The organism is Clostridia bacterium, from assembly GCA_017620395.1.
Taxonomy (GTDB): Bacteria; Bacillota; Clostridia; order Oscillospirales; family RGIG8002; genus RGIG8002.
The window spans coordinates 1-57,671 of the sequence record JAFZQJ010000027.1 but is presented as its reverse complement, the minus strand read 5'-3'; the positions used below and the strand labels follow the sequence as shown (position 1 = coordinate 57,671).

At 56.0% G+C, this 57,671-nt stretch carries 48 protein-coding genes and 1 tRNA gene (1 of these 49 running past the window's edge); 12 read left to right on the top strand and 37 right to left on the bottom strand.

What is annotated here, in order from left to right:
* The 6 genes from J5441_06120 to hprK all read right to left on the bottom strand — a co-directional run.
* Positions 1-662: the beginning of a DNA polymerase III subunit alpha gene (locus tag J5441_06120; GenBank protein ID MBO4934724.1), read on the bottom strand. 2,851 nt of this gene lie to the left of the window's left edge; the window shows 662 of its 3,513 coding nt (coding positions 1-662); its start codon is at positions 660-662; the stop codon falls past the left edge of the window.
* The gene (gene whiA / locus J5441_06115) at positions 659-1,543 is read right to left on the bottom strand and encodes a DNA-binding protein WhiA (GenBank protein MBO4934723.1); all 885 of its coding nucleotides are present in this window, start codon (positions 1,541-1,543) and stop codon (positions 659-661) included. The genes J5441_06120 and whiA overlap by 4 nt, the downstream gene beginning before the upstream one ends.
* A 10-nt stretch (positions 1,544-1,553) precedes the next feature.
* Positions 1,554-2,402 (bottom strand): RNase adapter RapZ, encoded by an 849-nt coding sequence (gene rapZ / locus J5441_06110; protein ID MBO4934722.1) that lies wholly within the window; start codon positions 2,400-2,402, stop codon positions 1,554-1,556.
* 1 nt (position 2,403) lies between these two features.
* Positions 2,404-3,243, bottom strand: a complete 840-nt coding sequence (murB, locus tag J5441_06105; protein ID MBO4934721.1) for a UDP-N-acetylmuramate dehydrogenase — start codon at positions 3,241-3,243, stop codon at positions 2,404-2,406.
* Between the two features lie 70 nt (positions 3,244-3,313).
* On the bottom strand, positions 3,314-4,267 hold the full coding sequence (locus J5441_06100; GenBank protein MBO4934720.1) for an ROK family protein: 954 nt from the start codon (positions 4,265-4,267) through the stop codon (positions 3,314-3,316).
* Positions 4,264-5,223, bottom strand: a complete 960-nt coding sequence (gene hprK / locus J5441_06095) for an HPr(Ser) kinase/phosphatase (GenBank protein MBO4934719.1) — start codon at positions 5,221-5,223, stop codon at positions 4,264-4,266. The genes J5441_06100 and hprK overlap by 4 nt, the downstream gene beginning before the upstream one ends.
* Before the next feature lie 159 nt (positions 5,224-5,382).
* Here hprK and J5441_06090 point away from each other — a divergent pair, with 159 nt between their 5' ends.
* A complete protein-coding gene (locus tag J5441_06090) occupies positions 5,383-5,568 on the top strand; it encodes a 50S ribosomal protein L28 (protein ID MBO4934718.1) in 186 nt (61 codons plus the stop codon).
* 70 nt (positions 5,569-5,638) lie between these two features.
* Here J5441_06090 and J5441_06085 read toward each other — a convergent pair whose 3' ends face one another.
* The 5 genes from J5441_06085 to J5441_06065 form a co-directional block, all read right to left on the bottom strand.
* Positions 5,639-6,625 carry an NAD(P)-dependent glycerol-3-phosphate dehydrogenase gene (locus J5441_06085; protein ID MBO4934717.1) on the bottom strand — a complete coding sequence of 329 codons (987 nt, stop codon included), beginning with the start codon at positions 6,623-6,625 and terminating at the stop codon, positions 5,639-5,641.
* 2 nt (positions 6,626-6,627) lie between these two features.
* A complete protein-coding gene (gene plsY / locus J5441_06080) occupies positions 6,628-7,260 on the bottom strand; it encodes a glycerol-3-phosphate 1-O-acyltransferase PlsY (protein ID MBO4934716.1) in 633 nt (210 codons plus the stop codon).
* Positions 7,260-8,588, bottom strand: coding sequence for a ribosome biogenesis GTPase Der (gene der / locus J5441_06075; protein MBO4934715.1), 1,329 nt, complete (start codon positions 8,586-8,588; stop codon positions 7,260-7,262). The genes plsY and der overlap by 1 nt, the downstream gene beginning before the upstream one ends.
* Positions 8,570-9,817: a DUF512 domain-containing protein gene (locus J5441_06070; protein MBO4934714.1), complete on the bottom strand. Its 1,248-nt coding sequence runs from the start codon at positions 9,815-9,817 to the stop codon at positions 8,570-8,572. Before J5441_06070 ends, der begins: the two co-directional genes overlap by 19 nt.
* 172 nt (positions 9,818-9,989) lie before the next feature.
* Positions 9,990-11,084, bottom strand: a complete 1,095-nt coding sequence (locus J5441_06065) for a hypothetical protein (GenBank protein MBO4934713.1) — start codon at positions 11,082-11,084, stop codon at positions 9,990-9,992.
* Positions 11,085-11,204: 120 nt separating this feature from the next.
* Here J5441_06065 and J5441_06060 point away from each other — a divergent pair, with 120 nt between their 5' ends.
* Entirely contained in the window at positions 11,205-11,660 is a 456-nt protein-coding gene (locus J5441_06060; GenBank protein MBO4934712.1) for a methylated-DNA--[protein]-cysteine S-methyltransferase, read from the top strand.
* Positions 11,661-11,753: 93 nt separating this feature from the next.
* On the opposite strand, the gene J5441_06055 is transcribed toward J5441_06060, so the two are convergent.
* The 4 genes from J5441_06055 to pfkA form a co-directional block, all read right to left on the bottom strand.
* Complete coding sequence (locus tag J5441_06055; GenBank protein MBO4934711.1) at positions 11,754-13,133, bottom strand: hypothetical protein; 1,380 nt, start codon at positions 13,131-13,133, stop codon at positions 11,754-11,756.
* Positions 13,134-13,344: 211 nt separating this feature from the next.
* Complete coding sequence (locus tag J5441_06050; protein MBO4934710.1) at positions 13,345-13,893, bottom strand: uracil-DNA glycosylase; 549 nt, start codon at positions 13,891-13,893, stop codon at positions 13,345-13,347.
* 3 nt (positions 13,894-13,896) lie between these two features.
* Complete coding sequence (locus J5441_06045) at positions 13,897-14,466, bottom strand: helix-turn-helix transcriptional regulator (protein MBO4934709.1); 570 nt, start codon at positions 14,464-14,466, stop codon at positions 13,897-13,899.
* Between the two features lie 18 nt (positions 14,467-14,484).
* Complete coding sequence (gene pfkA / locus J5441_06040) at positions 14,485-15,459, bottom strand: 6-phosphofructokinase (GenBank protein MBO4934708.1); 975 nt, start codon at positions 15,457-15,459, stop codon at positions 14,485-14,487.
* A 140-nt stretch (positions 15,460-15,599) separates the two neighbouring features.
* On the opposite strand from pfkA, the gene J5441_06035 reads away from it, so the two are divergent.
* From J5441_06035 to J5441_06015, 5 genes are all read left to right on the top strand, one after another.
* A tRNA-Leu gene (locus J5441_06035) sits at positions 15,600-15,686 on the top strand.
* Between the two features lie 265 nt (positions 15,687-15,951).
* Positions 15,952-16,314, top strand: a complete 363-nt coding sequence (locus J5441_06030) for a four helix bundle protein (protein MBO4934707.1) — start codon at positions 15,952-15,954, stop codon at positions 16,312-16,314.
* 36 nt (positions 16,315-16,350) lie between these two features.
* The gene (locus J5441_06025) at positions 16,351-16,818 is read left to right on the top strand and encodes a GNAT family N-acetyltransferase (GenBank protein ID MBO4934706.1); all 468 of its coding nucleotides are present in this window, start codon (positions 16,351-16,353) and stop codon (positions 16,816-16,818) included.
* Positions 16,819-16,946: 128 nt separating this feature from the next.
* Positions 16,947-17,729, top strand: a complete 783-nt coding sequence (locus J5441_06020) for a methyltransferase domain-containing protein (protein MBO4934705.1) — start codon at positions 16,947-16,949, stop codon at positions 17,727-17,729.
* Positions 17,730-17,958: 229 nt separating this feature from the next.
* Entirely contained in the window at positions 17,959-20,175 is a 2,217-nt protein-coding gene (locus J5441_06015; GenBank protein MBO4934704.1) for an AMP-binding protein, read from the top strand.
* A gap of 65 nt (positions 20,176-20,240) precedes the next feature.
* Here J5441_06015 and J5441_06010 read toward each other — a convergent pair whose 3' ends face one another.
* The 18 genes from J5441_06010 to J5441_05925 form a co-directional block, all read right to left on the bottom strand.
* Positions 20,241-24,722 (bottom strand): family 16 glycosylhydrolase, encoded by a 4,482-nt coding sequence (locus tag J5441_06010; GenBank protein MBO4934703.1) that lies wholly within the window; start codon positions 24,720-24,722, stop codon positions 20,241-20,243.
* A 729-nt stretch (positions 24,723-25,451) separates the two neighbouring features.
* Positions 25,452-25,802: a hypothetical protein gene (locus J5441_06005; GenBank protein ID MBO4934702.1), complete on the bottom strand. Its 351-nt coding sequence runs from the start codon at positions 25,800-25,802 to the stop codon at positions 25,452-25,454.
* 15 nt (positions 25,803-25,817) lie between these two features.
* A complete protein-coding gene (locus tag J5441_06000) occupies positions 25,818-31,082 on the bottom strand; it encodes a BMP family ABC transporter substrate-binding protein (GenBank protein ID MBO4934701.1) in 5,265 nt (1,754 codons plus the stop codon).
* Between the two features lie 76 nt (positions 31,083-31,158).
* A complete protein-coding gene (gene pknB / locus J5441_05995; GenBank protein MBO4934700.1) occupies positions 31,159-33,072 on the bottom strand; it encodes a Stk1 family PASTA domain-containing Ser/Thr kinase in 1,914 nt (637 codons plus the stop codon).
* On the bottom strand, positions 33,073-33,801 hold the full coding sequence (locus J5441_05990; GenBank protein ID MBO4934699.1) for a Stp1/IreP family PP2C-type Ser/Thr phosphatase: 729 nt from the start codon (positions 33,799-33,801) through the stop codon (positions 33,073-33,075).
* 6 nt (positions 33,802-33,807) lie between these two features.
* Positions 33,808-34,863 carry a 23S rRNA (adenine(2503)-C(2))-methyltransferase RlmN gene (gene rlmN, locus J5441_05985; protein MBO4934698.1) on the bottom strand — a complete coding sequence of 352 codons (1,056 nt, stop codon included), beginning with the start codon at positions 34,861-34,863 and terminating at the stop codon, positions 33,808-33,810.
* A complete protein-coding gene (rsmB, locus tag J5441_05980; GenBank protein ID MBO4934697.1) occupies positions 34,860-36,164 on the bottom strand; it encodes a 16S rRNA (cytosine(967)-C(5))-methyltransferase RsmB in 1,305 nt (434 codons plus the stop codon). The genes rlmN and rsmB overlap by 4 nt, the downstream gene beginning before the upstream one ends.
* A complete protein-coding gene (locus J5441_05975; GenBank protein MBO4934696.1) occupies positions 36,164-36,865 on the bottom strand; it encodes a zinc metallopeptidase in 702 nt (233 codons plus the stop codon). Before J5441_05975 ends, rsmB begins: the two co-directional genes overlap by 1 nt.
* A 4-nt stretch (positions 36,866-36,869) precedes the next feature.
* Positions 36,870-37,787 carry a methionyl-tRNA formyltransferase gene (locus J5441_05970; protein MBO4934695.1) on the bottom strand — a complete coding sequence of 306 codons (918 nt, stop codon included), beginning with the start codon at positions 37,785-37,787 and terminating at the stop codon, positions 36,870-36,872.
* Positions 37,788-37,792: 5 nt separating this feature from the next.
* On the bottom strand, positions 37,793-38,275 hold the full coding sequence (gene def, locus J5441_05965; protein ID MBO4934694.1) for a peptide deformylase: 483 nt from the start codon (positions 38,273-38,275) through the stop codon (positions 37,793-37,795).
* 16 nt (positions 38,276-38,291) lie between these two features.
* Positions 38,292-41,537 carry a leucine-rich repeat protein gene (locus J5441_05960; GenBank protein MBO4934693.1) on the bottom strand — a complete coding sequence of 1,082 codons (3,246 nt, stop codon included), beginning with the start codon at positions 41,535-41,537 and terminating at the stop codon, positions 38,292-38,294.
* Between the two features lie 25 nt (positions 41,538-41,562).
* A complete protein-coding gene (gene priA / locus J5441_05955) occupies positions 41,563-44,010 on the bottom strand; it encodes a primosomal protein N' (protein MBO4934692.1) in 2,448 nt (815 codons plus the stop codon).
* Positions 44,011-44,023: 13 nt separating this feature from the next.
* Positions 44,024-44,212, bottom strand: coding sequence for a DNA-directed RNA polymerase subunit omega (rpoZ, locus tag J5441_05950; protein ID MBO4934691.1), 189 nt, complete (start codon positions 44,210-44,212; stop codon positions 44,024-44,026).
* 68 nt (positions 44,213-44,280) lie between these two features.
* Complete coding sequence (gene gmk / locus J5441_05945; GenBank protein MBO4934690.1) at positions 44,281-44,859, bottom strand: guanylate kinase; 579 nt, start codon at positions 44,857-44,859, stop codon at positions 44,281-44,283.
* Positions 44,849-45,103 (bottom strand): DUF370 domain-containing protein, encoded by a 255-nt coding sequence (locus J5441_05940; protein ID MBO4934689.1) that lies wholly within the window; start codon positions 45,101-45,103, stop codon positions 44,849-44,851. Before J5441_05940 ends, gmk begins: the two co-directional genes overlap by 11 nt.
* A gap of 15 nt (positions 45,104-45,118) precedes the next feature.
* On the bottom strand, positions 45,119-46,003 hold the full coding sequence (locus J5441_05935; protein MBO4934688.1) for a YicC family protein: 885 nt from the start codon (positions 46,001-46,003) through the stop codon (positions 45,119-45,121).
* Positions 46,004-46,180: 177 nt separating this feature from the next.
* Complete coding sequence (rlmH, locus tag J5441_05930) at positions 46,181-46,660, bottom strand: 23S rRNA (pseudouridine(1915)-N(3))-methyltransferase RlmH (GenBank protein ID MBO4934687.1); 480 nt, start codon at positions 46,658-46,660, stop codon at positions 46,181-46,183.
* Positions 46,657-48,108 carry a nicotinate phosphoribosyltransferase gene (locus J5441_05925; GenBank protein ID MBO4934686.1) on the bottom strand — a complete coding sequence of 484 codons (1,452 nt, stop codon included), beginning with the start codon at positions 48,106-48,108 and terminating at the stop codon, positions 46,657-46,659. The genes rlmH and J5441_05925 overlap by 4 nt, the downstream gene beginning before the upstream one ends.
* A 252-nt stretch (positions 48,109-48,360) precedes the next feature.
* Here J5441_05925 and J5441_05920 point away from each other — a divergent pair, with 252 nt between their 5' ends.
* Complete coding sequence (locus J5441_05920; GenBank protein MBO4934685.1) at positions 48,361-49,368, top strand: aspartate--ammonia ligase; 1,008 nt, start codon at positions 48,361-48,363, stop codon at positions 49,366-49,368.
* A 17-nt stretch (positions 49,369-49,385) separates the two neighbouring features.
* Positions 49,386-51,485: a glutamine synthetase III gene (locus J5441_05915; protein MBO4934684.1), complete on the top strand. Its 2,100-nt coding sequence runs from the start codon at positions 49,386-49,388 to the stop codon at positions 51,483-51,485.
* An 82-nt stretch (positions 51,486-51,567) separates the two neighbouring features.
* On the opposite strand, the gene spoIVB is transcribed toward J5441_05915, so the two are convergent.
* Both spoIVB and J5441_05905 read right to left on the bottom strand, forming a co-directional pair.
* Positions 51,568-52,755, bottom strand: a complete 1,188-nt coding sequence (gene spoIVB, locus J5441_05910; GenBank protein ID MBO4934683.1) for a SpoIVB peptidase — start codon at positions 52,753-52,755, stop codon at positions 51,568-51,570.
* Between the two features lie 46 nt (positions 52,756-52,801).
* The gene (locus tag J5441_05905) at positions 52,802-53,416 is read right to left on the bottom strand and encodes a formate/nitrite transporter family protein (GenBank protein MBO4934682.1); all 615 of its coding nucleotides are present in this window, start codon (positions 53,414-53,416) and stop codon (positions 52,802-52,804) included.
* Positions 53,417-53,554: 138 nt separating this feature from the next.
* Between J5441_05905 and J5441_05900 the strand changes: the two genes are divergently transcribed.
* Positions 53,555-54,154, top strand: coding sequence for a stage II sporulation protein R (locus J5441_05900; protein MBO4934681.1), 600 nt, complete (start codon positions 53,555-53,557; stop codon positions 54,152-54,154).
* Positions 54,155-54,160: 6 nt separating this feature from the next.
* Here J5441_05900 and J5441_05895 read toward each other — a convergent pair whose 3' ends face one another.
* Positions 54,161-54,661 carry a glucosaminidase domain-containing protein gene (locus J5441_05895; GenBank protein ID MBO4934680.1) on the bottom strand — a complete coding sequence of 167 codons (501 nt, stop codon included), beginning with the start codon at positions 54,659-54,661 and terminating at the stop codon, positions 54,161-54,163.
* 625 nt (positions 54,662-55,286) lie between these two features.
* On the opposite strand from J5441_05895, the gene J5441_05890 reads away from it, so the two are divergent.
* On the top strand, positions 55,287-56,141 hold the full coding sequence (locus J5441_05890) for a metallophosphoesterase (protein MBO4934679.1): 855 nt from the start codon (positions 55,287-55,289) through the stop codon (positions 56,139-56,141).
* Between the two features lie 41 nt (positions 56,142-56,182).
* Positions 56,183-57,220: a hypothetical protein gene (locus J5441_05885; GenBank protein MBO4934678.1), complete on the top strand. Its 1,038-nt coding sequence runs from the start codon at positions 56,183-56,185 to the stop codon at positions 57,218-57,220.
* A gap of 92 nt (positions 57,221-57,312) precedes the next feature.
* Here J5441_05885 and J5441_05880 read toward each other — a convergent pair.
* The coding region (locus tag J5441_05880; protein MBO4934677.1) for a hypothetical protein at positions 57,313-57,671 on the bottom strand (359 nt) is incomplete at its 5' end.

Here is a 57,671-nt window from a genome sequence, read left to right as displayed (position 1 = left end):
AGCACGCGCTGAAGCAGCGCGTCGTCCTTCGTGATATAGTGCGCGTCGTTGGTCGCCGCCATCGGTATGCCGGTTTCTTCGGAAAGCTGTTTAAGCTGCGGCAGAACGCGGCGCTCCTCGTCCATATCGTGATCCTGGACCTCGAGGAAGTAGTTGCCCTCGCCGAATATCTCAAGGTGCTTCAGCGCGGCGCGTTTAGCTCCGTCGTAGTCGCCGAAAAGAAGCTTCTGCGGCACCTCGCCGGCGATGCAGCCGGAAAGGCAGATTAGCCCGCGGCTGTATTTGCGCAGCGTTTCTTCGTCCACTCGCGGCTTGACGTAAAAGCCCTCGGTGAATCCGACGGAAACGAGCTTCATCAGATTGTGATAGCCCTCGTCGTTTTCACACAACAGAATCAAATGGTTGTAGTTTGAGTCGTACGCGTGCTCTTTGTCGAAGCGCGTGCGCGGGGCGACGTAGACCTCGCAGCCGATGATCGGCTTTATCCCCTGCGCTCTGCATTCTTTATAAAAATCGACCGCGCCGTACATTACGCCGTGGTCGGTTATCGCGACCGCCGTCTGCCCCATTTCCTTCGCACGCGAAACAAGCTCCTTGATGCGGCACGCGCCGTCAAGGAGACTGTATTCGCTGTGAACGTGAAGGTGGACGAAATCGGTCATTCGGTATACTCCATTATCCTTCTGAGCTTGTGGCTGACGCCGGATTTCGAAAGCGGTTTTTCGAGCATTTCGCCGAGTTCGCGGAGCGACGCTTCCGGATTATCGACGCGTATCTGCGCGAGCTCGCGGAGCTCCTGCGGAAAATACGCTTTACCCTTTGTTTCAAGCGTCTTGCGTATTTTTTCCGCCTGCTCGACGCCGGCGTTGATGCTGCGTGAAATATTGAAGCTGTCGCAGTTGCTCAGGCGGTTGGCGCGGTTTCTGACGTCCTTCATGACCTTGACTTCCATCAGACGAAACGCGCTCGAACCTGCGCCGATATTGTTGAGAAAATCCTCTATCTCTTCACTGGATTTGAAATAGACGACGTTTTTGCCTCCGCGCTTTACGCGCTTCGGCGAAAGGCCGAGGCTCGCCATTATTTCGGCTATGTCGTTTGAAAGGTTGAACAACGGCGTCGCTATTTCGAGATGATACGCGCTGTTAGGATCGGTAACGCTTCCGCCGGTAAGGTACGCTCCCCGCAGGAACGACCTGCGGCAGCATTGAGGGAAGACTATATCGCGGTTCACACGGGTTGATACCTGCATTTCGTCATGGCCGAAAAAGCTGAATATGCGTTCGGCGTCGTCGCCGGAGATTACGACTTCATTCTTTCCGGATGCCCGACTCTGCAAGCTCTTCGGCGAAATAGAAAAGAGCGACCTGCAAAGCTCCCGAAATCGCTTTACGACCGCTTCGCTCTCGGTCACGATACGGATGCGGCGTTCGCCGAATTCTCTGCAAAAAAGCAGCATACCGTAGCATTCAGCCGTTACGCAACAGGTTTCGCCAAGCGACTGTTCACATAATTCGGTTTTGGTTTCAGATGAAAAAGACATATCCGCTCCGCTATTTCGTGATATCTCTGTGTATGGCCTCGGCGCCTATATGATCCGCGACCGCCTGCGCGAACGCGACGGAACGGTGTCTGCCGCCGGTGCAGCCGATGGCGATAACGAGTTGGCTCTTGCCCTCCTCCGCGTAAAGCGGTATGGCGTAATCGACGAAATCGATTATCTTGGCAAGAAAATCGTTGGACGACTTATGAGAAAAAATGAACTCTTTTACGGGTTCTTCGAGACCGGTATGATGCTTCAGCTCGTCAACGTAAAACGGATTCGGCAGACAGCGGACGTCGAAAACGAGATCCGCGTCGGTGGGAACGCCGAACTTGAATCCGAACGATACGCAGGAGATCGCCATGCCCGAACTCTTTTCAGTCGAGAAAAGCGAAACTATGCGTTCGCGGAGCTGCGCGGGAGTGGAATTGCTCGTGTCTATGATGTAATCAGCCATGGAACGCAGCGGTGTAAGCAATTCGCGCTCGCGTTCTATCGCGTTGGATACGTCGCTTCCGGTGGAGTGCGCCAGCGGGTGCCTGCGGCGCGTTTCGCGGTAGCGGCGCACGATAGTGGGAGTTGACGCTTCGAGGAAAAGCACCTTGTATCCGATGCCCCTTTCGGTCAGTTCGCGAAGCGCGGCCGAAAGCTCGACGCCGACGTTTTCTCCGTCGCGGGTGTCGATAACGATAGCGACGTTTGAGAGCTTGTCCCGCGACTGCGAAACAAGGTCGGCGAATGTGGTCGCCAGACTTGCGGGGAGATTATCCACGCAGTAGTATTCCATATCCTCGAGCGCGTTTATCGCACGGGATTTCCCGGCGCCCGACATACCCGTTATAAATACCGTGTTGCCCATTCTATTCCTCCCCCACGAATCTGACTTCCATTTCCAGCGCGACGCCGGAATCGGTCAGAACCTTCTCTTTCACGATGTCGATAAGACGCAGAATGTCATCCGTCGTCGCGCCGCCTTTGTTGACAATAAAACCTGCGTGTTTTTCGCTGACGCAGGCGCCTCCGACGGTCGTTCCTTTAAGTCCCGCTTGGTCGATAAGCGCCGCGGCAAAGTACCCCTCCGGACGTTTGAAGACGCTGCCTGCGCTCGGGTAATTCAGCGGCTGTTTTTCGGTCCGGCGCGTCTTGATCTCCGCCATTTTCGCTTCGATTTCCGAACGTTTTCCGGTCTTCAACGCGAAAACGGCGGACGTTATTATCCTATCGCCGTCTGTGAAAGGACTGCGCCTGTAGCCGTATCCCTCGACGCCGTGAAGCGTTCCGGTCTTGCCGTCCGGTTCAATATAGTCGGCGCTGACGAGGATATCTTTTATCTCCGAGCCGTACGCTCCGGCGTTCATATAAACCGCGCCGCCGACTGATCCCGGGATACCGTAAAGCGCTTCCGCGCCCGAAAGCGAGTTTTCCGCCGCGAAAGTGCAGAAACGCGTCAAAAGCGCGCCCGCGCCGCAGATAACGCGGCTGCCGTCGGCGATCACCCCGTCCATTCCGGCGCCGATCTTGATGACGACGCCCCTTATCCCCTTGTCTGAAACGAGAAGATTCGATCCGTTGCCGAGAACGAACGGTGTCACTCCTTCTTCGCGAAGGATCGCGAGCGCTTCGCAAAGCTCCGCGACGGAAGAAGGAAGCAGCATAAGATCTGCCGGACCGCCCGTGCGGAAGGTCGTGTGCCGGCTCATCGGCTCGTCGGTAAGGTATTTGATTGTCCGAAAGCGTTTAATAAGCTCCAAGGCTTTCCTCCGAATGATTCTATTTATAGATATCGCCGAGCGCGGCGGCTCCGATGATCCCTGCGTCGTTGAGCAGCCTGGCGGCGCGTATCTCGGTGCGCTTGCCGCCGCCCATACCGTAGGTTTCGGACTCCACCGCCTTTTTCAGCGGCTTGATTAGGTATTCCTCCTGCGCAGAGATGCCGCCGCCTATGCAGAGCACCTCCGGCTGGAAGATGTTTATTACGCTCGCGATACCGCAGGCGAGGTAGTCGATAAAGACCTTCAGCGCGGCTTTTGCCGCTGCGTCGCCTTCTGCAACCGCGGCGAAGACCGTTCTGCCGCTGACCTTGCCTTCGTCGCCTCCGCAGAGGCGCCAGAGCGCGGAGTTTTTATCCTTCGCCATCTCCTCGCGGCACATTCTGATAAGCGCGTTGGTAGAGGAATAGCTCTCCCAGCAGCCCTTTCTGCCGCAGGTGCAGGGATAACCGTCCTTTTGGATAACTATGTGGCCGAGCTCCGCGCCGGCGAAATTGAAGCCGGTGTAAATCTTGCCGTCGATTATTATTCCCCCGCCTACGCCCGTTCCGAGCGTGATGAAAACGAATGAGGTGTATTTTTCGCCGCACTTGACGTATTCACCGTAGGCGGCGACGTTCGCGTCGTTGCCCATATAAAGCGGCTTGCCGATGCGTTCGCGGAGCATATCGGAGAAATGCACGTCGCGGAAGCCGAGGTTGTTGGCGTATTCCACTATGCCGTGATCGCAGTCGACTGTGCCGGGGCTGCCCATTCCGATGCTCTCTATATCGTCGAGCGTGAGACCGGCGTCCGCCGTGAGATTTTTGACGAGCGCGGCGACGTTATCCGCGACGGTCTCCGCCGGACAAGGCAGACCGGTGGGCGCTTCCCCTCTGAAGATTATGTCGTTGTTTTCGTCGGTTATACCGGCTTTTATGTAAGTGCCGCCGAGGTCTATGCCTATTCTTTTCATACTTCGTTCATCTCCGATAGCATCTGCGCTTCGCGGCTGCCGCGGGTGATCTTCGCGTCAAGCTCCGCGGCGGCGTTGTAGCCGAGTTTTTTCTGTCTGTTGTTCATCGCCGCGACCTCGACGATTATCGCGAGGTTGCGTCCGGGCTTGACCGGTATCGTCACGGACGGCACGTTGATCCCGAGGATGCTCGTGTATTCCGTTTCCATACCCATTCTGTCGTAGACCACGTCCTCGCTCCACGGCTCGAGATGGACGACCAGGTCGATCTTTTCGGTCAGCTTGACCGAGCCCATACCGAACAGGCGGCGGACGTCGACGATGCCGATGCCGCGCAGCTCGATATAGTGGCGGATGATCTCCGGCGCGGTGCCGACGAGCGTTTTTGAAGAAACGCGCTTGATCTCGACGGAATCGTCGGCGATAAGGCGGTGTCCGCGCTTGACGAGCTCTATCGCGGTCTCGCTCTTACCGACGCCGCTGTTGCCCAGAAGCAGCACGCCTTCGCCGTAGACCTCAACGAGCACACCATGCTGATTGATATACGGCGCCATTTCGACGTTAAGATAGCTTATGAGCGCGGCGGTGAACTCCGACGTAGTAGCCGCGGACTGCGCGAGCGTAACGCCGTATTTCTGCGCCGCTTCGATCATCTCCGGGAACGGCTCGATCGAGCGCGTCACGACGAGAAGCGGAAGTCCGGCGGCGAAAAGACCGTCAATACTTTTCGCTCTCGCCTCGTGATCGAGGTCGCGCAGGTAGATCGTTTCGACCATTCCGACGATCTGTATGCGGTTGGGGTCGTAGGCCTCGAAGAATCCCGCGAGCTGCAGCGCCGGACGGTTGATCTCGGAGGTGATTATCTCCGTTTTTCCGTAATACTCCGGCGCGTATATCACGCGCAGACCGAGTTCGTCGATTACGTGCCTGAGCGGCACAATTTTGTTTGCGGGCATATTATCCTCCGTTCCCCGCCGACGCGTCGGCGGCCCGGTTTTTTAAGCGATTTCGTTTTATCAAATTATAATAGTGAAATTTTTTGAAAAAAACTCTTGCATTTTCGGAACACCTTTGTTATAATAGCAAAGTTGCGAATTCATTAGGAGGTGTTTTTGGTGGCTAAATGCGATTTTTGCGATAAAGGCGTCACTTTCGGAATTAAAGTTTCCCACTCTCACCGCAGATCCAACAGGACCTGGAAGCCCAACATCAGACGCGTCAAGGCTATGGTGAACGGCACTCCGACTCACGTTTACGCTTGCACCCGCTGCCTGCGTTCCGGAAAGGTCGAGAGAGTCTGACGCTCGCTCCAAACACAAGATAAAAATCCGATCGCTTACGCGGTTGGATTTTTTATTTTGCGCTCCTCCCCTATTCCGCCTTCATCGGGCGGTTGAGTAGATCCGTAAGCGCAACGCGCGGATCCTTGCCTTCGTAAAGCACGCGGTACATTTCCGTGACTATCGGCATTTCCACGTTCTTTTCACGGGCGAAGTTGTACGCCGCCTTCGTAGTCGCGTAGCCCTCGACGGTCATACCGATCCTTTTCAGCGTTTCCTCTGCGGAACAACCCTGCCCAATTAGTATTCCGGCGCGCCTGTTGCGGCTGTGCATACTCGTGCAGGTAACGATAAGGTCGCCGAATCCGGCAAGACCGAGGAAGGTCGTCTTCCTGCCGCCCATCGCGACGCCGAGGTCGGAGATTTCTTTCATGCCGCGCGTCATAAGCGCGGCCTTGGTATTGTCCTCGTAGCCCATTCCGTCGAGCACGCCCGCGACGAGCGCGACGACGTTCTTTATCGCACCGGCGGTTTCGACGCCGATAACGTCGGTGGTGGTGTAAATGCGGAACGTGTCGCAGGAGACCTGACGCTGAACGTATTTCGCCACCTCTTCGTCTTCGGAAGCGGCGACGACCGCCGTAGGCAGATCGCGCGCGACTTCTTCCGCGTGAGACGGACCGGAAACGACGCAGAGCCTGCAATCCGGCAGCTGCTCCTTTATAACCTCGTGCATAAGCATAAAGCGCGTGCCGTCAAGGCCTTTCGAGAGGCAGATGAGGACGGCGTTTTCTTTTATCATTCCCTTTATCCGCGCAGCCGTTTCGTTGACTGCTGACGAAGGCACGGCGATAACGACTATATCCGCGGTCGAAACGGATGAAAGCTCTGACGTTATCTCTATCTCCTCCGGGATTTTGACTCCTTCGAGCAGCGCGGTATGCTCGCGTTCGCGCAGCAGCAGTTCGCGTTCCTGATCGAATGGCGTCCAGAGCGTGACGGAGTTGCCGCTTTTGCGGCACATTATGCCGAACGCTATTCCCCAGCCTCCGGCGCCGAGAACGGTTATCGCAGCCATCGTTACTTCTCCTTTTTGTAAAACAGTTTCTTTTCGGTACCGTTTATAATACGGTCTATATTCTTTTTGTGTCCGGCGATGATCGTTACGGCGATTATCGTCATAAAGATTATGGAGTAATAAAACCCGTCCGAATTAAAGACGACCGTCGCGCCGGGGATCAGTACCGCGGCTACGAGCGAAGAAAGCGACACTATGCCGCTGATAATGAACACTATCAGAAAGACTCCGAGCAGCGCCAGAAGGGCGCGCCAGTCCAGAACGGCCACGACCGCCGCCGACGTAAGCACTCCCTTGCCGCCGTGAAAGCGGAAAAAGACAGGATAAATATGCCCGAACACCACCGCTACGGCGGCGACGTACATTCCCCAATTGACGGCAAAAGGCGTCGGGTCGGAGCTCATTATCCACTTTGCGGCGTAAATCGCGCCGACTCCTTTCAGCGAGTCGCCGATGAAGGTCATTATCGCCACCCACGTTCCGCCGGTGCGTATGGCGTTCGTAAGACCGGCGTTTCCGCTTCCCTTTTTGCGGATATCCTCTTCACCCATCACGTCGGACGCTATTATCGAGAACGACAGGCTTCCCAGCAGATAAGCAAGTACCGCGATTCCCGCGAGCTTCAGATAAAACATCAGAATTGCTCCTTTTCACGTTCCCTTATGACGAATCTTATCGGCGTGCCCTTGAAGCCGAAGACTTCGCGCAGCCGGTTCTCTATGTATCTCTGATACGAGAAATGGAATAAATCTTTGGAATTGACGAATATAACGAAGGTCGGCGGCTTCGTGCCGGACTGAGTCATATACATGACCTTCAGACGCTTGCCCTTGTCCGTCGGCGGCTGGACGCGGGTAGTGGCGTCTGCGAGCACTTCGTTGAGGCGTCCGGTAGTGATGCGGCGCGCGCACTCCTCCGCGACTTCGTTTATCAGCGGGAAAAGCGAGTCGCAGCGCTGTCCCGTCTTCGCCGATATGTAGATATACGGCGCATAAGGCATGAACGAGAGACCTTCCGCGAGCTTTTTGTCGTATTCCTTCATCGTGCCGGTCTGCTTTTCGACCGCGTCCCATTTGTTGACGGCAACGATGAGCCCTTTGCCCGCTTCTACAGCGACGCCCGCGACCTTCGCGTCCTGCTCCGTGAAGCCGGTCTCGGCGTCGATCATTATGACGCAGACGTCGGCGCGTTCGACGGCGAGCTGCGTGCGCATAACGCTGAATTTTTCTATATCCGCGTCGACCTTCGACTTGCGGCGGAGTCCGGCGGTGTCGACGAAGAGATACTTGCCGTATTCGTTCTCCACGCGGGAGTCGATTGCGTCGCGCGTAGTGCCCGCTATATCGGAAACGATGGCGCGTTCTTCGCCCGCAAGGCGGTTGAGAAGCGAGGATTTGCCGACGTTCGGCTTGCCGATGAGCGCGACCTTTATCATATCGTCCTCGTCCGACTCGCCCTCGAGCGTCGGGAAATATTCGAACACCGCGTCCAGCATATCGCCGGTGCCGGAGCCGTGGACCGACGAAACCGGGTACGGATCTCCCAAACCGAGCGAATAGAACTCGTAAACCTCGGGCGGAACGCTGCCGACGGAGTCGACTTTGTTGACGCAGAGGACTACGTTTTTGCCCGCTTTCTTTATCATGGAGGCAATCTCCGCGTCCGCGGCGGTAACGCCGGTGCGCACGTCGGTCATAAAGATTATCACGTCCGCGGACTCGATGGCGATCAGCGCCTGCGCGCGCATATTCGCGAGTATGACGTCCTCCGCCGACGGCTCGATACCGCCGGTGTCGATAAGGTCGAAAACCACTCCGCGCCACTCGCACTCGCCGTAAATACGGTCGCGTGTAACGCCCGGGGTGTCTTCAACTATTGAGATCCGCTTGCCCGTAAGCTTGTTGAAAAGCGTGGACTTGCCCACGTTCGGTCTGCCTACGACGGCTACCATATACTTCCGCATCCGCATACCTCCGCAATTTCACGCGCCAGCGCCGCGCCCGCCGCGGGAACCGGACGGACCTTCACGCCGAGGCGCTTGGAAACCTCTTTCAGCGTCATGCTGTCGAGGAACATATCGTTTTCGAAACGAAGCATCGTATCCGGGATAAAAACGTATCCCCTGAGCTTCAGCTTCGCGAGCTGGCCGCATATATCCGTGCCGGTAACGAGACCGGCGACGGTCACGCTCCTGCCGAAAAAGTCGTTATTCACCGCGTGGACGGCGTATTCGAGACGCGGACATTTCGCCCGCAGCTCCTCGAGCACGCGCTTTATGTATGGCGCCGCGGCGACGCCGGTTATGACGTTCACCGTCGCCTTCTTTTTCCCCTCGGTGAGCGAAGCGATCAGCGCTTCGGACTCGTCAAGGAGCGAAGCGAGCATTCCTACGCCGTTTTCGTACTGCGGATAATCCTCGTAGTACTCCGCCGGCGGTATCGCCCTGCCCGCGTTGATATAGAACTCGTCCGCGGCAAAAACGAAGCTCGTGCCGTTCTTCGCTTTGAACTCCCTGCCGAAGCTCTCGGCGAAGTCTATCACGGCGGCGCTTTCTTCGGGAGTGTTCAGCCGCAGCGGAGAAAGTCCGCCGCGGTGCTCCGTCAGTCCCACCGGCACAACCGCGACGCTCTGTACGGCAGGATAAAGCGCCGCGAGGTCGCGCACGCTGCGTTCCAGATGCGCTCCGTCGTTTATTTCCGGACAGAGCACTATCTGGCAGTTCATCTTCACGCCGCCGTCCGCGAGTTTTTTGAGCTGGTCGTTTATCTTCGCGGCGGCGGGGTTCTTCATCATTTCCACCCGCAGCTCCGGTTCGGTTGTGTGGACGGAAACGTTGACGTTCAGCTTGTACCGGATCATCCGCTCAAGCTCCGCGTCGTCAACGGCGGTCATCGTTATGTAGTTGCCGGCGAGGAACGACATGCGCGAATCGTCGTCCTTGAAGTAAATCGCGTCCCTCATACCGGCAGGGTTCTGCTCTATGAAGCAGAAGACGCATTTGTTTTTGCAATGCTGCTGGCAGTCGATAAGATACGTGTCGAACTCAAGCCCCGCGTCGCCGTATTCGTCCATTTCGAGCGTTACCTCGCGAAGCTCGCCGTCCTGCTCGAACTCAAATACGGGGTCCTCGTCTGAGGAGTAAAAATCGTAGTCGAGGCGGTCGTTTATCTCCTGCCCGTTTATTCTATGCAAAAGCGCACCGGCGCGGATTCCCGCTTCATACGCCGGTGTATGCTTATTCACTTTTGCAACCTTTACGGACATTGTTTCACTTCCGGCGCAGATCGCTCTGCAGGCATATTACTCCGTTTGTTATTATAGCATACTATATACGTTTCTTTCAATAGATAATGCAAAAATTTTCCTATTCTCCGACGAAAGCGTCGAGACGGTCGATCACCGAGCGCGTGAGCCCCTCAAGCTTGGCGAAATCCATCGTCCTCGTGTAGAGGCGTTCAAGATCGTCGTGCATCGACTTTATGCCGGCAAGCGTCTCGCATCCCTTCCCGATCAGCGCGGCGGCTGTCTTTTTGTTGAAACGTATCCGGTTGCGGTGCGAGCGGACGTTTTCGTTATCGTAAAACCGCTGCATATTTATGCGTTTGTACGGTTCGCCGGGGAACGCGTGGTATTCGTTCGACGTCACGAACGCAAGGCGCAGATCCGGAAGCAGCAGATGCTCCGCGACTTCTCCCTCGTAAAGCGGGCAAAGGCACACTATCGCGTTCTGCCGGCGCATAACCGCCGCCGCGCGGAGCTCTTCGAGGATATACCTGCCGACGCCGTATTCGTCGTTGAGCGCGTAAACCCTGTCGCAGAGCGCGCGGACGGTGTTCCAGTAAACCAGCACGCCGCGAGGCGTTATGCCGGAAAGGTAACGCCGGTAATAGTACGGCGACGGGTTATCCGAGAAAGGTATCTCCCTGCGGATCAGCCGCTGTGTGTAGCCATTTAACTTATCGCGCTTCACGCCCGCGTCTACTATGTTGAAATTGTCGCTTTTCAGCCGCTCCGCGCCCTTGAGCGAGCGATAGACGGAGTTGTACTCGTGCTTGATACGCTTGCGCAGATCGGCGACGGCTTCCGCCTCGGCCGCGAGCGCCTTTTCGTCCCAGAAATCGCCGGTGTTGACGATGCTGTCGCGCACGCCGGGCAGGTCGGCTTCGAGAATATGCGGCGCGGTGCCGTCGGCGACGCATACGCCGAGCTCGTCGACGATTATTCCGTCGAGCGAGTCGGGATCGGAGGAGCAGTGGATATACTCAACCGCCTTTCCCATCCCCTCGTAATGCTCCGCGACGCGCCTTATCATGCGCGATTTGCCCGTTCCGGGACCGCCTTTGATGATGATCTTTCTATTAAGCCCGAGCATACAGTCGAGCTCGTCGAACCTTGATACGAAACCCTCGCCGCTGTTTGCGCCGAGAAAATAATGCGTGCTTTTTTCACCGTGATTCATAATAACACTCCCCGCTTCCGCTTTTATATGATATTCTATTCTTACGGGGCCGCGTTTGCTACAAAGCGGTTGAAAGGACGGCGAAAGTGCGGTATAATATTATCGGCGGAGGTGAAGAGAATGAACGCAGCGGTTTTCGAAAGTCCCGTAGGCAGACTTTTTATCGCGGAAAAGGACGGCCGCGTATGCGAACTGTCTTATTATAACGGCGAAGCCGTTGAAGCGCGGGAAAGCCGTCTGCTTATCGAAGCGCAGATACAGCTGAAGGAGTATTTCGCCGGCGTCCGCAGGGATTTCGACCTGCCGCTGGCCGAAGACGGCTCCGATTTCGCGCTCGCGGTAAGGCGCGAGATGCTGAAGATCCCCTACGGCGCGACGCGAGCCTACTCCGAGATCGCCGCAGCTATCGGAAAGCCCGGCGCCGCCCGCGCGGTGGGTATGGCGTGTCACAACAACCCGGTCGCGATAATTGTTCCCTGCCACAGAGTTGTAGGAGTCAACGCCAACCTCGTCGGCTACGCCGGCGGAGTTGAAAAGAAGGAATACCTGCTTCGTCTCGAACGCGCGATATTCTGATATTGTTTACCTGCAGATAAAAAAATGTCAATATACGAAAAACCGACCGAAACGCTTGTTTCGGTCGGTTTTTATAAACGTTACACAAACACCTCATTCATCCCGTTCTTCCTCTGCAGACCGACCCTCTTCTTTTGTTATATTGTCAAGATCGATATCAAAAATACTCATCTGATCGGGATTGGGTTTATTTTCATTATAAGGCAATTCATCGAGGGCGTCGTTATCAGTGTTCTGCTGTGTACGGACATACGGTTTTTCCACGCTGAAACGGTATGAGGTATCGGCCGACACAAGGATATTGGTGATCATACCCTTATCATCTACGTCGATAAACGCAAGCGATTCATAACCGCTCTTTCCCTCCTGACTCAAAGCCAGGCATCTCGTTCCGACCGGATAATCGGAGTCTTCGCCGGCCTCCTCGACAGTAGCAAAATCCGCAACATATTTCTTGCCGTTTTTATGGCTTTCGTGTACGTAATTCATCCTGTCTATTATCTCATCGGGTCCGCAGTAATCTCTGCCGGATATTTTTGAAGTATATACGGAAGTCGGCGTAAGAACGCCCGACAGCTTCTCTGCGTTTCCTTCAGAAAAAACGTATCGCAGAAGCTTCAAATCATGGTCAAAATCCTTGATAGCGCCATTTGAATACTCGTTTACGGCGGCATCACCGGAAATAACGCATACGCCGCTGATTACAGAGCCCACTTTGATATTTCCGCGCTGATTCTCCGGCACCTGTTCGAGCGTATGATCGAACTCCATTTTGCCGTACTGCGTATCAGCAAAGCACCTGATGTAAGTTTCCCATTCTTTATCTTCGGTCTTAAAAGTGCCGTGATATACTTCCGTAACCTCTGCCGCAAAGTGAACGAACACATCTGACGAGTACTCTTTGCCTGCCTTGTATGTATTTGGATTGTGGTTTACAATGAATGTGAGCGGAAGCAATGATCCGATGTCGACCACCCATTTCTGACCGTCTTTATCGATAGTTGTTTGATCAGAATTATATTCCTCTTCATCTTTGTAATAATTGATTTCGAGAGGGTAGCATATCGTCTGCACCTTTATTATGTCGTCGCGCATATAGCTCGGCAACACGTCCGCATTAAAAATCTCGATCGGAAGCATACCTGCAGAGCCGTCAGCCATTTCCAGCATCCCTATATGCTCATTCCTTGCGGAATCTTCGGGCGTAAGGTTTATACCGATGTGCCGCATTTCCAAAACGCTTTTATTTCCGCCGTGAGAGTGGATTTTCTCAAACGAGTATTTCCCGATTTCTTTATCAAACACACAGCTCACCCAGAATTCGCACGTTCCGGTATATTTGCAGCAATACAGGGTATCGCCGTAACCGCTCATGGCTTTACCCTCTTTAGTAACATAAGCCGCCATCCCCATAACGCCTTCTTCGTTTTCAAACAGAAAATCCAATCCTAAATTTTCAGGCATATTCGCCATAATGATTTCCTCCCTTTTTAACGTATTGACAACAACAGTATTAAGGCGCGCGGTCAACACCGCGCTTATCAGCCGCAACCGGTGTTTCCCGTAACTGCAAAACGATTATAAGCAAATATGTGTCCGATAAACAGGACTTTTATCGGGTTTATCGGACACATATTGAATTGCTGATATAAAACTACACGACTGTCAAGATGAAACAATAAAACTAGTCGCTGTTCTCTTCGATATAATCGCGGACTTTCAGGATGTCGGCGAAAGCCTCGGGTTTAAGGTTCGGATTGCGGAGAAGAGCGGCGGGATGGAGCATCGCCATGCACTTTCTGCCGTCGCGTTCTATCCACTGACCGTGCTCCTTCATTATGCGGATGTCCTCTTTGACATAGTCGGCGGCGGAGATACGCCCGAGCGCGATTATGACCTTCGGGTTTATCAGTTCGATCTGGCGCTGAAGCCAGCCGCGGCAGGCGTCCTTCTCCTCCGGCAGCGGATCGCGGTTGTGCGGCGGACGGCATTTGACGGTGTTCGCGATATATACGCTGCCGAGCGGTATGCCGGCGGCGTCGAGCATCTTATCGAGCAGCTGCCCCGCCCTGCCGACGAAAGGAACGCCCTGCAGGTCCTCCTGCTCACCCGGACCTTCGCCTATAAACATAATGTCGGCGTGCGGATCGCCCTTGCCGAAAACGACGTTATTGCGCGTTTTCCACAGCTCGCAGCGCTTACATTCGAGGCATTCTTTGCGTAACTCTTCCATAACTTATTCGACCGACGCGACTATCGCGAGGAAGCGGCAGCCCTCTTTATGCACGGCGTTCATTCCGTGCGGGATCGAGGAATCCATATAAAGCGTATCGCCCGGCTTCAGGCGTTCGACGTGCCCGTCGACGACGACGTCAAGCTCGCCCTCGAGGACGAAGTCCATCTCCTGCCCTTTGTGCGTCGAGAGCGGTATGCCCATGATGTGCTCCGCTTCGGAATACGGGCAGAAAACCTCGAACGCCTCGACGATCTTGCCCTTGAAGTTCGGGTTGAGGTGGTTATAGGTAAAGCCCCTGCGGCGTTCGATCGGCTGGCGCTCGTTAGTACGGACGACGGTGTAGCCGGAAAGTTTCGGGCTTTCGCCGGTGATTATGTCGACGACGTCGACGCCGAGCTGCTTTGCGCAGTTATGCAGAAAGGAGATCGAGAAGTCGCGCTTCCCCGCTTCGTATTCGTTGTAAACTTCCTCTGAAATGCCGAGCGCGGACGCCATCTGCGAAACGGAAATATCCTCCATTTCGCGCAGTCCCTTGAGTCGCTGAGCGGTATCGGTGACTTTGCTGTCCATACTTCTTCCCCCTTGACGTTATATCGAAATGGTGTTGGATATCTGATAAAGCTTCATGTCGATCTGTTTCTTCATCCCGAGCGCCTCGTTGATATCCATATCGGTTATCTGCGTGTTTCTCAGCACCACGACGCGGTTTGTCACGCCGTAGGAAAGCAGTTCAACGGCGCGGTAGCCCATCGCGCTCGCCATGACCCTTTCGCGGACGGTCGGCGCGCCGCCGCGCTGAACGTGGCCGAGAACGGTGACGCGGCTCTCGATGCCGGTCTCTTCCTCGATGCGGCGCGAGATCTCGTTCGTAAGTCCCGTGCCCTCGGCGACGACGATTATGAAGTGCTTTTTGCCCTTGCGCTGGACCTTGTTTATCTTGTGAATAATGTCCTTTTCTATGTCGATCGGGATCTCGGGAACGACTATCGACGTCGCGCCGGAGGCGACTCCGACCTCAAGCGCGAGGTGGCCGGCGTGACGGCCCATTACCTCGACAACGGAGCAGCGTTCGTGCGACTGCGACGTATCGCGCAGCTTGTCTATCATTTCGCAGGCGGTGTTCATAGCGGTATCGAAGCCGATCGTGTATTCGCTCGCCGCGATGTCGTTGTCGATTGTCGCGGGTATTCCGACGCAGTTTATCCCCTGCTTCGACAGATCGACCGCGCCTCTGAAAGAACCGTCGCCGCCGATGACGACGACGCCGCTCATCCCGTGCTTCCTGCAGATTTCGGCGGCCTTTATCTGTCCCTCAAGCGTGCGGAACTCGTCGCAGCGCGCGGTATAAAGTATCGTGCCGCCGCGGTGAAGTATCTCCGAAACGCTGCGCATATGCATTTCTTTGACCTCGTCGTTGATAAGGCCGTTATATCCGCGCATTATGCCCATGACCCGCATATCGCGCGAAAGCGCGCTTCTGACGACGGCGCGTATCGTTGCGTTCATGCCGGGAGCGTCGCCGCCGCTGGTCATTATGCCTATGGTTTTCTTTTCTTCGCTCATAATATCATATCCGTTTCGTTTGGATTGTCATCTCTTATATTCTACTATCTTCACGCGCCCGTGTCAATGCGTTGCGCCTTATTTTTTCAAAAACCACTTGCGCTTTCCCGCCCGATGTGGTATCATACGACTGTTCAAACGCCGGTGTGGCGGAATTGGCAGACGCCCTGGACTTAAAATCCCGTGGGAGAAATCCCGTATCGGTTCGAACCCGATCACCGGCACCATGAAAGAGACCTGATTTGTCGCCAAATCAGGTCTCTTTCAGTTATATTCGCCTGCGGCGAGTTATATTGGGCTTCGCCCAGTTATATTCGCTTCGCGAGTGATATTGCGCTACGCGCAGTTTGAATATAGCAAGGCGAATATAATATAACTGCCTCGCAGAGGCAATATAACTGATCCGCAGGATCAATATAACTGCCGTCAAAGACGGCAATATAACTTGAAATAATACAAGTCTTATGCTATACTTTATACGAGGTGATTACAATGTCCGATAGCGTTCTCCGCGACAAATCCAAGGATTTTGCGAAACAGATTGTTGTTCTTTGCAGATCCATCAAGCAAGAACGCCGCGAATCCGTACTGACTAATCAACTGCTCAGAAGCGGCACATCAATCGGCGCAAACATTTACGAGGCGCAGTACGCACAGGGTACAAAAGATTTTATATCAAAATTTGAGATATCATTAAAAGAAGTATATGAAACTGAGTATTGGCTTGAATTGCTGTTTGAAACCGGATATATGAACGAACAAACATACAAACCGATACAAAACGATTGCGGCGCTATCAGACGAATGCTTATTTCATCTATAAAAACCATGAAAGAAAAGAGCGAAAGAATGTGATAGAATCTCGGCAAATCCGGACTTACGGAGGAAGATATGATTATTAGAAGGTTTTTGCAAACTGATTCAAAAGAGGTGTCTGATTTAATTATCAAGACGCTTAGAGAAGTAAATATCAAAGATTATCCTAAAGAATATATTGAAAACGAAGTTCAAAGATTGCAACCGAACAAAATCCTGAAGCGAGCAGAATGGACTCATTTTTACGTTGCGTGCGATGAGAACAAGATCGTGGGCTGTGGAGCCATAGGCCCTTACTGGGATAAAGTGGATGAAAGCAGTTTATTTACCATCTTCGTTTTACCCGATTATCAGGGTCAAGGAATCGGAAGAAAGATAATTGAAACCTTGGAAAAAGACGAATACTTCCTGCGCGCGAACAGAATTGAAATACCCGCCTCTATCACCGCAACTCCATTTTATATAAAAATGGGATACACATACAAAAACGGAATCAGCGTACCGGATGAAGAAGGTCTTTTACGATTAGAAAAGCATAGATAAAAACAAATCCAGTTTTGTCGGGATATAACTCGCGTACAAATATCTATTCTTATCTTGATTTCCATTCGTTTTGTAAGTCTCACACATGAAATATAGAATATAACACCATATTTCTGCAGGTGAAAGCTATGGATTATCTTGAACAATACTACAACGACTACGACGAAGACGGGCGTCTTCTTTCCCGTCACGGACAGGTTGAATATCTGACTACTTTGAAGTACGTGCGCGAGTGCCTCGCCGGCGTTACCGATCCGGCGATACTCGAAGTCGGAGCCGGGACCGGAAGATACAGCGTAACTCTCGCAAAGCAGGGCTTCAACGTGACGGCTGTAGAACTTGTCGAGCGCAACCTCGACGTGTTGAAATCCAAACTTGACGGCACGGAACGCATCACCGCGATCCGCGGAAACGCGCTGGACCTCTCCGAGTTTGACGACGATTCGTTTGACCTGACCATGCTGCTCGGCCCGATGTATCACCTGTATACGAAAGAAGATAAACTGCGAGCGCTTTCAGAAGCCGTGCGCGTGACGAAGTCCGGCGGATACGTCCTCGTAGCTTATTGCATGAACGAGCCGACCGTCATTCAGTACGTTTTCGGCCTGAACAATCTGCGCGAAGTGACGGAGCTCAATATGCTGACTCCGGACTGGCACTGCATCAGCGAGCCGAAGGACGTTTTTGAACTTGTCCGCACAGAAGACATCGCCGCGCTCGACGCCGAAGCGCCGGTGAAACGAATCAAGCTTGTCGCCGCGGACGGAGCGACGAATTACAAACGGGAGTTGATAGACGCCATGGACGACGAGACGTTCGGAAAGTGGATGGATTATCACTTCGCCGTCTGCGAGCGTCAGGATCTTATCGGCGCTTCACATCACACTCTGGATATATTACGGAAAAACTGACAAAGAGTTCAAATTCCCCGCTCCGGCGGGGGATTTTTTCTTTTTTATCACTTTAACGCTTGACTTGCCAAAAAACAAAGAGTATAATCGGAAAATAGTTTACGCGCAAGCGCGTGAATATCAAAAACCAAAAATCTAAAAAGGAGGAAACAAAATGGACAATCAGCTTGCCCTAACCGCTCAACGTATCAAGGAGCTGCGTCGAATTATCGGTAAGACGCCGGAGGAAATGGCCATAATTACGGGCGTATCTGTTGAAGATTACGTCCGCTGCGAAAACGGAGAAAGCGATTTTTCATTCACTTTCCTCCACAAGTGCGCCAAAACGTTCGGAGTCGACATCGCCGACCTGCTGACCGGCGAAAACGCGAAGCTTTCCGCGTTCGCCATCGTCCGCAAGGGCGAGGGCTTCCCCATCGCGCGCCGCAAGGGGTTCAAGTATAACCACCTCGCCGCGAACTTCAAGAGCCGCCTTTCAGAGCCGTTCTGGGTGCGCGCGCCATACGACGCGGAAGCGCAGAATAAGCCAATCCCGCTGGCTTCGCATGCCGGCGAGGAGTTCGACTACATACTCAAGGGCAGCTTGAAGGTACAGATAGGCGACCACGTCGATTACCTCTATGAAGGCGACAGCGTATTCTACGACAGTCTGACTCCCCACGGAATGATCGCCGCGGGGGACGGCGACTGCGAATTCGTCGCAATCGTCATGGATCCCGCCGGACACGCGCAGGAATACAATGCGCACGAAGGCCTCACGGGCGAAGTCAGCCGCCGCAGCGTGGAAGCGCAGGACGACCAGATCTGGCGCGACTTCATCGACGTCACAGAGGACGAGAACGGCGCGCTGAAAGAAATAAACTTCAAGCACAAGGATAACTTCAACTTCGCGTTCGACGTCGTGGATGAGCTGGCGAAGCGCCATCCCGGCAAACGCGCCATGCTCCACCTCGACAGCGAAAAGCACGAGCGCACCTTCACCTTCAAGGAGATGTCCGAGCTTTCGTCGCAGGCGGCGAACTACCTCAGCTCCCTCGGCGTCAAAAAGGGCGACCGCGTTATGCTGGTGCTCAAGCGCAACTATCACTTCTGGTTCTGCATGCTCGCGCTGCACAAGATCGGCGCGATCGCCATACCCGCCACCCACCTGCTCGTCAAGAAGGATTACGAATACCGCTTCAAGACCGCGGGCGTTTCAGCCATAATCTGCTCCGCGGACTGCGACGGGCCGCATCAGGCCGACCTCGCGGCGGAGACCTGCCCCGAACTGAAGATCAAGGTCGTCGCCGACGGAGAATACCCCGGCTGGCATTTCCTCGACGGCGAGATGAAGGCGTTCCCGACGGTCTTCCCGCGCGAGAACAACGACTCGAAGGCGGAGGACATCATGCTGATGTTCTTCTCCTCCGGCACGACGGGCTATCCGAAGATCGCCGCCCACAAGTTCACCTATCCTCTCGCCCACTTCGTTACCGCGCACTACTGGCACAACGTCAACCCCGACGGTCTGCACTTCACGATTGCGGATACCGGCTGGGGGAAGGCGCTCTGGGGCAAGTTCTACGGCCAGTGGCTCTGCGAAGCCGGCGTTTTCACCTACGACTTCGAGAAGTTCAAGGCGGACGATATACTGCCGCTTTTCAAGCGGTATAACATCACCACCTTCTGTGCGCCTCCGACGATGTACCGCTTCTTTATAAAAGAAGATTTGAAGAAATACGACCTCTCCTCCCTGCAGTACGCGACCGTTGCCGGCGAAGCCCTCAACCCCGAGGTCTTCGACCGCTTCTACGACGCGACCGGGCTGAAGATAATGGAAGGCTTCGGGCAGACCGAGACGACGCTGACCGTAGCCAACCTCATCGGCATGGTGCCGAAGCCCGGCTCCATGGGCAAGCCCACTCCGCAGTACGACGTCGACATCGTCCTGCCGGACGGCAAGCCGACTAAGGTCGGCGAGATCGGCGAGATAGTTATCCGCACCGACAGGCGCGTTCCCGTCGGACTCTTCCGCGAATACTACCGCGACGCCGAGAAGACCGCGGAAGCGTGGCACGACGGCGTCTACCACACCGGCGACACCGCGTGGCGCGACGAGGACGGCTATTACTGGTACGTCGGACGCATCGACGATCTGATCAAGTCCTCCGGCTACCGCATCGGACCTTTTGAGATCGAGAGCGTCATCATGGAGCTCCCCTACGTGCTCGAATGCGCCGTCACCGCTGTTCCGGACGAGATCCGCGGCCAGGTCGTCAAGGCGACGATAGTGCTGACGAAGGGCACCGCCGGAAGCGACGAATTGAAGAAGGAAGTTCAGAACTACGTCAAGACGCACACCGCGCCGTATAAGTATCCGCGCATCGTCGAGTTCGTAGACGAGCTGCCGAAGACGATAAGCGGCAAGATCCGCAGAGTAGATATCAGGACCGAAGACGCAAAATAAAAGCGTATAACTTAATCAAAAGCCCTCCCGAAATTCGGGAGGGCTTTTGCTATGCGATAATTATTTCATTCTCCGAGGCTTGCCGCGTCCGCGAGCTTCGCGGCGACGCGGAGGATTTTGAGGGCGTCTGCGACGGTGATCTCGCCGTCGTTATCCGTGTCGCCGATCATAACATCCTCGTCGGTCTGCTGAGCGAGCTTCGCCGCGATGCGCAGCGCTTTCAGCGCGTCCGCGACCGTTATTTCGCCGTCCTTGTCCATATCGCCCTTCATGTATACCGACTGGTTCTCGGACGTGTCGACGACGATGAAGAACACGGAGGCTTTTTTATAGCCGTTCGTCACGGTCAGCGTGTACTCGCCGACCTTGTTGATCGCCGCGCCGTTATACGCTTCGCCGTTCAGCGTCGCTGAGCCGACGTTCCACGAGGGGGACGCGCTCTCGCCGTTTGCAAGGTCAAAGACCTGCCGTTCGGCGACGCCGGTTATAACGGGAATCGGCGTATTATCGGTAACCGTAAACGTCACGGTCGCTTCGGTGCCGTGGTTATTAACGACGAGCGTATGCTCGCCCGTTTCCGTGATAGGAGTTCCGGCGACGTAGTATTCGCCGTCGAGGAACGCCATGCCGCTGTCCCAGTTCGCGGACGGAGCTTCGGCGCCGGTTATGTTATACGCCGCACCGTCGGTAACGCCGGTGACCACGGGCATTGCGCCCGCTTCGGTGTACGCGGTCAGCTCGGTGAAGACGAACATTCCCTTCGCGCCCTTGCCGGAGAAGCCGATGGTGTTCAGCTTCGTCAGGTCAAGCGTCTCTTCGCCGGAAACGTATGTGAAATCGGAAAAAGGTATGTTGATATAGCCGCCGGAGGTCGTTATCGTCGGCAGCGAAGCGCTGAACAAGAAGCTTCCTTCAACGCCGGTGTGGCCGATGAATATCTTGCCGTTGTTTTGTTCCTTCGTCAGTCCTTTCGCCCAGATCGAGATGCCGTCGCTGTTGGAAAGGTCGGCTCCGAACGGGTTGCGGCCGGAAATCTCTCCCCCGCTCGTGGTGTTATACATAGTCCACGTCGTAGTGGAGCCGGCGCTGATGCAGAGCGACTGTCTGACGTTCGGCGTTATCGAAACGGACGAGGACGTGAGGCTCAGCGTGGCTCTCGTTGAGCTCATGGCCGCGACGTCTTCGGAGGTCCAGCCGTCAAAGCCGTTGAGAACGACTTCGCCTCCCGGAAGCTTGACGAGATGGTTCGCGGCGTTGTTTATCAGCGCGACGCCCGCGGCAATCTCCGAGGCGTCAGCCTTGTGACCGCGGAGCAGCGCGTTCGCGCTCTCCATCGCTTCGCGCAGCGCCGCCACGCTCTCGTGGGTATATTCGGAATAGTCGATATCGGACGCGGCGTTTATCGCGTTATAAAGAGGCGTCTTATCCGCCATCCCCGGCAGCGTCCAGAAGAAAACGCTGTCGTTATTCTGTATCGGCACCGCCATTACCGATGTCCCGTCGCCGGAGATCGCAACGTCAGCGATGCTGTTCCCCTTCTTCGTTCCGGCGGTCACATTGAGAACGTAAAGCAGTCCGCCGCAGTCGCTGTAAACGCGGACGGTGCCGTCAAGAGAGGAAACTACGATGCGGTTGCCGTCGCGGGAGAACTTCGCGGCGGTGGTTTGCTGAGTGAAGCCGTCGAGCAGCTGGATGAGACGTCCGCTGCCGAGGTCGAAAAGCCTTGCGTTATTGTCGGTCGAAGTCGCGACAAGGCGGCTGCCGTCAGGCGATATTTCTATCGATGAGACGGACGCGCCGTCCGGGTTATCGAGAGTCATCACAACGCCGCGCGTTTCAGCGTCGAACACCTTTATATTACCCGCCTCGTCCGAAGCGGCAAAACGATCGCTGCTCGGAATGAAAGCAAGGCTGCGGACAACCGCCTCCATTTCGCATTCGCCTTCTATCGCAAGAGTATCCGCGTCGACGACGTAAATCTTTCCGGAGGAAGTTCCGGCAGCGATATACTTTCCGTCATCGGAAACGGCTATGCTTCTTACGTCGGAGCCGATATACACCTTGCCGCGCTGGGAGCCCGACGACGTTCCGAAGGCGTATAAATACTTGTTATCTGACGCGCCACCGGCCTGGTTGTCGTTTCTGCCGCCTGCGTAGATAGTGCTTTCATCGGCGGAAAACGCCAGTGACTCGAAGTAAAGCCCGTTCACGGTCGCACGGGATTTGCTTGACAAATCCGAATTCTTATAAATGACAAGTCCGCTCATCCTCGAACCCGCGGCAATGAATCTGCCGCTCGGAGAGTATTTGAGCGCGGAGAAGACCGTACTGTCGTTTACGTCCGCACTCTGCTTTTCGCCGGTGCGGGCGTTGAACCGGTTCACGTCGCCGTAGCGGTTGGTGACGACGAAGAAGTTGCCGTCCGGCGAAGCCGCTACGTTCACATCGTCGATTATGCCTGCGTATATTTTCTGCCCTTCTATCGGCGCGGAATCAGCGGTCTCCGTGGAAGCGGACATATCACCCGAGCGCTTGGATACGCGCACATAGTCAATGATAAACTCCGATTCGTCCGCGGTATCAGGGTAAATCTCATCGTTCCCGGGGCCTCTGATCGAGGTGTTGAGAGTAATATAATGCGGCAGATCGCCGTAGCCCCAGCGTTCGCTGTCGGAGGTCAGATTCAGGGATACATACTGCATACCGTCAAAGTAGATACGCATCTGGTCGTGTTCCCATTCAACGGCGTAGGTGTGGTAATCGTCGCCGAGGCTGACGTTGTTTTTGTTATAGAATTCGACGCCCTTGACGAACTCCCTGCTGCCGTCCGCGTAGTCCGAGAGCCAGTGGAAGGTCCCGTACAGCTTGGAATCCTCTTTGCCGCCGCCGACAAGCTCCATAACGTCGATTTCACCGTTCTGCGGCCAGTTGGAAGGAGGAGCGCCCTGAAGCCAGAACGCAGGCCAGATCCACGCGCCCACTGCCAGCTTCGCGCGCATTTCAAACCTTCCGAAGGACGTGTAATAATGCCCTTCGGTGGTCAGATACGCGCCGGTCGTCGGGTAGCCGAGGTAGTTTTCGCGCTTAGTGCGTATGATAAGGTCGCCGTCACTGACGCAGACGTTGTTTTCGTTGTCGCGGAAATAGACCGGCTCGGTGTCGCCGCGGTTTTTAGCATCGTATACGGTCCACTTGCTGCGGTCGATGGAGTCGCCGTCGAACTCGTCGTTCCAAACCTGATTCCATTCGCCGCGGACGCATTCATAGACGTCCCAAACCTGCTGCACGCCGGACGCTTTCAGGTTTCCGCCGCTGTAATTCATATAATACGCGCTCGCAGACGAAACGGAAATCTTGAAACCGTTTGACGATCTTGCTACTCTCCATTCCTGCGCGGTATCGCTGAGGTTCAGTACGGACGTGTCGATTGTGTAGCTGAGAACATAATAGCTGGCGCTGAGCGCGAGCGAACTGTCTTTGTTGATGATCCTGAACGTGCCGTCATTGTGGCGGTAGATCTGCCACTCCTGCCGCGGATCCTCTTTTCTCGCTTCCATCGTTACGGAAAGACCGGACTGTTTGTTGACTATGCGGTTTTCATACCCGGTCGCGGTCATCGTCTCGGTATCCGTTACGCGCTCCGAAAGCGTAAGCGCGAGACCTGTGTTGCTGTCGACGATTTTATAGTAGTTGCCGGAGATTATCGAAGCGGCTTTGACCTCCCGGTACTCCGGCCTTTCGGTGGCAAGTATGTTTTCGGTAAAGCAGTGGAGATCCGAAACGAGGCCGATGAAGCCGGGCTTTACTCCCTCGAACGCGAACGCAACGTAATTTAGGTTCGCAAGGTCGACTCCGGTCCCTATCGCATCGTAATCGGAATAGAAGAACTCCCAGTCGACGGCAACGTAACCGTTTTTGGCCGGGATGCCGACGGCGGTATAGGTCTTCCTTCCGTCGGCGCTCCTGACTCCGACGGAGACGCTGACGCTCTCGACGAGAGAAAGATCGTTGAAGCTTGTACGGAAACGCAGACCGGCGGTGTCGGTAATGTCACCGGTGAAAACCGAAGCGCCGTCTATCGCGGCGTCGGAGGCAGCGTTGGAGAAATACGCGACGTCCTTCCCCGCCGTAACGACCTTGACGGCAGCGCGGCGGTCGGCATCCTCACCGAAGAAGACCGCGCATCCGGAGGTGTCTGTAAAGGAGGAAACAGTCGCGGCATCCCATGCGGCGATACCTGCGATCTCCCGTCTTTCCGGCGCTTCCACGGCGACAAATCCGTCTATCGCGGCGGAGAGCAGCGACGTCGCGGAGACAATGTCGGAATTCAAAGCGTTGCCTTGTGAAATCACAGCCTCGGCAGTATCATAAGCGGCTTTGAGCTGCCTGCGCGAAGCGTGAGTGCCGTCGCTGTAAATCAGGGCGCCGGCAGTCGCGTACAGCGCCTCAAGCTCTTCGGTGCTGACGGCCGCGGCCGGTATTACCGCCGCGGGAATGAGCAAAGCGAGACACAAAACAGTTGAAATGATTCTTTTCACAGTTTTCATCAGTATTCCTCCGAGATAATTACGATCAGCGCATAAAACAGCGCACAATACCACATTTTCGTATATATATTATCAGAAACTAATGTTATTTTCTTGTCGCATTGTGACATTATTACTGATCGGTGATATTTCCGCCTGATATATGTCGGAAAAGAGCGGAATAACGGTAAAAATGCTCCGTTTTTCTTCCGTCAAACAGCTGAGGAAAACGTTTGTAGGCGTTTTGTACAAAAAAATTAAAGTTTTTTCAAAAAAACTATTGACAATTCGGAAATGACCTGCTATTATATAAGCGTAAAGAACAGACGGACTCCCGGAAGGGATATTTCGTCGGAAAGTTAAGGGGGCGATTCCCATGTACACCTCAAATACCGCCACGTCGGCGGCGCGTTGTGCGGACGGCGCTCTCGTTGAAACCGTCTGACGCGAAATGACGGCGGTCACTCCCCTTGCGGATACCGCGGTGCCCCGTTAGGGCAATAAAGCAAAGACGCACTGTCGACGTACAAGACCAAAATAAGCGAAAAGGAGAAATCACCAAGGAGACCTGAGTTACTCACATTTACCGCTTGTCCCGCAGGTTGCGGATATGAGAAAGGTTCTTAATTGTGATTGTACCTAACAACGCACGGGGCTGCTGAAAGGCAGCCCCTTTTATTTACCTTTTTGAAGTGAATCAAAAACGGACGGACGCACCGCGCCCGTCCGTTTTTTGTTATCCCGCTTCGTTCAGCGAGTGAGTGAAAACCTGACGATAACTTCTCCGCCGCCCAGCACGGCTTTCAGCTCGCTCTGCGAAAGGCCGCTTACTCTGCCGAGGCGCGTGAAGGTCCAGGAGTTGACGTCATAGTATATCGTGATCTGATTGCCGAGGTAAAGAATGACGTCGCCGGGCGCAGTGGTTATCGCTTCGTCGTTTCTCGGAAGCGTCGCGCCGAGCGGACCGACCTTCTCAAAGCCGCCGTAATCGTGCATTTCTACGGTTACGTCGCCCTGCGAAAGCAGGTCGGCGAAGGCTTCCGCCGACGAGTTATTCGCAAGCTCTATCTCCAAGACGTTTTCACCTATGTGCGCGTATATCACGGCGTCATCCCTTCAAAACTCGACGTATTCGACGCTCACGGCAGTAACGGACGGCGCGGCGTCGATTTCGTCGGAAACGGTCAGTTCGCCTTCGCACAGGAGCGAGATCAATTGCGCGTAGTCTTCCTGCCCGAAGGTCTGATTCCACTGAGTTGTCTCATACGGCAGCTGGACAAAGTTGTTCTCCGGATTCTGCGGGTCGTTGACTCCGAGAATGAAGTGCCGGCCGGCGCAGTCGGCCCACTTCCCTTCCTCTATCGTTTCAAGGCTGTTGAAAACCGACGGATAAACGCCCTTTACCGCGGACGTCAGGACGAGTCCTTCGTCAAACATCTCGGACTGATCCGAGTCGACGCCGATCAGCTTGCCGCCCTTTTCCTGCGCGGCTTCGGCGACGGAGAGGCAGATGCCTCCTCCGCATGCGAATACCGCCTGCACGCCGCCGTCGTACCATGCGCACATCTTTTCCGTCAGCTCTTCCGACGGAGCGAAGGAATTCGCATAGGCAAACTTCACGTTCGCCGTTATGCTCAGTTCCCGCGAAGCGGCATCCGCTCCCTGCAGGAATCCGTAACCGTAGCGCATAACGGCGGGAATGGGCATTCCGCCGATGAAACCGAGATTATTGTATCCGAGTTTAACCGCCGCATAGCCGGCAAGGAATCCGGCGACCTCCTCGCGATAGGTCAGGCAGAGAACGTTACCGTAGTCAAAGCCGTTCTCCCCCGCCGCTTCGAGCAGCTCGTCGCGCGAAACGTCGATCAAGATGAACTTCGCGTCCGGATACTGCGGCGCTTTTTCCGCAACGAGATCGGTCATCATAAAGCCGAGCACAACGAAGACGTCGCACCCTTCGGCCGAAGCGTCGTCGATCAGGCGGCCGTTATCGAAATCGTCGCCGAGCGGATAATACGTGGAGCAATAAATATGATTCTTTGCGCCGAAATCGTCGATCGCTTTATACGCCGCGCCGGTGAAAGCGTCCCATTCGTCGACGGGAGCGTCGCATATCAGCGCTATACCGCGTATGCCGTGCCCCTGAGGAACGATACCGAGCGCGATACGAAGCAGCGTGAGCGCATCGGCCACGTCCACCTCTCCGTCGCCGTTGGCGTCGCAGTCAGCGTCGACCGTCATAAGGCGCGCCGCGACTCTGAGACAGATCAGGACGTCGGAAACGGTTATTTCTCCGTCGCCGTCGAGATCGCCGGGCATTCCGCCCTCGCGCACACGGAAACTGACTGTAACGGTTTTATCGAGGTTGATAACCTTCAGGAAATAGTCGCCGGGTTCGTCGACGGTCACTTCGTATCCGACGTCGCGGCCGTTCAGTTCTCCCCTGCCGGCGCTCCACGTGATTCTGACGGGCGGATCGTATTCTCCGCCTTCTTCAACGCCGAAGACGACGGGGATTTCGCCCTCATCCTGATACGCGGTCAGATCGTAGTAGTATACGCCGGTAGTGGACTTGCCCGCACCGGTAAAGCCTATGATCTCAAGTCTTGAAAGATCAAGCTGCCCGTCGCCGCTGACGCGCTCGAACTGATCGAACGGGGCGACGACTTCCATCTTGGCGGTATCTATCGCGCCGACGTTGAACTTGTAGATCGTATCGCCGTCCTCGCCGGTATAACCGATGAGAATATCGCTGTCGTTTACCGCTTTCGTGGAGTATGTTTTGAATCTGAGTCCGCTGTAGTCGCGCATATCGGCTACAAACGGATTCTTTATGACCTCGTCCCCGGTCTTATTATTGAACTCCCACTTTGTACGCGTGGAGTAAACGCAGAGCGAATTGTGAGTAACTCCTTCATCCGACGTATCGCGCATCGTAGCACGACAGGTCGTTACAGTCATAAGAGACGTATCGGAGGTCTGCCACGGCTTGAAACCGAAGATCTCATTGTCCTTCAGCGCGAGGGCGCAGCGTACGGTTACGGCAGCGGCGGTAACGTCGGCCTGATCGGCGGTGTAAATACGGGTAAGCTTCTTGTATTTATTGCGTATGCCTTCGAGCACGCCCCATGCGCGGGCGGAGTAATCTGCGGGGTTGGCGACCGCCGCGTCGCAAAGCGCCGCTTCGAGCTCAGAAGTATCGAGGCTACCGGTACCGAGATCCCAGCAAAGCGTATTGGCTTTGTTATGATAAGTTATGCCGTATATCTTTGTTCCGCCGGCGGCGAAAACGGCGTTGTGGATAGCGTAGGTGCCCTCCTGTCTGCCGTTGAGAGTGCGGAGATATTCGCCGTTTGCGGTATACAGTCTGCCGTAGCCCTCCAGGCTCATGAGCAGAAGCATATTCCCGTCGGGAGACCAATGCGCGGTCGGGACCGCCTGACCGAAACCGCCCATTACGGAAATCAGCTTGCCGGTCGCGGCGTCAAACAGTCTGCCGCCGTCAGCGCTGCCGCTGACAAGCAGCTTGCTGCCGTCCGGAGAGAATTCGCAGGTGCGGATCGAGGCTCTGCTGACATTCGCGGCTTCATACTTCATCGATTTTGCATCGACGTCGTATACAAATATTTTACCGCCCTCGTCGGTAGTCGCGAGCAGCAGACCGTCCGGAGACCAGTCAAGACCTCTGGCGCAGCGGACATGATCGGTAAAGACCGCGTATTCCGTGAGCGCGCCGCCGTTGATACTGTATACGATTATCTTTCCGTTTGCGCAGGCGGCGGCGAGCTTCGCGCCGTCCGGCGAAACCTTAAGAGTCCTTATGTTGGTTCCGGTAAACGGGCCTTCCGTAACGGCGCCGGTCGCCGTATCCATTATATAAACATATTGCGAAACGTCTTTGCTCGGGATCGAGCTGTCCGCCTCTCCGCTGATCCTGCCTCCGGCGAATAGCTTGCTGCCGTCTTTGCTGAAATCAACAGCCTCGACGTATACGTGCGGGAAAGAACCGGTAGCTTTCCTCGTCAGCGCGGGGCTGTCAAGAATAACCACCTTATCCCCGCGCGACGCTACGGCGATCTTGGAGCCGTCGTCGGAATAGAGTATCTTGGAGATCTCGTTGTATCCGCAGGAATTGCTTTTGATGAGCGAGTTATCCGACGTGTCGGTAAGGTAAACCGTGCCTCTGTCGGAAGACGCGACGTATCTGCCGTCGGGAGAAGCGTCGAGAGCGCACATCCAGCCGCTGCCCGTCACAACCTTCGACGAATTGAGCACTTCGTCGTCATAAGCGGTAACGTCGGAAACTTCGCCGGCGCGCTTGTAAACACGGACGTAATCGACGTACATAAACGTTTCGTCCGCCATATCGCTGTATATCTGATTGTTGCCCGGCCCCTTGGTGGAAACGTTGACGATCAGATAGTGAGGATTGTCGCCGAAACCCCAGCGGAGCTCGTCCGTCTTCAGCAGCATCGACATATACATCATGCCGTCGACGTAGGTGCGCGCCTGCGTTTCATCCCATTCTACCGTGAATGTGTGGTAATCATCAGCGTAGGGCTCTTTGTTCTCGTTATATATCGTAGTTCCCTTCGCAACGTGCTGCATATAATCGTTGCTCGTATCGTTGCCGTTAAGGTTGCCCTGATACGCGAACCAGTGGTTAGTGCCGTATATCGCGTACGGATCGCTGGCGTTATCGCTTATATCGAACTCCATCATATCGAGCTCGCCGTTATACGGCCAGTTGCCGTACTGCCCCATCGACCAGAAAGCCGGCCATGAACGCTTGCCGTCCGTAAGCTTGGCACGCATCTCGATCTTGCCGTAGGTAACGCCGTAGATACCCTGCGTATCCATATAACCGGAGGTAGCGTGATAGTTGCCGTAATCCTCTTTTACGGTTCTGATAACGAGCTCGCCGTTCTTGACGTAGATATTGTTGGGGTCGTCGCGGAATGTCGCGGGCTCGCTGTCGCCTCTCACCTTACCGTTCGCGACGTTCCACTTCGTGCGGTCTATCGAGTTTCCGTCGAATTCGTCGCCCCAGACCTCTACCCATTCGTCCGATATGCACTTGATAACGTCCCATTCGTAAGCGGAGCTGACGAGCGCGGGCTTTCCGGAGCTTACGCCGAGATACTTGCTGCCGCTCTTGAAAACAAACCTGCCGTTGCTCTCGGTCACGCTCCACTTCTGATATGAGTTGTCGAGATCCTCGTGCCGTTCAAGCGTAAGACTGCCGTTTTCGATAATGCCGAGAGTCCTGCCGCGTGTCATACACGCGGACGTACCCTGGTTGATAAGCTTGTAATCGCCGCTGCGCAGCATCTTGTAAATCTGCCACTGCTGCGTAACGTCGCAGCTGTTGCTGTCGCTGAGCGAGAAGGACTGATCAGATGAAGTCCAGTCCAGTCTGGTGCTGGAAGCCTGCGATTTGAAGACGGTTTCCGTAAGCTCCGGACCCCAGGCGACGACCTTGCCGGTCGCGGGATCGGATATCTTGTAAACGTGGTCGTTGTCTATTTCATCAAACGCGGCGACAGGATCCTCCGCATATACGCGGTCGTCGGTTTCGATCGTCTCCTTGAAAGCGTGGACGTCGGAAATATAAACGCTCGCACCCGCTTCACCGTTGATGGCAAAGCCAATGAGGTTCATCGCGCCGGAAAGGTCTATCTTCGCATCGGGAGTCGTTACTTCGGGATAGAAGATTTCCCACGGAACGTAGACGTAGCCCTCTTTCGTCACGGGGATATCGTAGACCGAAAGCATTTCTTCCGATTCCGCGGTCATTTTACCGACGTAAAGTTCGATGCTCCCGACCGCGCCGTAGTTATCCGAAGCCAGCCACATTGCAAGGCCGTCGGAAAAATACATCTCGACTCCGAACGGCGAATAAGCGCCGTCTTCGCCGGGCCGGTTGATGAACATAACGTAACTGTCCCACGCCGTCAGCTTCAGCGACTGCGACGCGCCGGCCGGCTTGACGTCGGTGACGATTTGCGAAGCAATACCGAAATGTCCCATTCTTTCGATCTGCTCGCCCGTCCACTTATCGACGCCGTTGAGGTCGATTCTGTCGGATATTTCCATCGGCACGAAACCTTCGATCGCCGCGGAAAGGCGGCTGTAGGCGTCGTCTATCTCCGCCTGCGCCGCGGAATCATCCAGCACAACGGAATCCGCGGCAAGGATCTTACCGTAGAGATACTTTCTCGTCTGCTCGCTTCCGCCGGAGAAATAAAGCTCGCGAGCCTCGATAAGTTTCTGTTCGAGTTCGGCTTTCGTCGTCGAAGCCGACGCAGTTATCGTGAACGATCCCGCAAAAACGCCGGCGATCATACACAACAGTATCAGTGCTGACAATAATTTCTTCATAATTGACCTCCCGTGTGACAGTTATTCAGAATCAAAACCGGCGCGCGTCCTTTTCGGGCGCACGCCGGAACAGCCCTTAGTTGAAGCTGACGGTACCGTTATCGAAATTGACTTTGCCCTGTTTTATGACGTCTTCGTTTATCTTGAACACCCACTCTTTTGTTCCGCTGTTGCCGGTAAACGTGACCTGGATACCGTTCTTAACGCGGTCCGAGCTGCAGTTGACGTCCACAAGGCGCAGTACGGACTCCTTCTCGCCGGACTTTTCCTTGACGGTGTAGATGTCGACATTGAAGCTTGAGTAATCCTTGTATATCTCGGGCACTTCAAAGGTATACTTGACTTCCTTTACGGCAAGCGTGCCGTCCGAAATCGTCAGATCGACCTTGTCGCCCTGATTGAGCGTACCCTTGTCGGGGCTCTGCGCAATGACCGTGCCCGCGGCTTTTTCGGAGGCAGCGGTAGTTACAACGCCCTTATCGAGTCCGGCGTCCTTCAGCTTCTTCTCCGCTTCCGATTCGGTAAGTCCGACGACGTTTACGACGTCAACGGGACTTACCGCCGGGCCCGTGCTGACGTAAACGGTTATCTCTTCGCCGACCTTGACAGGCGTCCCCTTCTTCGGATCGGTTCCGATGACAAGACCTTCCGCCACGTCGTCGTCCGATTTTTTCTCTTCGACGCAGGTCAGGTTCGCTTTCTGTATCTCCGCCTTTGCGGCCTGATACGAAAGCTGCGCGACGTCCGGTACCTCGACCTTCTGAACGCCCTTGCTGACGGTAAGATAGATGCGGTAACCGTCCGTGTTGACCTCCGTGCCGTCCTTCGGCTGCTGGGAGATTATCTGCCCCTCTTCGTATTCGTCGCTCCAGACCTTATTCTGCTCTATGAATACGAACTTGTTGGTATACTGCGTATCGTTGACCACGTCGCTGTAATACTTTCCTTTGAAATCCGGTATTACGACGGCGCTGTCACCTCCGCGAGAGGCGATCATAATGACGAGGATCACGGCCGCAATAACGAGAACTGCGGTTATTGCGATCAGTATAGGCACAAAAGACGGCGTCTTTGAGCTTTTTTTATCGGTATCCGGCTTAATCTTCCCGAAATAACGCGTCTTTGCGGCCTCCTCGGTCAGGTCGTAATCAAACACGACGTCGGGATCGTTTTTCACGGCCTGGATATCCTTTATCATATCCGCCGCGGACGCAAATCTCTTATCCGGCGACTTCTGCATCGCCTTCATTATGATCTGGTCGATGCCGATCGGGATGGTGTCGTTGATCATCCTGGGGTTGTCCGGCTGCTTTTGGACGTGCTGCAGCGCGATCGAGACCGGCGTATCGCCGTCAAACGGGTACTTCCCCGTCGTGAGCACGTAGAATATCGCGCCGAGAGAATAGATATCCGCCTTGAAATCAGTCTCATTGCCGGACGCCTGCTCCGGGCTGATATAATGGACCGAACCGAGCGCCATCTCGCTCATGGTCTTTGTGTCAACGGACGCCATACGCGCTATACCGAAGTCCGTCACCTTTACGGTGCCGTCCTCGAGCAACATTATATTCTGCGGCTTCAGGTCGCGGTGGACGACTCCCCTTTCATGCGCGTGCTGTATGCCCTTGAGCGTCTGTTCCATAATGGCGATGGCGTCGTGCAGCGGGAGGACCTTTTTGACGTCAATATACTGCTGGAGCGTTATGCCGTTGATATACTCCATCACGATATACTGAGGCCCGTCACCCGAACCGACGTCGTATATGCTGACGATATTCGGATGCGAGAACATGGCTATAGCTCTGGACTCGTTCTTGAAGCGGCGGCGGAACTCCTCGTCCTCCGCGAACTCATCCTTCAGTATCTTAACGGCCACGTTTCTCTCCGCGAAGCGGTCGTACGCCTTGTATACGATAGCCATACCGCCTACGCCGATGACCTCACGGATCTCGTATCTGTTGTCTAATCTTACTCCGAGGTATTTGTCCATTTAGCAACCCTCCATTGAATCACTGCTTATCACGACTGCGGTGGCGTTGTCGGTTCCGCCGCGCTCAACGGCGAGATCGATTATACCTTTGACCGCTTCATCCGGCGGCTTTTCCATGAAGCCGGCAAGCTCCGTGCCGTCCACCAGATTTGTGACTCCGTCGGTGCAAAGCAATATGGAATAGTTTTTAGGCAGGTAGTATTCGGTGTAGTCCGCGTCAAGCAGCGGCGCAACGCCGAGCGCCCGGGTTATAAGATTTTTATTTGGATATGTCTGCGCCTGATCCGGCGTAAGATCGCCGCTTTCAAGCAGTTCCTGCACGACCGAGTGGTCGCGGGTGATTTGTTCAAGCTCCGTGCCGTTAAAAAGATACGCCCTTGAATCGCCGGCGTGCGCAAGATAGAGCGTTCCGTCACGGACGACAGCCGCAACTATCGTGGTGCCCATACCTTCGAGGGAGTCTACCTCCTTCGATTTTTCAAAAACCGCTATGTTCGCGGCGTCGACAGCGGAAAGAAGCACATACTTCAGATCCGAATTCTTTCCCGCGACGGAGATACGCTTGGCGACTATATCCGCGGCGATGTCCGACGCAACGGCTCCGCCGTTTGCGCCGCCCATACCGTCGCATACAACGGCGTAAGCGAAATTGTCCCTTTCGCCCATTACGAACGCGTCCTGATTCTCTTTGCGGACAAGCCCTATATCACTTGCTCCGTATACCCGCATGGCATATCACTCCTTTCGAGCGCCGGTGCGCTTTTCTTCATCTTCGTAACGCAGCCTGAGCTGTCCGCAGGCGGCGTCTATATCCGTTCCGAGCTCGCGTCTGACAGTCGCGCTGATATGCTCGCGCCCGAGCACGTTTAGAAACGCGTTTATCCGCGCCGGAGACGGCCTCTTCCATTCGCACTCCTCAGACGGATTCAACGGTATGAGGTTGACGTGGACCATCATCCCGCGCAGTCTTGAAGCGAGCTCTCTCGCATTTTCATCGGAATCGTTCAGGTCTTTTATTAGTGTGTATTCGATCGCGACGCGGCGTTTCGTGTAGTCCGCGTATTCTTTCACTTCCGCAAGCAGGCCGCTCATATCATACTTCACGGCAACAGGCATTATCTGACGACGGATCTCGTCGTTCGGCGCGTGAAGAGACAGCGAGAGCGTCAGCCCGAGCCGCATTTCCCGAAGCTGCTTTATGCGCTCGACCAGCCCGCACGTCGAAAGCGATATACCCCTTATACTTAACCCGAGGCATCGCTCGTCGGTCGCCATCGCTATAAACTTGATCACGTTATCGAAGTTATCCAGCGGCTCGCCCGTGCCCATCATTACTATATTTGATATTTTAACACACAATTCTCTCTCTGTAAAGATTATTTGGTCAAGCATTTCCGAAACAGAAAGGTTCCGCTTCAATCCGCGCTTGGTGGACGCGCAGAAGCGGCAGCCCATACGGCATCCCGCCTGAGTGGAAATACAGACTGTGCAGCCGTGCTTATACTTCATCAACACGGTTTCGACGGCGTTGCCGTCCGCAAGTCCGTAAAGCAGCTTCGCTGTTTCACCGTCGGACGAGATCTGTGAGCGGATGATTTCCGGAGCGGATATGAAGAATCGCTCCGCGAGCCTTTCGCGCAGCTTTGCGGACAGATTCGTCATCTCCGCGAAGGAAGCGACTCTGTCTTTGTAAAGCCAGCGGAAAATCTGCTCCGTCCGGTAGCTTTCGCAGCCCTCGGCGGCAAGCGCCGCGGAAAGCTCGTCAAATGTCAAAGATTTGATATCCGTCATATTTTTACCATTCTCGCAACGAAAAATCCGTCCGTACCGTTCAGGTCGGGGCGAAGCGTGACGCGCCAATCCTCTCTCCCGTCGGGAGTTGCAAACGGCAACGGCGCAAAGCCGCCGTTTTCCGCCATGAACGCCTCGACTACCGCTTCGTTCTCCGCACGCAACAGCGTGCAGGTGGAATAGACGAGCGTGCCGCCTTTGCGGACGCAGCGGGCGGAGTTTTCGAGTATCGCGGTCTGTATCTTCGGCAGCGCCGCGACGTCCATGGCGCGTTTGCGGCGGATCTCCGGTTTCTTGCGTATAACGCCGAGCCCCGAGCACGGCACGTCGCAGAGCACTCTGTCCGCTTCCGGCAGGGCGCCCTTCGATGCGTCGCGGACGGCGGCGGTAAGTATGCTTATCCCGAGGCGTTCAGCGCCTTCGCGAATAAGTCCGACCTTCTTTTCGCTTATGTCAAACGAGCGAAGCTCGCCTTCGTTTTTCATCATCTCGGCGATCGTGAAGCTCTTGCCTCCCGGCGCGGCGCAAACGTCGTAAACGCGCTCGCCCGGCCGCGCGCCGAGCACTTCGCAGCAGAACGCGGACGCCGCGTCCTGAACGTGAAACAATCCGCCGCGGTAGGCGGCGAGTCCGTCGACGCTTCCGGTTCCGGAAACGGTAAGCATATCGGGAACGAGCGGGTGTTTTTCCGTCTTCACGCCTTCCGCTTCAAGCAAAGGCGCGAGGCGCTCGGCGTCGGTTTTCAGCGTGTTTGCTCTGATCGTCAGCGGAGGTCTGCCCTCCGACGCGGCGAGTATCGCTTCAGCGGCGGCGAAGCCGTATTCCTTTATCCATTCCTCCGCTATCCAGTTCTCTACGGAATAGCGAAGCGAAAGGTATCCGACCGGATCGGCTTTCGCGTCCGGCAGAACGCCTTCGCCGCGGTGGCGGTCGATATTCCGCAGCACGGCGTTGACAAATCCGCCGGCATGGAAATCTACCGATTTCGCGAGCTCTACACCCTCGTTTATCGCCGAATACGCCGGTATCTTGTCACAGAAGAGTATCTGATACGCGGAAAGCCGCAGTATAACGGAGATTTCCGGACGGAGCTTACCCTTCCGCGCCAGCTCGCGCTTTATATACGCGTCGAGCAGCGACTCGCGCTCGAGCGTTCCGTACACGATATTGGCGGCAAGCGCCGCGTCCTGCTCCGAAAGCTCAGCAGCCTTTATCTCGGCGTCGAGCGCACGGGGCGAGAACGCGCCCCCCACGGAAACTGCTTTCAGCACCTTATAGGCGCAGACGCGTGCATCGGTCATCAGTCGCTTCTCCTGCCGAATATCATCAGCAAACGGATAATGTTCATAAGCGTTACGAAAAACGCCGCGACGTAGGTCATTGCGGCCGCGGTCAGCACCTTTCTGGCACCGACGGCTTCGGCTTCCGCAAGGACGTTATGCGAACGGATCGCGGACATCGCTCTGCGCGAAGCGTCAAACTCCACCGGCAGAGTGATAAGCTGCACGAACAACCCGGCAAACAGTATGATGAACGCGGTCTTGAAAAGTATCATACTCGCGTTTTCGTTGGAAACGATGACCGAGATTATAAGCAGCGGTACGGGCAGCCACGAAACAAACTGCGTTATCGGGATGACGAAGTTACGTATCCGCAGCGGGAAATACCCGATATTGTGCTGAACGGCATGCCCCGCTTCGTGCGCGGCGATGCCCACGGCGGTCACCGAGTTCTTGTCAAAAACGTCCGCCGACAGGCGTATCGCCTTCGACTTCGGATCGTAGTGGTCGCCGTCGCTGCTCTGCAGGCGTTCGATACGAACGTCGAGGATGCCGTTCGCGGAAAGGATCATCTCCGCCATTTCTCTGCCGGTTATTCCTCTCGCGGTGCGCACCTGCCCGTATTTGCTGATAGCCGACTTGACGACTATCTGCGTTATGAGCATGAATATCAGCGCCGGAACAACAAGAATGAAATACCAACTGTCAATATACCAACCCATATGATCACTCCCCGTTAAAAATCGGATGGCCGCGCAGATACGCGGCGGAATCCATGCGCTTTCCGCCCTCGCCCTGCACCTCCGTCAGGAACACTTCCCTGCCGTCTCCGCACGCGACGGCGATCATACCGTCTTTTTCGTAAGCCTCTCCGGCGGGACGCGAGGTCTTTTCGCCGACGGCGGCTTTGTATACCTTGAGTCTGCTGCCGTTTATATCGGTCCGCGCGACCGGGTTGGGATTGAGCCCGCGCACCAGGTCGACGACGCTTTTTGCGCTTTTGCCGTAGTCTATGACCGCCGCTTCTTTCGAGATCATAGGCGCATAGGTCGCTATGCTACCGTCCTGCTTCACGGGTATTATTTCACCTGCGTCGAGCTTTATCAGCGTTTCCGCGAGAAGCTCCGCGTCGACCGGCGCAAGCGCGTCGAAAAGCTCTCCGGCGGTCATTTCGGGAGGTATTTCAACCTCGCGGACGGCGAGCATATCGCCGGTATCCATGCCTTCGTCGAGCTGCATTATCGTCACCCCGGTGACCGTTTCGCCGTTGACGATCGCGGTCTGTATGGGCGACGCGCCCCTGTATTTCGGGAGCAGCGAGGCGTGGACGTTCACGCAGCCGAGGCGCGGCAGTTTCAGAAGCGACGCCGGCAGGATCTTGCCGTAGGCGGCGACGACGGCGACGTCGGGAGAAAACTCTTTGAATATTTCCTCCCCTTCTCCGTTGCGCAGCGAGATAGGCTGGTATACCGGAAGCCCTACGCTTTCCGCGTATGTCTTTACCGCGCCCGGAACGACCTTGTTGCCGCGTGCGTTGACTCTGTCCGGCTGAGTTATGACAGCGCAGACGTCAAAGCCGCGGGCTACAAGCTCTTTAAGGGTAACGGCGGCAAAGTCCGGCGTGCCCATAAAAACGATTCTCAAACGAATTACTCCTTTTTATCGCTCTTCAGTTCGTCCGGATCGAGCATACGCACGACGCAATCTATAAAGAGCTTGCCGTCGAGGTGGTCGACCTCGTGACACACAGCCCTCGCCGAGAGACCGCTGACGGAATACTTCACCTTTTCGCCGGCGAGGTTCATCGCCTCGACGGTCACGTTCATAGGTCTGTTGGTAATGCCGTACTCGCCCGGATATGAAAGGCATCCCTCGATATCCTCCTGATGCCCCGATTTTTTGGTAATTACGGGGTTTATCAGCTCAACGACGCCGATATCCTCAAGATCGACGATAACGACGCGGCGAAGCACCCCCACCTGCGGAGCGGCAAGACCGACTCCGTTGGCGAGCGCCATCGTTTCTTTCATATCCACCACAAGCGTTTCTATCCTCGCGTCGATCTTGTCGACCTCGCGTGCGCGCTTGCGAAGCGTTTCGTCCCCGAATTCTATTATTTGTCTTACAGCCATTTTTCTTTCCTCTCAATTACTGTATATGCGCCGCCGCCCGCATTATCAACAGCACGTCCGAGACTGTCAGCGCCGCGTCGGCGTCCATATCCATTTTTTCAGCGGTATCAATATCCGTTCTTTTTATTCCCAGTGAAATACGTAGCATTTCGAGAGCGTCAGTAACGCCTATCAGCCCGTCGCCGTCGACGTCGCCGCGGATAAGCTCTTTGAAAACGCAGGCCGCGTTCCCGGCGCAGAAGGTCTCCGCGTAGCTCCCGCGCGCGCCGTAAACCTTGACGTTACGGCTCGCGAACGCATCGTCCGCGCAGTCCGTCATTGTCGACGGGAAACGCAGTTTTTCCAGCGGAGCTGTTCCGAACGCGTCCGATTCGACGCGTTCGACACCTTCGCGCAGGATAACCTCTTTCAGCGCGCGGACGTTTCCGCAGATGCCGGACGGAACGGTCTTCATACCGCTGCCGATAACGAGTTTCCGCAATCCGTGGCACCAGTCGAAGGCGTCTTCGCCGATAAATGTCACGGAATCCGGAATGACAAGTTCCGTAAGCTGCTTGCAGCCGTGGATCGACTCTTTGGCGATATACTCAAGTCCTTCGGGCAGGATAAGCTCGCGGAGCGTCCAGCAGTTGCGGAACGCCTCCGTTTCGATGCGCTTCAAAGTCGACGGGAGCGTTATGCTCACGTTTTTCGCGTAGTTGCCCATGCCGCCGAACGCCGCGGCGCCTATCACCGTGACGGGGCAGCCGCCGAGCGTTTCCGGAACGACGATGTTTCTGTCGTTGCCACGGTAACCGGTAACGGTAGCCTCGCCGTCGGTTATCTTATAGAAAAAGTCGCAGTCGTAGGCGACGGACGCGGGACCGGATTCTCCGTCCACGCTCCAGCGGTGGAGCGCCTTCGGGAAGGTGTAGGTCGTGGCGTAAACGTATTCGCCGGACGGTGAGAACTTCATCGAGAAAACGTGTCCGTTGTGCTCCGTCATCGACGTGACGAGCGTGCGGCGGTAGCTGCCGTCGGCGTCGTAGATCTTAACCCTGCCGTCGAGACTCGCGACGGCGATGCGGTTTCCGTCCGGAGAGAACTCCGCTATGTGCGCCGCCTGCGAGAAGCCTCCGAGTATTTTCAGCAATTCTCCGCTTTCGACGTCGTAAAGTCGGGCGCAGTTATCGGAGGAGTTGACGAGCAGCTTTTTGTCGTCCGCGGAGAAGCGCACGGAGGTCATGCTCGTGTTTTTCAGCGTGTTCATTCTGCGGATAAGGGTTTTATCCGCGACGTTGAAAAGGTATATCCCGCCGCGCTCGTCAGTCACCGCGAGCATAGAGGAATCCGACGAGAAGGCGACTCCGCGCGCCTGCGCGGCGCCGCATTCGAGGTGAGCGAGCACGGTGAAGGTTTCGGTTTCGAGCAGGACGCATCTGCCGTCGAGCAGCGCTACGGCCAGCAGGCTGCCGTCCGGCGAAAGCGCCGTTCCCCTGCCCTCGCCGCCGATCTCGGTCTCGTATCTCAACGCGCCGGTGGCGACGTCGAACACACGCATACAGCCGAGCTTCACAACGCTGCCGTCAAACTGGTTGCCGGCGCCGTTATGCGCCGCTCTCGCGGGCATATCCGCGGTTATCAGCCCCGTTCCGTCCTTCGTAAACAGCAGCTTACTGTGGCAGACGGTGCCGTTGCAGATGCGAAGCGGAGGCGCGTCGTAATCCGAAGTGTCGTAGATCAGTATCGTACCGACAAAATCCGCAACGGCAAGCTTCGATCCGTCCGGCGAATACTCGATCGCCGAAAGAAGAACCATCGGGAGCGCGGTCAGCATACGCTTCTGAAGACCCGTGGCGGCGTCCTCGATATAGATATATCCTTTTCCGTCGGCAACGGCGATCTCGCCGCCGTCCGGCGAAACCGCGAGCGGCATCTCGTTATCCCAGTCGTGCGAACGCGCGACGACGTCTGCGGCAGTGGAGGTGTAAGTCGTTTCAGGCGTCGTTTCGTCCGGAAGGTAATCGCTGCCCGTTTCGCGCTTGCTTACGGTTATCCGGTCGATGTAGTAAAGGTACTCTTCCGGGTAGTCCCTGCCGGAAGTGAGCGTTCCGTCGTCTTCTCCCTGGATCCAGTTATCGAGGATCAGAAAATGCGGATCGTCGCCGAAGGCGTATTTATCGTCGTTCGCTTTCGGATTGTGCGACGCGTAAAGCATCCCGTCGAGGAACCAGCGCATCTGATCGTTTTCCCACTCAAGCGCGAATGTATGGTATTCTTCGCTGAACGGAACGCGGTTTTTATTGTAAAGCGTTCTGCCCTCGGAGGTGTGGATGCCGCCCGTGGTCGTCCAGTGGCGCGTTCCGAAAAGATACGCGTCGGCGTCATCCATTCCCTCGTTGCTTATTTCCATAATGTCTATTTCGCCGTTGCCCGCCCAGAGCGTTTCGTTCGCGAGCATCCACAGCGCCGGGAACGTGCCGTAGCCGTGAGGCAGTTTGGCCCGCATTTCAATCCTGCCGTATGAAATTGAGTATTTGCCGGCGGTATCGACCATACCGGCGGCGGCAGCGTATCCGCCGTAGTCTCCGATATCAGCGCGAAGCACGAGACTGCCGTCTTCTATATAGACGTGTTCGTCGTCGCCGACGTTTATCACGACGGCTTTGTCTGTCTGCAGATGTCCGTCGGCGCGGTTCCACTTGGATTCATCGAACGTATCGAAATCATCGGTCCAGTCCTCGACCCAGCCGGGTTCGTTTATGCGTGCGATCGTGAACTGCTTTGCTCCGGAAGAAACGGCGGTCGTCCGGACACGGCGTCCGGAATAGGTCAGCGACCCGGCGTTTCTTATCGTGATGGTGAAATAACCGTTCTTATACTGAAGAGACCACTCCTGTCGGGAATTGTTCAGGTCGACGTTATCGGCAATAAGCTCGTTCGACGAGGATACGACCCTTATCGTAAGAGCGTACGCGCAGTATTTGTTTATTATCCTGTAGCGGCTGTGCAAAGCAGGATCGCTGACGATCTGCCATTCCTGACGCTTGTCGCCGTCGACGGGATCGTCGAGAACGAGCGTTCCGTCGGGATCCTTCTCCGCATACGTCAGCGCTTTGCCGTTGGTATCGTAGATCTTGTAGTAGAAATCAGGCGAAAAATCAGGCGACGTCAGGACCGTTTCATTATAACCCCCGTACCCTTCGTCCGCGGAAATAACGCCGGACGGCATAAGCCACGCGACGATAAGCAGCGATATCAGTATTGCCGTCAGTTTTTTCATCAAACAGACCTCTTTATTCTGAGTTTTATTCGGGATTTATCTCCGCGGTGACCGATACTCCGGAAAAAGCCCTGCTTCTGTTTACCGTTACGAGCAGGTCGCCGAGAAATGCGCGAAAGCGCTTTCCGTCGCGGCATTTGAGCATCAGCCTGAACTTATAACGAGATGAAAACTTCGTTATAAGCTCGCGATTCGGGCGCATGACGCGTATCGGCAGACTCGGGTATTTTGTTTTGATCATCGAGCAGATGAGATCATACAGCTGCTGAGAAACGCGTTCGCAGAACTCCTCGCCGGCCGCGCTGACGTTCAGCACGCACATATCGCAGAACGGCGGATAGAGCATCTGCTTGCGGATGAGTATTTCGTCATCGTAAAACGCCTTGTAGTCCTGCTCGGCGCCGAGTTTGAGTATCGGGTGGTTGGGCGCGTACGTCTGCACGACCGCCCTGCCCGCTTTGTGCCTGCCCGATCTGCCGATGACCTGCGTCATCATCGAGAAGGTGCGTTCGTCGGCGCGGAAGTCGGTGTCGAACAGCGACGCGTCCGCCGAAAGCACGCCGACCAGCGTTACGTTTTCAAAGTCAAGCCCTTTGGCGACCATCTGGGTGCCGAGGAGAACGTCGTACTCGCCCTTACCGAAAGCGGAAAGCATATGCGAGTGCGATTCCTTCGACGAGGTCGTGTCCAGGTCCATACGAAGCACGCGGACGCCCGGCAGAGCCGCTTCAAGCTCTTCGACGGCCTTCTGCGTGCCAGCGCCGCGGTAATGCACCGTGGGCGTTCCGCATGACGGACAGATCTCGGTATATTCCTTCGACGCTCCGCAGTAGTGGCACATCAGACGCTTGTTCGCGCTGTGGTAGGTAAGCGGAATGTCGCAGTTGTCGCATTTGAGCGCCTCTCCGCATTCGGAGCAGACGCCGGCGGTGTTGTATCCCCGCCTGTTGAGCAGTATTATGGACTGCTCGCCCTTTTCGGCGTTCGCCTGCAGCTCGCCGAGCAGAAGCCGGCTTATGCAGGTCTTGTTGCCGTCCGCCGCTTCGCCGCGCATATCCGCCATATACACGCCCGGAAGTCGGTTGTCGCCGTAGCGTTCGTCCAGCTCGAAAAGCGAATATCTGCCGGTCTTCGCGTGGTAGTAAGACGAGACCGACGGAGTAGCGGACGCGAGCAGAAGCAGCGCGTTGTTCTTCGCCGCCAGAAATTTCGCGACCGATTGCGCGTGGTATCTCGGCGACTGCTCGGAATAGTATGAGGAGACCTGCTCCTCGTCGATGATGATAAGCCCGACGTTTTTCAGCGGCGCGAATACGGCGGAGCGCGTTCCGACGGCGATCTTCGCGGCGCCGGATTCGAGACGGCGGTATTCGTCCATACGTTCGCCTACGCCGAGAGCAGAATGTATGACCGCCACTATATCGCCGAACGCGGTGCGGAAGCGCCGCACGGCCTGCGGCGTGAGGGTTATCTCGGGAACGAGCATTATCACGTCCCTGCCGTCAGCGACCGCCTTTTTCGCAAGCTCGATATAGATGCCCGTCTTGCCGCTGCCGGTAACTCCGCGCAGCAGCGCGCATTTCGGCTCGTCCGCTTCGTAAAGCGCGACGAGGCCGTCGTAAACCTCGCGCTGTTTTTCGGTGAGAACGAACTTTTCGCCCGACTTCTCGCCTTTTTCGGGCGTACGGTCGACGCGTTCGCGGTAGATACCGATGATCTCGCGCTTATCTAGGGTTTTCAGCACGCCCTGCGTAACGCCGGTGTAGTAGCAGACGTCTTTCAGCGTCGCCTCGCCGTTTTCAAGCAGAAAGCGGACGACGCTTTTGCCCTGCTCGGTGAGCAGCTTCGTCAGCAGGAGCTCCTCCGCCTCGTCGGGCGAAACGCGCAGGCGGCAGCTGCTTCTTACGGCGTCCGCGCCGAGGCGTTTCGACGCCGTTTCACGGCGGATTATTCCCTCTTCGCAGAGCAGATTCAGCGCCGCGACGTCGTGGAAAACACCCGCCTTCGATACGAAAGCGGCGACGGAAACGGGCTTTTTCGCCGCGGCGATAATGTCGTAAATCGACTTTTCCTCGTCGGTCATGACGTGGTCGCCGTCGTACGCCTCGTTTACCGAGTACGCGTCGTAAAGCCGGTAGTTCAAGCCCGCCGGCAGTATGGCGCGGACGGCGTCGAAGAACGTGCAGAAGGTCGTTTCCTTCAAATAGCGCACAAGCTCGAGCTGCGCGTCGGACAGTATGGGTGAAGCGTCGAGAAGCGCGGTAAGCGGCTTTATCTTCGTAACGTCGGAAACGTCGGATATCTCCATTATGATACCCTGACGCTTGCCGCTCGATCTGCCGAAAGGCACGATCACGCGGCATCCGACGGCGGCGTTATCCGCTATTTTGGGCGGCACGCGATAGTCGTACAGCTTATCCATGCCGTACGTCGCGCCGTCGACCGCCACTCTCGCAAACTTCAAGCTGTCCAAGGTTTTCTCCTAATCAGTGCTTGATCTTGGTCTTGCCGTCCGCAAAATCTCTGACGGCGATCATCATGGGGCTTTCTTCGAGGACTTCTTCCTTGTCCTTCGCCTCGCTGGCGATCTCGCGGGCGCGCTTGGCCGCCGCGATAACGATGGAGTACGCGTTGTCGCCGTCCTTCGTAAGTTCGCCGATTGCCGGATGAAGCATCATAGTCTTTTTCCTTCTTTCTTTGAGTGTTGTATTTGACTGATTGGCTGCAAGGACAATCAGTCTGATTACTGCTGTTTTTCGTGCGCGGACTCGATGATGCCGCGCAGTTCGGACGCCGCCTGCTCGATGGTGTCGTTGACGATGATATGATCGTACCTGTCCGCGTAACCCATCTCGATCTCGGCGCGGGCGAGGCGCTTCTCGATCGCCTCCTGAGTTTCGGTGCCTCTGCCTTCAAGACGGCGGCGTAGCTCCTCCAGGCTCGGCGGCTTGAGGAATATCGTTACCGAGTCCGGATACTGCTTTTTGACCTGCGAAGCGCCGTCGACTTCGATATCGAAAACGACGTCCTTCCCCTTCTTCATCGCGGAAAGCACGGGTTTCAGCGGCGTTCCGTAATAGTTCTCGTTATAAATCGTATGCTCGAGCAGCTGACCCTTTTTGATCATACGCTCGAACTTTTTGCGCGTGACGTAGAAGTAGTCCACGCCCTCCTGTTCGCCGGGACGCGGAGCGCGGGTCGTCGCTGAAACCGAAAACACGCAGTCGTCGCGGCCTTTCATATACTCGCCGAGTATAGTCGTTTTTCCGCATCCGGAAGGGCCGGAAAAGACTATCAGCAGCCCTTTTCTTTTATTCCTCATTCTCTTCTTCCTCCGTCTTTATTCGTGCGGCTATCGTTTCCGGCGCGACCGCCGAAAGCACGCAGTGCTCGGAATCGGTAACGATGACGGACTTTGTGCGTCTGCCGCAGGTGGCGTCGATAAGCAGCCCCTTTTCACGCGCTTCCGCGACGAGCCGCCTCGTCGGCGCCGAGACGCCGCCGAGCACCGCGACCACGCGGTCGGCGGCAAGCATATTGCCGTATCCGACGCTGATGAGTTTCATACGTCTTCCTCCGAATCACTCGATGTTCTGTATCTGCTCCCTGATCTTTTCGATCTCAGCCTTCACGTCGATAACGATTCCCGTTATCTCCATGTCGTTGCACTTGGAGCCGATGGTGTTTATCTCTCTGTTCATTTCCTGAACGATGAAGTCGAGCCGCTTGCCGACCGGCTCGCCGCCGGAGGCCTTCATCGCGGCGCCGAACTGCGAAATATGACTGCGCAGGCGGACGATCTCTTCCGTGACGTTGGTCTTGTCGGAAAATACCGCCGCTTCGGTCAGCAGTCTGCCCTCGTCCGGCTGGACGCTCTCGAGCAGTTCTTTTATGCGGCGGGACAGGCGCTCGAAGTATTCGCGGTTGAGCTCCGGCGCACGCGCTTCGATTCTGTCGACCATGCCGGAGATAAGCGCGAGGCGTTCGATTATGTCCTCCGCCAGTTTGGCGCCTTCGGTGCGGCGCATTTCGTTATATACGTCCAGCGCCTGCGCCACGACCGCGAACACGTCCGCGGAAAGCGCGTCTGCGTCCTCCTCGGCGTCATCGACGATGAAGACGTCCGGGAAGCGCGAGACCGCCGTGGCGGAAATGTCGTCGCGAAGACCGTGCTTCGCGATCATTTCCTTCAGCGCGGAAAGGTAGCTCTCGAGCAGTCCGTCGTTGAGGCGTACGCGGGCGAGGCTCCCTTCGCTCTGGCGCACCGTCAGATACGCTTCTATTTTGCCGCGGGATATGCGCTCGCGCACGAGCTTTTTCAGCGGATCTTCAAGGAAGCCGTAAAGCTTCGGGACCCTGCTGTTGAATTCAAAGTATCTGTGGTTGACGGAGCGTATCTCAAAAACGATCTCGCGTCCGTTTACCGACGCCTCGGCTCTGCCGAAGCCGGTCATGCTCAATACCATTTTTACCGTCTTCCTTCTTTCAGAATCGCCGGAATAATAATCCGGCACAGTAATCCATATTATGAGTAATTAAATTATACCACAACCGTGAGATTTATCAAGTCTTTTCTAATAAAAATATGCAAAAACGCCTCTCCGGAAATCCGGAAAGGCGTCTGGACGGCGGTTCCGCGCCGTTTATTTGTGGTATTTCGCGCCCGCGGAAATCGAGAAGGCGCGGTAGATTTGCTCAAGCAGCATCACGCGGAAAAGCTGATGCGGAAATGTCATCTCCGATACCGAAAGGCGCATATCAGCGGCGCGCTTGACCTTTTCGGAAAGGCCGTGCGAACTGCCGATCACGAAGGCGATCCTGCCCTTCCCTTCGGAGGAAAGGCGGTCGAGCGTGCGCGAAAGCTCCTCCGAGCTCATCTGCTCTCCCTCGACGCACGCCGCTACGGTATAATGCCCCTCGCACGCTTTGAGTATCGCTTCGCCCTCTTTTTCAAGCGCGGCGGCGATCTGAGCCTCGTTCGGCTTCTCCGGAAGCGTATGCTCCGCAAGCTCCGCGACCGCCGGCTGACAGTATCGCGAGAGCCGCTTGAGGTATTCGGCGCAGGCGGCGGAAAGCCAGCTTTCCTTCAGCTTGCCCACGCAGACGATTTTGACTCCGATCAAATGTTATACTGCTCCTTTTTCAGAATCGCGTTCTTGATATCCCAGATGCGCTGCGACAGGTCGACGTAGTAGTTATGCGGATTCTCGAAGCGTGTGACCTCGCCCCAGAGGGTGTCGATCTGCTCGGCGCAGTACTTCTTGATGTCTTCGATATCGGGCAGCTTGTATACGAGCCTGCCGCCGTCGAAGATGCGCTCGGTGATAAGACGCGCTTTGAAGTTCGTTACAATCTTGCGCTTCCATGTGTAATCCGGGTCGAAGATCTCGTAGGGCTTCGTGTCGTCGATCGTTTCGTCGTAAGCGGTAACGACGTCGGCTATCGCCTTGCCGGTGTCGCGCTCGTATAGGCGGTAGACCTTTTTGAAGTAAGGCGTGGTGATCTTCGCGGGGTTTTCGCTTATCTTTATCTTCGGGATTATCTCGCCGTCGTTCTCGACCGCGCAGAGCTTGTAGACGCCGCCGAAAACCGGCTCCGTCTCGCTCGTCACGAGGCGTTCGCCGACGCCGAAGAAGTCTATCTGCGCGCCCTGAACGAGAGTGTCGCGGATGATGCGTTCGTCGAGGGAGTTGCTGACGACGATCTTGCAGTCGGGATACCCCGCCGCGTCGAGGCGCTGGCGGATCTTTTTCGTCAGGTACGCGATGTCGCCGGAGTCTATGCGTATTCCCGCGGGGCGCTTGCCCATCGGCGCGAGGACCTCGTCGAATACTTTTATCGCGTTCGGAAGTCCGCTTTTCAGCACGTTATACGTGTCGATGAGCAGGACGCAGGCGTCCGGATAGGTCTCCGCGTAGGCGGCGAAGGCGTCGTATTCGCTGTCGAACATCTGCACCCACGAATGTGCCATCGTGCCGGAGCAAGGGATATCGAACTGCTGCGCGGCCATAACGTTCGAGGTGTTGGCGCAGCCGGCGATGTAGGCGGAACGCGCGGCGAAGAGAGCGCTGCTCGTGCCGTGAGCGCGGCGCGCGCCGAATTCGCTTACGGCTCTGCCGCCGGCGGCGCGGACGATGCGGTTCGCCTTCGTCGCGATAAGCGTCTGATGGTTTATGAGCAGAAGCAGCGCGGTTTCAAGCAGCTGCGCCTGCGCGACCGGACCGCGCACCGTTACGAGAGGTTCGCCCGGGAAGACCGGTGTGCCTTCCGGTATCGCCCACACGTCGCAGACGAACTTGAAGTCGCGGAGATATTCGAGGAACTCCTCGGAAAACATTTTCTGACGGCACAGGTAGTCTATATCCTCGCCGGTGAAGCGCAGGTTCGAAATGTAATCGACGACCGACTCGAGTCCGGCGCAGACGGCGAAGCCGCCGCCGTCGGGAACGCGGCGGAAAAACGCGTCGAAGTACGCGGTCTTTTCACCGAAGTATTTGAGGTATCCGTTCCCCATCGTCATCTCATAGAAATCAGTGAGCATCGAGATATTGGGCATTCTTTCGTTCTTCATACTGACGCCTCCCGTTTGATAATATTCTAACCCTTCGGCGGAATAATTGCAAGAGAATATTTTTTTACCGGAAAATTGCATAAAAATACGTCTCCGGAGTTGAGAAAAAGGCGCAATACCACGATTCCGCGGGCGCGGAGGAAAAAACTATTGACAAATTACGCGCGCGAACATATAATCCAAAATATACAAATATAATGGCGGATTGTTTTTGAATCGGTCATAAACAGAAAGCGAAAAGGAGCAACGGACATGAGCAAGATACACATACCGGCGGGATATTCCTCCGCCCTCTCCCTCTACGAAACGCAGACCGCGATCGGTCTCATCAAGAGGGTGTTTCAGGATAATCTCTGCTCCGCGCTGAATCTGAAGCGCGTTTCCGCGCCGCTTTTCGTCGATCCCGCGACCGGACTGAACGACGACCTCAACGGCGTCGAGCGGCCCGTGCTTTTCGATATTCCCGAGACGGGCGGAAACGCCGCCGTCGTCCATTCGCTCGCAAAGTGGAAGCGCCTGGCGCTTTACGAATACGGCTTCCCCGCGGGCGAAGGGCTCTGCACCGACATGAACGCCATCCGCCGCGACGAAACGCTGGATAACCTCCACTCCGTCTACACCGACCAGTGGGACTGGGAAAAGGTCATCACGCGCGAAGACAGGAACATCGAATACCTGAAAAAGACGGTCACCGCCGAGGTAGGCGCGATCTGCGACACCCTTGATTTCATCAAGTCGAAATATCCGAGCATCACCGTTTCGCTCGACCGCGAGGTCGCGTTCGTCACCACGCAGGAGCTTGAGGACGCGTATCCCGACATGACCTCAAAGCAGCGCGAAAACGCCTTCCTGCGACAGCATCACACGGCGTTCATCATGCAAATAGGCGACGCGCTCGCTTCCGGAAAGAAGCACGACGGGCGCGCTCCCGACTATGACGACTGGAAGCTGAACGGCGACATCATGTTTTACGACGAGCTGCTCGACTGCGCCCTCGAGATATCATCTATGGGCATTCGCGTCGACGCCGCTTCGATGGACGAGCAGCTTAAAAAGGCGAACGCCGACGAGCGCCGCCGCTTCCCCTTCCACAAAATGGTGCTGAACGGCACTCTGCCGCTGACGATAGGCGGCGGTATCGGACAGTCGCGGCTCTGCATGCTGCTGCTTCAAAAGGCGCACATCGGCGAGGTACAGGTCTCCGTCTGGGACGAGGACACCGTCGCCGCCTGCCGCAGGCACGGCGTAAAGCTGCTCTGACGAGAAAGGAAAGAACGATGGATATTTTCACCGATATACCCGAGCTTTTCGGCTGCAAGGTATTCAACGATACGACTATGCGCGAACGTCTGCCGAAGGACGTTTACGACGCGCTGCACGAGGCCGTCGCCGAAGGGCGCGAGATCGACAAAAACGTCGCCGCCGCCGTCGCCGCCGCCATGAAGGACTGGGCGATCGAGAACGGCGCGACGCATTTCACGCACTGGTTCCAGCCGATGACCGGCGTCACCGCCGAGAAGCACGACAGCTTCATTTCGCCCCGTGAGGACGGCGGAGTCATCATGGAGTTCTCCGGCAAGGAGCTGCGCCGCGGCGAGCCGGACGCCTCCTGCTTCCCCTCCGGCGGACTCCGCGCCACCTTCGAGGCGAGGGGCTACACCGCGTGGGACCCGACCTCATACGCCTTTTTGAAGGACGATTCGCTCTGCATCCCGACCGCGTTCTGCTCTTACGGCGGCGAGATGCTGGATAAGAAAACTCCCCTGCTTCGCACGATGGAGCTTATCAACACGCAGGCGCTGCGCGTGCTCCGGCTTTTCAGCTCGGACGCGAAGCGCGTCACGCCCAACGTCGGCGCCGAGCAGGAATACTTCCTCATTGACAAGTCTCTCGCCGACGAACGCAAGGATCTGAAATTTACCGGCAGAACGCTTTTCGGCGCGATGCCTCCGAAGAGGCAGGAGCTTGAAGACCACTACTTCGGCGCGATACGCCCGAGAGTTATGGAGTTTATGCGCGAGCTGAACCTCGAGCTCTGGAAGCTCGGCGTTTACGCCAAGACCGAGCACAACGAGGCGGCTCCCGCGCAGCACGAACTCGCGCCCGTCTACGCCTCCGCGAACACCTCCACCGACCACAATCAGCTGACGATGGAGATCATGAAAAAGATCGCCGAGAAGCACGGCATGACCTGCCTGCTCCACGAAAAGCCCTTCGCGGGCGTCAACGGCAGCGGCAAGCACAACAACTGGTCGCTCTCGACCGACACGGGCGTCAACCTTTTCAAGCCCGGCAGCGCACCTTATGAAAACAAGCAGTTCCTGCTCTTCGTCGCCGCGGTCATCAAGGCGGTGGATATGCATCAGGATCTGCTGCGCGTCACATCCGCCTCGGCGGGCAACGACCTGCGCCTCGGCGCTACCGAAGCGCCTCCCGCAATCGTTTCCATCTATATCGGCGGCGAGCTGACCGCGATCTTCGACGCGATAGAAAGCGGCGTACCCTACGAGCCCGGCAAAGCCGAGCGCATGAAGACCGGCGTCAACGTGATCCCCGATTTCCGCAAGGATACGATCGACCGCAACCGCACCTCCCCCGTCGCCTTCACCGGCAACAAGTTCGAGTTCCGTATGCCCGGCGCTTCCTTCTCCATCTCCGGCCCGAACATCGTCATCAATACGATAGTCGCCGACGTGCTCGCCGGCTTCGCCGACCGGCTCGAAGGCGCTTCCGACTTCGACGCCGAAGTCGACGCCGTACTCCGCGAGACCTATTCGGCGCACAAGCGCATACTTTTCAACGGCAACAACTACTCCGAGGAGTGGAAAGAGGAAGCGAAAAAGCGCGGGCTGCTCGACCTGCCGACTACCGCCGACGCGCTCCCCTATCTCGCTTCGCGGAAGAACGTCGAGCTTTTCACGAAGCACGGCATTTTCACCGAAAAGGAGATACGCTCGCGCTGCGAAATACTGACGGATAACTATTGCAGCGTCAACCTCATAGAAGCGTTCACTATGCTCGATATGGCGAAGAAGGATATCCTCCCCGCCGCCCTCGAGTTCGAAGGCAAGCTCGCCGACGGACTTGCGGCGCGCAAAGCCGCGCTGAACGCCGACGTTTCCGCCGACGCGGACGCGAAGCTCGTCGGAAAGATCAACGCGCTCGCGGGCGAGCTTTACGACCGCATCGAAGCGCTCGACTCCGCCGCCGAACGCGTGCGCGGGATCGCCGATTCCGGCGCAAAGGCGAACGCCTGCCGCGACGAACTCATCCCCGCGATGAACGCCGTACGCGAAGCCGCGGACGGGCTCGAAATGCTCGTCGCCGGCGACTACTGGCCCTTCCCGACCTACGGCGACCTGCTTTACAGCGTATAAAACACGCGAGAATAAAACGACTCCCGACCGCAAGGCCGGGAGTTTTTGTTTACTTAACTATCGCTTTTGTAAAGAGGCATTGTCAACCTATCAGGTCGTACATCCTCTCCGCGAAAACGGCGTAGCCGGAGGTCGGATCGTTGACAAGAACGTGCGTTACCGCGCCGACGATCTTGCCGTTCTGGATTATCGGGCTGCCGCTCATCCCCTGCACGATGCCGCCGGTAAGTTCAAGCAGCTTTTCGTCGGTTATCTTTATTATCATATTCCTGCCGCTGCCCTTGTCGTCGTTGACGATGCTCGTTATGCGCACGTCGTATTCCGCCTTGCCGCCGTCTATCGCGGGGGTAATCAGCTTCGCGTCGCCGATCTCGATCTCCTGCTTCAGCGCGACAGGCATTCTATCCCCTTCGACCGCCGCGGTCAGCTTGCCGTAGACTCCGAGCTCGCTGTTGCCGTGAAGCTCGCCGATGACGGTCTCCTGGTCGAAGAAGCCGTAAAGCTCGCCGGGCGAGCCCTTCTCGCCGCGCTTGACGCCGGTTATCGTCGTTTTGACGATCTCGCCCTGCGCGGCCGGCATAAGCGCCTCGGTATCGGAATCGTAGATGCCGTGGCCGAGACCGACAAAAAGGCCGGTTTCGGGCTCGTAAAAGCTTATCGTGCCTATTCCTGCCGCGCTGTCGCGCACCCAGATACCGAGCTTGTATTTGCCGTCTTCGGCTGAAAGCGCGGGAGTCAGCGTTACGGTCTTCTTCACGCCGCCTCGCTCAAGGACGAGCGTCGCTTCCGCGCCGCGGGCGGCGTTTATCAGCGACGTGACGTCGCTGTTTTTCGTCAGGCGCACGCCGTTGACGCTTTTGAGCAGGTCGCCCTTTTCAATCCCGGCGTCGCGGGCGGGGTTTTCTGTCCCCCGCTCAGTGCTTATGTCGCTGAAGCCGACGACGATGAGCCCGTTGGTATACATCTTCAGTCCGAACGCCTCGCCGCCGATAACGACGGAGTTCTCCGCGACAGTTTTCAGCTTTACCGTTTTAAGCGGAATGAAGCCGAAGAGCCGCGCGGTACCCTTGAAGCTGCCGTCGCCCGCGGATGCCTGCGCCGCGCCGCCGTTCGCCCGCACCGTAACGGACGCGCCCGCGAGTGTGAATTCCTGTCCGTCCTTGACGTAATACTCGTCCGCGACCCTGCCGCGCGCATAAAACCATGCTCCCGCAAGCCCTCCTAAAATAAAGAGCGCGACGAGAAGTATTACGAGCGTTTTCTTTATCAATCAAATCACCTCTACGGGTATTCTGCCCGAACGGACGTGATTTATTTTACCGGAACTTCTTGAAAAACGCGATTATGACCGAGCCGACGGCGTTGCCGGCGGTCACGATGAGCACGTAAACGGCGGCGTCGAGCGACCACGCGTTCGCCGCGGAAATGTAATACATATCCGCGATGCAGTGGTTGAAGCCCGCGACGATGAAGACGGCGATAGGCAGAATTACCGCTACGGTCTTCATAAAGCCGCTCTCGACCGTTTTGAAGGTGTCGACCGCGAGGAACATCAGCATTCCGCAGAATATCGCCAGCAGGAAGGTGCTGTACCACGCGTCGCCGAGCTTCGCTTCAACGGAGGCGGTCACCGCTTCGCTCATCTTGTCGAACATACGCGTCGCTCGGACGGCGTATCCCGCGAGAAGCGCGCCGCAGAGGTTGCCTATCCATATCTGCGCCAGCGTTTTCCACGTGGACTTATCCTCCACGACGTAGCCGATCTTGCCGGTGAAAAGGTTGAATTTCCACACGCAGACCATAAACAGTCCGAGCGCGAACATGAACGCGCCGAGAAGTTTATTCGGGCAGATCATATACACGGTGCCGCCGATGCTTATCATAAGCCCCGCCGCGATCGCCTGAACGAATGTTTTCGCTTGTTTCAGCATAACGCATCACCCTTCGTTTCGTATTTCCCGAATAACTGAATATTAGCATACTTTGGGAAAAGTTGCAAGCGTTTCCGCATAAATCGCGCGCATTTGGCAAATACTCCCTTTGAACGCCGAAGAAAAGGAATGATGAAAATGACAAAAACCAGATGGGCCGTGATACTTACCGTTATACTGCTGCTGATATCCGCATTCGCCGCCGACGTCTCCGTCTTTGCGCGGAACTGCGAACAGCTGCGCGGCGACGTGCTGCGCCTGCACGTTATCGCGAACTCCGATTCCGAAGCCGACCAGGCGGTCAAGCTGGAGGTGCGCGACCTGCTGCTCGCAGAAACGAAAAGCCGCGTCGGAGACGCGGCCGATAAGGGCGATGCGGAGGCGTATTTCAGAGAAAACGCGGCGGCGCTGACCGAAAAGGTCAACGCGTTCCTCGCGGAAAAAGGCTTCGGCTACGGCGCGGAGATCTCGCTCTCGCGCTCCTGCTTCGACACGCGCGAATACGACGGCAACACGCTGCCTTCCGGCGATTACGACGCGCTGAAGGTCGTGCTCGGCAAGGGAGAAGGCAAAAACTGGTGGTGCGTTCTGTTCCCGCCGCTTTGCGTTTCGGCGGCGAAAGGAAACGAGTTGCCCGCGAGCGATTACAAGCTCATGCGCAGCGGGAACGAAACGGGTTATAAGATCAAGCTGAAAGTCGTCGAGTGGTTCCGGTTTCTGAAAAATCTTTTCAGCTGACGGCGGTTATTCTCCCGACGCTTTTTTGTAAGAAGCGAGTATTTTTGCGGCGTATTCCTTATCCGCCGCCCAGTTGCCTCCGCCGAGGTCGTTCCAGTTCGGCGCGCATCCGCGCGTCACGAGATTGAAGCGCGGGTCGATCTCCGCAGTTCCGGACGGGAGCGGCGATTTGCAGGCGTAGGCGTAGAGGTGCTGTATCTGCGCTTCCACGCCGAGCGCGGCGGTATCGAAGCGGCACAGCGTGTTGTTTTCGCTTACGTATCCGGTTACGCCGAGTCCGCAGAAGTTGTTATCCGACGGAACGACATAATACCCGTCCGGGCGCGGACCGTTTTTATAAACCCATTCGCCGCCCTCGTATACGTGATATCCGTTCGGCCGGTTGAATCTGAACCAGCCTGTTTCGATTATCGCCTGCAGGTACGCTATGTCGCCGCGCACGCCGTATTTCGCGCCGATTGAGAGGTAGTATCCGATAAGTTCGTCGAGCGAACAGGTCAGGCTCATTTCGTCTTTGTGCGCGGCGGAGTAAGCGAGAAGCTGCGATTCCGTCAGCACGCTCGCGCCGAGTATAGGGATAACGCCGGTTTGGTCTTCGGATGAAGACGGGGACGAACCCGAATATTCGTCCGCCGAGCTTGATACGGAGCTTGAACTTGACTTTGAAGAGGAGCTCGAAGCCGACTTCGAGGAAGACGAGCTTCCAGACGACGATGACGGCGCGCTTTCGGAAGCGGCGGACGAACCGGAGCCGCTTTCGCTTTCCGATCCGCTGTCTTCTGACGATTCCGCTGCGTCGGCTTCCTTCAGGTTGAAGGAAAAGTACCCGCTGCTCTTCGAGCTGCTGCTCACGCGGGCGTTCGCGGCGACGACCTGCCGTATCTTACCGTAGTCGGCGACGTAATTGTTTTCGGAGAAAGTGAAGAAGGTCATCACGGCGACACCGAAGAACAGCGCAGCCATAACGCCGGTGATTATTTTAAGCGTACGCTTCGTCTTCGGTTCCAAACCGTAGCCTCCCTTCCCATCTTTCGACATAATATAACACAAAACCGCGCAATTGTCAAAGTTATTATCTTCCTGACGAATATCGGGGGTTGTAATACGCGCGGTTTTATCGTATAATTGACGTATGGTCATTTATATTTTGATTGCGGCCGCGGCCGTTCTTCTCGGCGCGGCGCTGATCTCCACCTTTACGCTCCGAACGACGCGGACGGAGATCCCGATCCGGAACCTGCCGGACGAATTCGACGGCTTCAGGCTCGTCCACATATCCGACCTGCACAACGCCTCCTTCGGAAAAGGCAACGGGAGGCTTATTTCGCGTATAAAGAACTGCAAGCCCGACTGCGTGCTTATAACCGGGGATTTCGCCGGCGGCGTTTCGTTCGAGCATCCGGAAAAAGGCGCCGCGCACAAGCTCTGGCTCGGGCTGAAGCCGCTGCCCGTCTACGTTTCGCTCGGCAACCACGAGCTGCGGCTTGTTTACCGCCATAACGACCTGCTTGAAAAGCAGCGCGCGGACCTGCGCGATACCGGCTGCGTACTGCTCGACAACTCCGCCTGCCGCATCGAAAGGAACGGCGCGCATATCAATCTTTTCGGTCTCTCTCTCGAAGGCGCGAGGCATAAAGGCGTGCACCCGTTCCGCATCCCCGAGGGGACGCTCGACGGCGCGCTGAAGCCGGTCGAGGGCGAAGTTAATATACTTATGGCGCACGTTCCGCAGTTTTTCCCGCAGTACGCTGACGCCGGATACGACCTCGTTTTAAGCGGGCATATACACGGCGGCATCGTGCGCATTCCCGGGCTCGGCGGCGTGTTTTCACCGACGCGGCGGCTTTTCCCCGAATACTGCTACGGTCTGTATGAACGCGGAAAGACGAAGATGTTCGTGACCGCGGGACTCGGACGCGCGCTGATACCGCTCCGTTTCCTCTGCCGTCCGGAAGTTGCGGAAATAGTCTTGAAAAAAGCGGAGTAACGGTGTATAATCAATTTATCAACTCATAGGCGGATGATATCGTGAAAGCAAAGACCGTTTTGATTCTCATATTGATACTGCTGCTCGCCTGCGTCCCCTGCCTTGTTTCTCTGGCGGAGGGCGATTCGGAGAGTTCCCCCGCTGCGCCCGAATCTTCCGAAAGCGCGGAGATCGAGAGTTCAAGCAGCGACGAGCAGGAATCCGAGAGTTCGGACTCCGACGGCGGCGATTCCGACAGCTCCGAATCAGACGAGTCGGAATCCTCGACGCGAAGCAAAAGCAGTTCCGAGCCCCAGTCAAGCTCTTCCGGTTCCCGCTTCGCCGGCGATCCGGTGCAGGGTAAAACGCCGAAATTCGCCGATCTCAAACTCGGCGACGGCGATCCCGACGACGGAAAGGATTTCAAACTGGAGCCCGAGGAAAACGACGGGTATTACGAAGTCACCATCCGCAACAAGGACGCAAAAGGCATGAAAGGCAACGACAACTTCCGCATCGAATTCGACGGATGCGACGTTTGGGTGCCGATTGAGATACCCGCCTCCTGCGTCGAGGACGACCACATCAATTCAAAGCTCGTCGTTTCCCACGGCCCGATAAGCGAATCGATGATGGACAAGGTCACATCTTCGATATCTCCTTCCCGGATCCTGCAAACGTTTTCGCTCGCCCTGACGTCCTATGACGTCAAAGGACAGCCGACCGAAATGAACTCTTTTGACGGGAAGATCAAGTTCGTCCGCGGCGTCAACGCCGCCTGCGTAAACCAGTATAACCGCGACGGAAAGCTTGCGCTGATGCTGTATGATACCGAATCGCGCACCCTTTCCAACGTCGAATATACGCTCGACCCCGACAAGGGCGAGATCACGGTTTATGCTTCCGGTTCCGGCAGCTTTTTCCTGATCAACTCCGAGGAGATCGACACCACGACCGCGATCAAACTTAATTCAAATGCGCCGTTTCTGAAAATCGTGCTGATAACCGGGGCTTTGATGTCCATCGGCGCTTCGATCGCGCTTATCGCGCTGGCAGTGATAAAAAACAGAAAAAACAGATCCGCCAAAACGAAAGAATAAGCGGTAACACGGCAATAAAAAAGCCACCCGAAGTTTTCGGGTGGTTTTTTTATTGGCTGAAGATTGCTATTTTAACAAAATCGAGGTTATCGTTAAATTTCGTAACGCAATGGCAAATCATTACCATTTCCTAAATAACAGTTTTTGGGAGATTGTTTCACAAACTGTATGATTATTTCAACCACTTTTTTCTCGTAACTGTTTTCATTTTTCATCCGTTTGATAGTACATTCCCAAACGATGAGACAACGAATTCCTTGGCTCTCAAGCGTTTCCTTGACGAGCTTGTCTCTGCGGAGGTTGTCATCGAACTTCTTCTGCCAGAATTCCACTCTGCTTTTCGGCATATAAGCATACTGGCATCCGCTATGCCGATGCCAGTAACAGCCATGAACGAAGATGGCGACCTTATATTTCGGAAGATAAATGTCGGGATGGCCGAACATGCCGG

Bases quoted from the DNA above. Each gene is read 5' to 3' on its own strand.
- whiA (MBO4934723.1), bottom strand. From the start codon at position 1,543: ATGTCTTTTTCATCTGAAACCAAAACCGAATTATGTGAACAGTCGCTT.
- rapZ (MBO4934722.1), bottom strand. From the start codon at position 2,402: ATGGGCAACACGGTATTTATAACGGGTATGTCGGGCGCCGGGAAATCC.
- murB (MBO4934721.1), bottom strand. From the start codon at position 3,243: ATGAGCCGGCACACGACCTTCCGCACGGGCGGTCCGGCAGATCTTATG.
- J5441_06100 (MBO4934720.1), bottom strand. From the start codon at position 4,267: ATGAAAAGAATAGGCATAGACCTCGGCGGCACTTACATAAAAGCCGGT.
- hprK (MBO4934719.1), bottom strand. From the start codon at position 5,223: ATGCCCGCAAACAAAATTGTGCCGCTCAGGCACGTAATCGACGAACTC.
- J5441_06085 (MBO4934717.1), bottom strand. From the start codon at position 6,625: ATGGCTGCGATAACCGTTCTCGGCGCCGGAGGCTGGGGAATAGCGTTC.
- plsY (MBO4934716.1), bottom strand. From the start codon at position 7,260: ATGTTTTATCTGAAGCTCGCGGGAATCGCGGTACTTGCTTATCTGCTG.
- der (MBO4934715.1), bottom strand. From the start codon at position 8,588: ATGCGGAAGTATATGGTAGCCGTCGTAGGCAGACCGAACGTGGGCAAG.
- J5441_06065 (MBO4934713.1), bottom strand. From the start codon at position 11,084: ATGAATCACGGTGAAAAAAGCACGCATTATTTTCTCGGCGCAAACAGC.
- J5441_06060 (MBO4934712.1), top strand. From the start codon at position 11,205: ATGAACGCAGCGGTTTTCGAAAGTCCCGTAGGCAGACTTTTTATCGCG.
- J5441_06055 (MBO4934711.1), bottom strand. From the start codon at position 13,133: ATGGCGAATATGCCTGAAAATTTAGGATTGGATTTTCTGTTTGAAAAC.
- J5441_06050 (MBO4934710.1), bottom strand. From the start codon at position 13,893: ATGGAAGAGTTACGCAAAGAATGCCTCGAATGTAAGCGCTGCGAGCTG.
- J5441_06045 (MBO4934709.1), bottom strand. From the start codon at position 14,466: ATGGACAGCAAAGTCACCGATACCGCTCAGCGACTCAAGGGACTGCGC.
- pfkA (MBO4934708.1), bottom strand. From the start codon at position 15,459: ATGAGCGAAGAAAAGAAAACCATAGGCATAATGACCAGCGGCGGCGAC.
- J5441_06030 (MBO4934707.1), top strand. From the start codon at position 15,952: ATGTCCGATAGCGTTCTCCGCGACAAATCCAAGGATTTTGCGAAACAG.
- J5441_06025 (MBO4934706.1), top strand. From the start codon at position 16,351: ATGATTATTAGAAGGTTTTTGCAAACTGATTCAAAAGAGGTGTCTGAT.
- J5441_06020 (MBO4934705.1), top strand. From the start codon at position 16,947: ATGGATTATCTTGAACAATACTACAACGACTACGACGAAGACGGGCGT.
- J5441_06015 (MBO4934704.1), top strand. From the start codon at position 17,959: ATGGCCATAATTACGGGCGTATCTGTTGAAGATTACGTCCGCTGCGAA.
- J5441_06010 (MBO4934703.1), bottom strand. From the start codon at position 24,722: ATGAAAACTGTGAAAAGAATCATTTCAACTGTTTTGTGTCTCGCTTTG.
- J5441_06000 (MBO4934701.1), bottom strand. From the start codon at position 31,082: ATGAAGAAATTATTGTCAGCACTGATACTGTTGTGTATGATCGCCGGC.
- pknB (MBO4934700.1), bottom strand. From the start codon at position 33,072: ATGGACAAATACCTCGGAGTAAGATTAGACAACAGATACGAGATCCGT.
- J5441_05990 (MBO4934699.1), bottom strand. From the start codon at position 33,801: ATGCGGGTATACGGAGCAAGTGATATAGGGCTTGTCCGCAAAGAGAAT.
- rlmN (MBO4934698.1), bottom strand. From the start codon at position 34,863: ATGACGGATATCAAATCTTTGACATTTGACGAGCTTTCCGCGGCGCTT.
- rsmB (MBO4934697.1), bottom strand. From the start codon at position 36,164: ATGACCGATGCACGCGTCTGCGCCTATAAGGTGCTGAAAGCAGTTTCC.
- J5441_05975 (MBO4934696.1), bottom strand. From the start codon at position 36,865: ATGGGTTGGTATATTGACAGTTGGTATTTCATTCTTGTTGTTCCGGCG.
- def (MBO4934694.1), bottom strand. From the start codon at position 38,275: ATGGCTGTAAGACAAATAATAGAATTCGGGGACGAAACGCTTCGCAAG.
- J5441_05960 (MBO4934693.1), bottom strand. From the start codon at position 41,537: ATGAAAAAACTGACGGCAATACTGATATCGCTGCTTATCGTCGCGTGG.
- rpoZ (MBO4934691.1), bottom strand. From the start codon at position 44,212: ATGCTTCATCCGGCAATCGGCGAACTTACGAAGGACGGCGACAACGCG.
- gmk (MBO4934690.1), bottom strand. From the start codon at position 44,859: ATGAGGAATAAAAGAAAAGGGCTGCTGATAGTCTTTTCCGGCCCTTCC.
- J5441_05940 (MBO4934689.1), bottom strand. From the start codon at position 45,103: ATGAAACTCATCAGCGTCGGATACGGCAATATGCTTGCCGCCGACCGC.
- J5441_05935 (MBO4934688.1), bottom strand. From the start codon at position 46,003: ATGGTATTGAGCATGACCGGCTTCGGCAGAGCCGAGGCGTCGGTAAAC.
- J5441_05925 (MBO4934686.1), bottom strand. From the start codon at position 48,108: ATGAAGAACGAAAGAATGCCCAATATCTCGATGCTCACTGATTTCTAT.
- J5441_05920 (MBO4934685.1), top strand. From the start codon at position 48,361: ATGAGCAAGATACACATACCGGCGGGATATTCCTCCGCCCTCTCCCTC.
- J5441_05915 (MBO4934684.1), top strand. From the start codon at position 49,386: ATGGATATTTTCACCGATATACCCGAGCTTTTCGGCTGCAAGGTATTC.
- J5441_05905 (MBO4934682.1), bottom strand. From the start codon at position 53,416: ATGCTGAAACAAGCGAAAACATTCGTTCAGGCGATCGCGGCGGGGCTT.
- J5441_05900 (MBO4934681.1), top strand. From the start codon at position 53,555: ATGACAAAAACCAGATGGGCCGTGATACTTACCGTTATACTGCTGCTG.
- J5441_05895 (MBO4934680.1), bottom strand. From the start codon at position 54,661: ATGAGCCTGACCTGTTCGCTCGACGAACTTATCGGATACTACCTCTCA.
- J5441_05890 (MBO4934679.1), top strand. From the start codon at position 55,287: ATGGTCATTTATATTTTGATTGCGGCCGCGGCCGTTCTTCTCGGCGCG.